Genomic DNA, 42,755 nt, shown 5'->3' on the forward strand with positions numbered 1-42,755 from the left:
CGAGTTCATCTGCAAGGCATGGGCTTCCCAGCCCGAGCGCTTCACTCTCAATCCGCTCCAGCAAATGCCGGGACTAAACATCTAGGTCTCATCTTGGTCCACTTCAGGAGTTCCTCGGCGGCACCCTCGACATTGTTGCATCCGTAGGTGACCCCCGGTCGGTCGGTCCTGACGTACACCGGCGGGGAGAACCAATGGGTTGCCATGAGGGTACATTGGGCGGCTACGGGTTCTCGTCGGCCGATTGTTGCTTCCGCTGCTCCAACTCTTCCGAAAGCTCCTGCGCCAGCGCGGCAAGCGTCGGCGTCAGAGTTGGTTCACCTACGAACCTCAGGAGCCTGCGTAGCTTCCGACGGTAGTCTTCCGAACTGATCATCCGTCGGAAGCCGCGTTCCTTACGGAGCATTGCAACGGTCACTGAAGGTTCCTTCTGACTCGTTAAACGCCATAGGGCAGCCCGCGTCTGCCATAGTGCTGGCGCTCCAATCAGCCTCCACCTGCTCTCGCCGCTCAAGCTCCTGCAGCAATGCAGCAAGGGACGCCGGCAGTTGCTCGTCGACTTCGAGACCAAGCCTGTTGCGAAGCATCTGACGATGATCTTCTGAGCTGATCAGCCGCTGGAAGGCTGTCGCTACTGTTGGTCGTGCCGGCATAAGGTCGTCCCCAGATTCGGTCTGAAACACTTTCGTTGCGAAAGGGTTCCGAAAGGGAGCGAATAATTTGTTGGGAACCTCTGAGCGGGGGCTCGGGTAACCGACCCATTCGGCCCTAATCAGACGAGCGCAGCACCAACCCCCTCCTCTATGGCAGCAGCCAAGAATGCCTTGCGGCACTCCTCAGGCTCCACCTCGTCGGCAATAACAGCCACGGAAACGCGCACCACGGGGTTCCACTGAGGGCCACGGTTGGTCCGCTCGGAGGGGAGAACCAATGGGATGCCATGATGCCTATCGCTCAGGGGAGAGATACATCTTGGCCTCCTTGGCGGCAGCCTCAAATGCCTTTCGTGTCACGTTGTCGGGCGAATTGAGAAACTGACCCCCTGACGAAATGAAGAACTGACCCCCTCCGTTATGAGAGGAGGCATGGATGACGATTGGGATTTCGGCGATTCCTGCATTGTCGAGAACGATGCAGGGAGAGGAGATGCTTCAGCCTGAAGAGGTGGCAGCGATGCTGCGGCTGCATGAGCTTGGCTGGGGAGCGAAGCGGCTGGCGAAGGAATTCGGGTGCGCGCGCAACACGTGCGTCGGTATCTGCGCGAAGGCGGGACTGTTCCGTTTCGCAAGCCTGTGCGGCGGAGCGCGTTTGACGGGCTAGACGATTGGCTGCGGGAGCGCTTCTTCCGCCATGGTGGCAACGCCGATGTGGTGCGCCAGGAACTGGAGAGCGAACATGGGATCGTCATAGGGCTTCGGTCGGTGGAGCTTCGGGTGCAGGGTTGGCGTCGGGAGTTGAGGGTGCAGAAGCGCGCGACGGTTCGGTTTGAGACGGCGCCGGGACATCAGATGCAGATCGACTTTGGCGACACGCGGGCGTGGATCGGCGGCGAGCGTGTTCGGGTGCACCTGTTTGTGGCAACGCTGGGTTACTCGCGTCGGCTGCATATCCGCCCCTCGCTTCGGGAGCGCCAGGCGGACTGGTTGGAGGGGATGGAAGGAGCCTTCCTTCGCTTCGGTGGGGTTCCAACGGAAGTGCTGTTCGATAATCCGAAAGCGCTGGTCGAACATCACGATGCGGCGACGCGGGAGGTGCGGTTCAATGTGCGGCTGCACGCCTTTGCCCGCTACTGGGGATTTACGCCACGGGCTTGTGCGCCCTACCGGGCGCGTACGAAGGGGAAGGACGAACGCGGGGTCGGCTACGTCAAGCACAATGCGATTGCCGGCCGCCGGTTCGAGAACTGGGCGGCGTTCGAGGCGCATCTGGACCGGTGGACGCGCGAGATTGCCGATCAGCGTGTGCATGGCACGACCGGGGTGGCTCCTGCAGAACGCTTTGCCGAAGAAGCCATGGCGCTTCGCCCTCTGGGCGGACGCGCGCCGTTCGGGCAATTGCGGGATCTCGTGCGCAAGGTCCAGCAGACTGCGCAATCGACCTGGACACGAACAGTTACTCGGTTCCCTGGCGGCTGATCGGGGAGAGCGTCCAGGTCGTGGTGCTGGGCGGCCGCGTTATCGTGCGTCATGCGGGCGAGGTGGTGGCGGATCATGCCTTGTGCCGCGGACGTCGCCAACGGATTGTCGAGCGCGCGCATCTTGCCGGCGTTGTCGGCGCTGCTGCGCCGGTGCAATCGGCGCCGGCGGATATTGTTGCGCCTTCCGCTCTGTTGCGGCCGCTGGCCGAATATGAGGCACTGGTGGGAGGCAGCTGGTGATGACGACGGTCGATCACGAGATGCTGGTGGCTCAGCTCGACCGGCTGAAGCTGACCGCGATCCGGGACCAGCTCGATACGCTCCTGGACGAAGCGGCGCGTTCGCAAATGACCTTGCGCGAGGCTTTGGCCTTCCTGGTGACGCGCGAGATCGCGCGGCGCGACGAGCGGCGCATCTCCATGGCAGGCAAGATCGCGCAGTTCCCGTTTGTGCGCGAACTCGAGGGCTTCGACTTCGACGCGCAGCCGTCGCTGGATCAGCGCCAAGTCCGGGAGCTGGCGACCTGCCGCTGGATTGCCCATGGCGACACGGTCCTGTTCCTTGGACCTCCGGGTACGGGCAAAACACATCTGGCGGTGGCTCTCGGGCGCGAGGCGATCCGGCAGAACCATAGCGTCCAGTTCGTCACGGCGGCCACGCTCGTGGCGATGCTGGCCAAGGCCCATGACGACGGTTCACTCGAAAAGCAACTGACGACCCTGTCGCGGCCGAAACTGCTGATCATCGACGAGCTCGGCTATCTCCCGTTCGAAGCCAATGCCGCACACCTGTTCTTCCAGCTGGTGTCGCGGCGTTATGAGCGGGGATCGATCCTGATCACCTCCAACCGCTCGGTGGGCGAATGGGGCAGCGTGTTTGGCGATCCCGTGGTGGCAACGGCGATCCTTGATCGCCTGCTTCATCATTCGACAGTGATAACCATCCGTGGCGACAGCTACCGGCTTCGCGAAAAGCGTCGTTCCGGCCTATTGCAGAAGCCCGGAACGACGCTCGGCACCAACGAAACCGCAAAACAATGAGGAGGTCAAATCCTCAGTTCGCCCAGGGGGTCAAATCCTCACTTCGCTTGACACACGTGAGGGTCAATCGGATCGCCCTCCAAGGCTGACAGGCAGAGGGTCACCGCCTTGTGCCAGCGAGGTCCTCTCCGGGTCCACGTCTTTAGCTGCTCGAGGGCTGCCCTCACATTGTTGCAGCTATGCCTGTCACCGGCTTCAGTCCTTACGAACACCGGCGGGAACCAATGGGTTGCCATGAGGGCAATTTAGGGCGGCTATGGACCTTGGCGAGCCAGCGATTCTCCGCCATCAAACCCCAAGGCACAGCCCGGCGCCTGCCCTTGCAAAGTTTCCGAAAGGGATCGAATAATTTGCAAGAAGTGCTAAGTGGGGGGCTCGAGTATCTGGGCCTGTTGGCGCTAATCAGACGAGCGTCGCACCACCCCCTCCTCTTCGGCCGCAGCCAGGAATGCCTTCCGGGCCTCCTCAGGTTCCATCTCGTCGGCAAGCACGGCGACGCATACGTGAACCGCGAGATTCCACTGAGGGCCACGGTTGGTCCACATTAAGAGTTCCTTGGCTGCTGCCACTGCGTTGTTGACGTGGTGCGTCGTATTGCGACCCTCAGTCCTGACTGGGACCGGAGGAGAGAACCAATGGGTTGCCATAGGGCCACTCCTTGCCGCCCGTGTAAGGCCCCTAAGCAACTTTTGCTCGTCCGTCAGCATTCGTTTTAATGATAAACTAAGCAGCATTCGAAGGTATCTGCTGGCGGCATCCGACCTCTGCTTAGTTCTCTCGACTTCAACCATCTTTGTACCTGGTTCTCTCGACTTCAACCATCTTTGTACCTAAACCGGTTCCGTATAATGTCGGGAACTAAGGAAAGATCAACAGACGTTTGGTATGGGAGCGTGGGCCAGGGAATGTTGGTAGAAATTTCTGAGCGGATGATCGGATAACTGGCTCGCGCGATGACCCCCGGTACCCCCTTCGTTTCCCTCACTGCGCAGCCACCGTCCTCAACAGTCGGCCATGAGGCGCTCTGGGGGCGGTTGTGGTACCCGTTGGGGCCACAAAAACGCCTGAGGGATCGAGCAGGGTAAGCTTAGTCAGAAGGTCCGAAACAAACAGCCCTACTGCATCTATTGCGGTGGGGCGACGTTGGGCAACGACATCGATCATGTCCCGCCCACTGTTGCTGCGGGGAAAGTCCATACCGGCGTGCCACAGCACAAACCGTCTCGCCCGCCTCGTAGCTCTCCGCCGCTATCCGGGCCTTCTCCTCCGGCGGCCACTCACGCCGCCGACCCGAACCAGTGAAGATCTCCAGCCGACGGACCGGCTCCTCGTCCTTGGACTTAAGCGTAAACTCTGAAATCGTCATATGTCGAAGCCCTCAAAGGCCTCGAACATCGTCCCTTACATCCACGCGCGAAAGGTGCCGCCGGGACACGATCACAGCGCTTACACACTTTCGACGGCCATTTACTTTTGAGCTAGCGCTAAGGGTTGGTCGAATCTACCGTGAGTGGTCGGTTTGGAGAGTGTCGTGCCAGCTACACGTTTCAGAAAGCCTGTCGTCGTTCAGCCCGGCCGGATCGATCGTGACAGAGTCGTTGCCTCCGTATCGGACGCTGCCGAAATCTTGCTTAGGGAATGGCCTCAGCCAACAAGCAAGTCGCGGCTCACTGCCATCAAAGCGTGCCTTGCTGTCATCCGCGGAGAAAAGCCACCAAGGATAGCGCGCCAGGCATTTCTAAACGCTGCCAAAGAGGCCAAAATACTCCTCGGTGAAGAGATCTAAGCACCGTTCGCGTGAATCGGTGAATCGCGGAGCGGTGCCGGGATCAACGACTTTGTGCCCGGCGCTGGCAGCGGATAGTGGCTGCACTGCACTGCATATTCGATGTTAATATCTTTGCTGCGCAGAATAATTCGCCAGTCCCGCCGAGCGATCGGGCCGGGTGAAGAACACTGCCCTCGCGACTTGGTGTCCACGATAGCTGCGCATCCGCCCGAAACCTCCCAGTCAGTTCACGCCCAAATAATGTCGGAGGATCCGACTCGGCGGTCAGCTTTGACTGTCCCCATAACATGCGTCTGCCCCGGCAAGCGCTTCGGTACGCCGAGCTTTGTCCAGCGCGCCAAGCCTTCGAACCGCTGCATAGAACCGTGGATAGTCGCCCGAACACAAGTCGAACAATTGGAGAAAGGCCGGCACCCTATCGCTGTAGACAGAAGTCGCGGCGAGCTTTGCGTTATTGATCGGAGCATCGAACCAGGCGTCATATCCGCGGTATCCACCCCAGCGCTTGTCGCGCATCTGACGGTAGCGCGTCCTCAGCCGTTCGATCGCGGCCGTCTTTGCGGCCCGCTTCTGCTCAGAAGTGCCATTGTCGTGATAGACATGCCCCAGCTCGTCCCTGGTCCGCGACACCAGCGCGAGAAATTCAGCTCTGCGCCTCCGGTCGGCTTCGTAACGGCGCAATCCGGCAGTATCGCCAGTCGCGCGCAGCCATTTTCTCACACCCGTTGTTTCGACAGCGACCGCGAACGCCTCGTTGAACGCGGAATCGTTATGCACGTAGACGCGCTGGTGGGCCAGCTCATGGAATACCAGCCCTGCGAGATACGTTCCATCTTGGGTGAGCATCGTGCTTAGCAGCGGGTCACTCGACCAGCCAAGCGTGGAATATGCAGTGATGCCCGTTACATAGACGTCGAGGCCCTGTCTTTGAAGTTCTGCGGCGGTTTCAGTCGCAGACTCCTCGGAGAAATATCCCCGGTAGGGAACACAGCCGAAAACCGGAAAGCACCATGTTCGTGGTGTCAGCGAGAATTCCGGCGCGGCGAAGACGGCCCATGTCACAGAGTCGCGACCAACATCAACATAGCTGCGGTAGCTGTTGTTGTCGGGCAGCGCCAGTTCATCGATAGCAAACTGTCGTATGGCGTTTGCCGATGCCATTTGGGCGCGCAATATCTCAGGGGTCGAAGGATCGTTGATCAGTTTTCCGACGTCTTGGCGCGCCGTCATGATCTGCACATGGCCCTGCAAAGATTGCGCGTAGTAGGAGATACTGGTGCAACTGGCCACGCCCGGCGTCAGGATAATCGCAGCAACCAATCGAACGAATGCACGCATCACGGTTTTGCTCTCACGTCCCGATAGCGCAATTTCGGGGTTGCCTCCGGCCACGAACAGTCGGACGAATTTTGATGTGTAGGTTAGACCTTCGTCCTCCGCAAGATTGGCCAATGCGATGACTCGCTGCTGAATTGCCAGCCCGCGCGCGATGAGCGCGAAGGTGTCAGGTGCAGCGATGAAGCTCGCGGTAAACGCGCAGAGCGTTTCAGCTTCCAGGGGACACCACCGGCGCCTCCAGTGGGATCGGGCGGGCGGCTGCAGGCGCATTCGCGGCAAAGGATTGTGACGTGTTCTCGTGACGCGTGAGCCGGCGCGTGCCGAGTGGGCGGCGTCCGGACTGCTCGTAACTCGGAGCGCGCGTGTTCTCCGGGCACCGATCCTACAAATCGCTCTGAAGTCGAGCGCATGGGCGATACCATCGTCGCGGAATTCGGGCGGATCGACGTTTGGGTGAGTTGCGCCGCAATACTCCTTCTCGACCGCCGAGGGGCGTCCGGGGCGTGTTTGCAGCCACCTGCTCAAAGCCGCGACGTGAGCCAGCCTCCGGCCTGCTCTGTTCGATGGCAATCGTTCAGCTTGCTGCCGCCGACCGCTTGAAAACGATGGTCACCTTCGTCCCTTTGTTGGCGCTGGACTCGACGGCTAACTGCGCCTTGGCGTTCTCGGTCAGCGATCGCGCGATCAGCGCTCCGAGCTTGCCTGGCTTGGGCCACATCTCGCCTTCCGGCAGGCCGATTCCATCGTCCGCCACTATAACCCGGCAGCCGTCGCCATCGACGATGCTGTGCAGCGTTATCGTGCCGCCATCGCGGCCGCGGAACGCATGCTTAAGTGAATTGGTCAGCAATTCATTTACGACCAGTCCCGCCGGCATGGCGACGTTTATTGACACCGGATATGTATCCACCTTCATATCCAGCCGGATCCCCTCGACTGCGTGCGAGCTCATGACCGCGGACGCGATCTGGCTGAGATACACACCAAGGTCGACCTCCTCCTTCGGCTCGTCGGCCGTTAGCGTCTGGTACAGGATCGCCAAAGCGTCGACGCGACCGGCGAGCCGCTCAAACCGTTTCCGGTCGGCCTCGGTAGCGTTGCGGCTTTCCAGCCGGATAAGTGCAGTGATCATCTGGAGGTTGTTCTTCACCCTGTGCTGCAGTTCGCGAAGCAGTGTGTCTTTGTCGCTGACACGTTCCTCGGCCGAGCGCTGATCTCCCGCCTCGCCGTGAGCCGATACGTCGACCAGGGCCACCAGTCGGAAACAGCCCTTGCCGTTGTCGTCCTCTATCTCGTTGGAATAAACGTCGACGATCGCGGGTCTATCTTCGCTGCGCTCCAGCCTGAAGGTGCCGACCAAATCGGATCCCTCGACCACAGCCTCGGCTAGCGCCCTGTCCTTTTGCTGATGGAGGCCTGTGCCTAAAAGGGCGGGCCAGTTTTTTCGGGTGAGCCTGGCGGCTGTCAGGCCTGACAGTTTCTCGAATTCCGGATTGGCGTAGACCACGCGCTCTTCACCGGTAAGGTCCGAAACAGCTATGGCGATCGGCACCTGGTCCAGGAATTTCTTGAACTGTTCGCTTTCGAGTGCTGTTGCAAGGTCAGGTGTATCAAGCAACTGCTCGACCGCCTCACCCTTCTTTGAATCCGATGTCATTTGCGAGCCTGTTCTGTGCGGATGATATCAACAATGCGGCGCGCCTGCCATCGCCAAAACTGGAGCTGCATCTCACGTTTTGCATCGCGCATCTGACAACCAGCCCTGCATCGCGTAGCGGCCGCATGTCTAAATTGCGACCGGCCGAAGGAGAGCGGCAAGGACCGGCTGCGATCCAGGTGCCTGGAACGTTGAGGCGGCGGGTCAAGTGGGTACGCTGCGGAAGATCAGGAGAGCGGGCATTCAGGGAGGAGTGAAGTTCGCGTGCCGGCCTCGCCCATACGCGACACTGTCGACCGCATGACCGCGTGCGCCCTGAGAGGGCAATGCATCGCTCCAGCGGTAGTTCAGGCCATTAGCTGCCTATCTGCGGCAAGCCTATCGGTCGCGAATGTTGAGACGACTATTGCCGATGCGCCAATGTCAAGCTCGTCATGGCCAACGGTGTGACCGGAAGCGCTCGCTTATGGCTGTGCTGGAATGCACATGAAGTATGCGCCTGCGCGCCGCTTCGTTGATCTCCCGGCCTTCTAGGAAGTCATCAATCTGATCGTATGTGAGACCATATGCATCTTCGTCAGGCCGCGGCGCCGACTGGACGAGCAAATATACCGGCCTCGTCGAAGCCGCGAGGGAGCTCGAGGTCAGGAACGCGATCTTCGAGGGCGAGGCGGTCGTCACCAATGATGCCGGCCTGCCCGATTTCGACGCGTTGCAGAAGGCCGTCCACAGCGATCCCTCCGCCATGATCCTCGGCGCCTTCGATATCATGCATCTCGACGGCTACGATCCAGGCGGGTATCGAGGGGATCGTTTCCAAGCTCGCAGCGGTCCGACTTCGAATTGGCTGAAGACCAGGAGCTTCATATTCAAGTTCTGCTTGGCGTCGAACGAGAGCCCGGCAAGGCCGCATTCGCCTTGCTGGCGCAGCCCGACACCGGAAAAATATGTCGGCTCGGCCTTTATCAGCCTGGGGCGCGACATGAACGAACGCGGAAACGGGCAAAGGACCATGCCGGCCCGCCTCCGGAGGGCATCAAGAAGCGACCGGCGACCCAGTGGGTTGAGCCTGGCGTGAAATTGCGGATCAAGCACCTTCGTGGTGAGCACAAATACATACGCCACGCTTCTCTGCTGGGCTTCGGCGACGAGGGCTAGACTAGGCTAGTCACGGATACATCCTCGAGCAGGGTCGACTTATCCAAGCCTTGTGTCGGCTCAGGCGGCCATTCACCATTCGGCGTCATCTCGTTGACTGTCTCGGGTAGATCCCGCGCAATCTTTCTGATTAGCTCCTCGCGCGAAAGACCCGTGTGCATTAAAATGGACGTGAGTGTACCTTCGTCCATTGCCGCTTCGACGTCCCTTGGCTCGATTGGTTGGTTTGGCCCGCGGCCAACCCACGAGTCGACCTTCGATCCTGCCCCCACCTCCCTGAAGCGGTCGAGGATCTCACCAAGGTCAGCCCTCGACACGCCATTCGTTATCTGAGCCAGAATTCTGCGTTGCGGGTCGTTTGGGTTAAGATACCCTGCTCCCGGAATCAATTCACGGAGCTTGTCGCGATTTTGGTATGCCAGAACGCCAAGGATGGCGATCGCCAATCTTCCCAGATTTGCCATTCGGTCTCCTCCACGGTTGAGCGAATCGAAGCCAAGTCTTGGCGAATGCCGACGCGTGTGGGCTGGTCCGGCGGAGAGGACGCGTCCTTGGGGGTACTCGTTTTCCATCGGACGTTCTCCTGACGCCGAACTTCGGGGCGCTTGGCCGCAGTCGCCCTGCGCCGATCAAACGACCTAACCGGCGCTTCTCGGGTTTGTTCCGCTTGTCAGAGTTTGTCGGCGACGATGGGGCGCGCGATCGGACGGGTAACTCTACCGGCTCGAGAGGTGGAGTCTGCGCAACTTGACCATATTCAGAACGACGGCGGCTCGGTTAGTCTCAGCCATCTTGGACTGCCGCCGGCTCGCGCACAAATTTCAATTTCGGCGGGACGGCGAATACCCTGAACCGCTCAGCCAGGCTGTCAAGAGCGTGACGCATTCCCACTCCCGCAGCAGCCGCACCGTGTCCACTGATGACTATCTGCGGGTTCAGGGCAGCCAAGTGCTTCACGGATCTTTCCGCCGCATCCCAGTCCGGCGTGAAGTAGCGCGGCGGACCGTGCATCTCGAGACCCTGGACGGCGACCTCATAGACTGACTCCTGACCGGTGGTGATGAAAGCGTCCCCTACGATCAGCGAACGGTCCTTCTCGCGCCAGAGCGAGATATGCCCAGGGGCGTGCCCGGGTGTGTGTAACCATCGCCATCCGGGCATTCCGGGGATCGATCCGTCGGCAGGTAAGAGTTCCAAACGGTTGCCAAGGTCAATTGGCCCGCGTGGAAAAAGCGGCGACAGCAGCGCCATCAGTCCACCCCCGACCCAGGGATCGGGTGGCGGATAGGATGCGGTTCCGTCCAAATACGGGCGCTCGAGTGGATGCGCGAAGACAGGCACGTCCCATTTATTTGCGAGGTCTAGAACCGTTCCCACATGGTCGAAATGGCCGTGGGTCAGGATGATCGCGGCCGGCCGTGCGTTCGTGCCAAACCGCCTTTCCGCGACCGCAAGAATGCTGCTGCGCGACGTCGGCAACCCCGTATCGATCAGCACCCAGTTCCGATCTCCGCTGCCCGGTGCGCCGAAGAACACGACATTGACGATTGCTAGCCGCAAATAACCCAGGTCCGGTGCGATGCTCCAAGCGCCGTCGCCACGATCCTCACGTCTGGCGTGGTCGATCTCGGAAAGTCGAATCTGAACGGTCATGTGATCCCGTGCCTCTGTTGCTGAGCAGCCGCCGATCGGCGGCGGTGGTACATCGCCCCGAACTTGGCACGGCCCTCCTTGTTCCTCGTTCGCCAGGCAGCTCCGGACAGTCGATCACCGGAGTCGACCAATCGGTTCGGCATTACCCGGCCACGCAAGGACGAGCTGGACTGAGCAACGAAGATGGCGCGCGCCCGATTGGATGCGGTATTTCGCCAACGTACGCGGCGGGCCTGCGGGCGGCACTGCTGGTCACGGCTGCGCGACGATCACGATTCAAATCCGCCGCCGGAATCCCCACGCAGGATTGGGTTCCGAACCACGATCATTGCGGCGGAGCGCACGCGGTTCGGTCTCGCCGCTGCAATGCCCTCAAGCGCAGAGGTTCCTCAACTGATGCTCGGCTGGCGGCAACTTGCTCGCCAGCCGAGCCGATGCCATCAACAACCCTGGTCGGTCTTTTTCACCTGACTTGGCGCGGCGGTGTTGGCTGTCGTGTCCTGCTGACCAGGCGGCGCCTGCTGAGCGCTGCCAGTCTGCTGGCCGGTCGCGCAGTCTCTGGCCGAGTTCTGATTTGTGGTGCCGCCGGTGGTGATCGTGTCGGTGCCCTGATCGCCGAGCATGTTGGTCCCGCTGCTCGTCGTGCCGGTGCCCTGATCCGTCGTGCTGGGCATGGTTGTCGTGCTCGAGGTTCCGTTGGATGGGCTTCCGCTCGAAGTTCCGCTCGTCGTCTGGGCAAAGGAAAGCCCGGCCGACACCGCCAGTACGGCCGAAGCCAAAAGGATGCGTCTCCCGTCTGAATGCGCGGGATGCGCTGGCACATCCAACAGGCAGACAGAAAGACTGTTCCCCGAAGAAGCTCAATTTTTGTAACTCCGGTCGACGGGCTCTATTGCGCCGGGAACACGGATCAGTCCGTCGCTCATTGTTAGTTTCTCTGCCCAGATTTGTTGAAAACATTCCACAGCCGGGCTTGACGATCAAGGAAAATGTTCCCTCTATGTTCTCATGACGCACGAACCAATCGACACGCTGGGCAAGGCGACCCGGCACAATATGCTCGTCAAGGCTGAAATGCAGCTGCGGCAACGTCCGCGACTGCCGTTCCGCGGACCTGGTGGCGTCGATCCACTAACGCTGAGGTTCAACTGCAGCCGCTGCAAGCCGACGGTCAATCTCGCGAAGCTGCGTACGGACGCTCAGCTGTTCGATAATGTCGAAGAGCTGCGCTGGCACGGCCCGACCAAAGCGTTTGAGACGTGCGTGATCCGGCTAAATGACGCCCGGCTCCTCGCACGTGCGCTCAAGGCTGGCCGCAACTGACTAAAGCAATAGGTAGAACCCTGTCCCGACCTTATCGGGTGGCGAATCCGATGACATAACTTACGGCGACAACGCATTTCAGCGAACCGCATCGTGTGTATCCATCCCCGCCGGTTCCGGTAACATCGAGGTCGAGGTCTGACATCTTGGAGATTGGCCAGGGGAACGGCCGCAATTCGTGGCTCGCTTCTGTCTGTCTTCAGGCCGCAAGCGTCTAGTCATCTGCATTGAGGCCGCGGGCTGTCAAGCACCGCACTACAAGGAGTTGACGCTCTGAGAAATGTAGACGTGTCGCACCATCCTTGTTGGTGCAGCATGCCGGGCTTACTGCCTTTCGAGCGCTTGTGTAACCAAATCACCGGCTCGGCGTTTCGTTCAGCGCCGTTGCAATGCCCACCCACTAACGCAACTTACAAGCACGAGCGAACCCATTACCTCTGTCAGGAGCATAGACTGGCAATTTGATGAGTCGCAATTTTCTGGTGATCGAACCTGAGGAAGGCATTGCCGTGCTCAAGGGGCTTGCCTCCTCGGCGCGGATCTCGATGCTGAAACTGCTGCATGAAAAGGGGCCGATGAATATCAACGAAATCGCCGCCGTGCTGTCGCTGCCGCAGTCGACCGTCTCGACCAACATCCAGGTGCTGGAGGATGCGGGGCTGATCCGCACCGAGAACCAGAAAGCGAAGAAAGGCAACCAGAAAATCTGCTATCCGACCGCCGAAAAAGTGCTCGTCGTGTTCAAGGGTGAGTATCGTAAGGTCAAGAACGACGCGATCGAAGTGTCGATGCCGGTCGGGCTTTACACCGGCTTCGAGGTTACCGCGCCCTGCGGCCTTTGTTCGCCGGACGGCATCATCGGTCTGCTCGATGTTCCCAACACTTTCCTTGATCCGGACCGCATGAAAGCCGGTTTGCTGTGGTTCACGCGCGGTTTTGTCGAATACCAGTTCCCCAACAATGCCAAGCTCGCCAATGCCGAGATCACCGAACTCGAAGTGGCGATAGAGCTGTCCTCGGAAGTGCCGGGCACCAGCGCCGATTGGCCCTCGGACATTACGCTGACAATCAATGGCGTCGATGTCGGCACCTGGACATCGCCAGGGGATTTCGGCGACAAGCGCGGCGTCTTCACGCCCTCCTGGTGGAAGCTCAAGGGCTCGCAATACGGCAAGTTGAAGAACTGGCGAATTGCCAATGACGGCACCTACATCGACGGCCTCAGGATTTCCGAAACCGGCCTCGCCGCACTCGATCTGAAGAGCCATCATTCAATCCGCGTCCGTATCGGTGTCAAGGACGACGCCAAGCGCCCCGGCGGGATCAACATTTTCGGCAAGGGCTTTGGAAATTACGATCAGGACATCCTGCTCAGGATCAAAACCGCCTGAGTCGACTGGCGGTGTTGCTCCGCAATTAAACCGTTGCCGATTTGCGGCTAGCAACGTCGTCTATGAGGCCACCAGCTTGCCTGACGTGCATAGATGCCGTTGCAAGGTTCGCCCACTGGCTGGCTTTCGCCTGCTACCCTCAAATCACCGGTACAAAGCGATCCGTCCACCAACCGCCAGAGCGTTTCATCGTCCGTTCCGGCAAATGCCGGAACTTAAACATCTAGGCAACTCTCGAAAGTATGTGCCGATCCAGGTCGCACTTTGCTAACCCGAACCGCCAGCGGTGGTTCGTCGCCTCACGCCTGCTCTGATAGAACAAGGTCAGTTGCCGGCCGTCGATCATCACGGTCGAATGGCCATTCTCGCCGGGCTCACCAGGGTCGAGAACGGGGCCGACGGAAACGTAGGGGCCCTTGACGTCATCGGCGATGGCGAAGAAAACGCGCTGCCGGCTGCCGCGCGGACCTTCGGGGAGGAAGCAGGTGGCGTTGAGAAGCACACGACCGTCTGGCAGCTCGACGAGCTGGGCGCCTTCGATCCCCCATTCGTAATCCGGATGCTCGCGCGCATTGTGATGCGGCACGTCGAGATGATCGAGTATCTTGCCGAGACGTTTCCATGGCCCAAACCAGGAATCGGATTGGCTGCGCGCCAGAAAGACATCCGGCTGAGGCACCCTGGTGAATGTGGGCATGCCTGAATAGACGATGTAGCGCTTGCCGCCGATGATTGCCGGATGGGGATCGTAGATGCCGTCCTCATCGGTGTCGGGCAGCGACAATATCGCCGGATTGAGCACCACCCAATGAAAGCCGTCATTGGAGACCGCATGCTCGCAACGTCCGCCGGACTTCATGAATTCGGTCTGGATGAACATATGGAAGACGCCGCACTCATGAATGACGCCGGGTGCCGCAACGCCCGATCCGGTTATCGGCAAGACGATCGGCTCGTGCTCTATCCAGGGTCCATAGAGATCCGGTGCCGTGGCATGGAGTATTTTCCAGCTTTCGGTCGTGACCGTGCCGCTTGAGCCGAAGACGTGCCAGAGCGTGCCGTCGAAGACGGGACAGGGGTCCTTCAGGTCATCCACGACCTGCGGGTGAAACAACGGAAAGACGTTGGTTTCAAAGTCGATCTTCATTCGCCAACCATTCCTCGATTCCTCGGGCGCTCCATTCAAATGAACCACCTGCGCGACTCACATGAATCGATTCGCAGGCGTATTTATAGCTCCGCCGATGAACGGTTGTTGAACGATTGAAGGATTTCAACCGTTCTGTGGCAAAGGGCCACATTTGGGGAGCCCGACCTGACGCGATGGGCCTCATGATCTGAATCGAACGGGGGTCGCCTCGCCCGTTCTTTTATCGAGCCATCGCAAGTGGAGCAGGACAGCTGGACTCGCCTAAACAGTTTGCAGCTGTGGAACAACTTACTGGGATGGAAGTTATATGCAAGGCTGCGAACGTTGATGTCGAAGCTACCTTGATTAACATTTGTTAATCGAGGCGATTTCCAGCTATAACCAAGGATAATTTACATGGAAATGGCGGCGGGCCGGCGCAAAACACCAAAAATCCCTGTACAATCGTCTATTTTACTCTGCTTTTCCCACCTCCGATGGAACTTCGTATATCAAAGACCACAACACATTCTAACCCTCGCATCAAAACAGCAGCAGCTAATTTACTTCGAAGAGCCGATCTTTGAAGAGAGGCGCCATCCTTCGATGCGGGTGAACGATATTTCACCTACGATCAGAATTTTGACGCCGCTTATCCCAGTTGGCACTTCCGCGGCCAGGGCAGACGCGGTTCAGCGCAGGTTCGTCGATCAGATCGTCGCCTCTACGCCGCATGACCGATTGACGGCCTGGTATTATACGCCCATGGCGCTGCGTTTCAGCGATCATCTCGCCTGTGACGTCTGCGTCTACGACTGCATGGATGAACTCTCCGCGTTCAAAGATGCTCCCGCAGAGTTGACACAGTTGGAAAAGGCGCTGTTGCAACGCGCCGATCTCGTCTTCACGGGCGGGCAGAGCCTCTACGAGGCCAAGCGCAGCCTGCATCGGTCGATCTTTCCCTTCCCGAGCAGCATCGACGTTGCCCATTTCCATCGGGCGAGAGAGCCAGGTGACGACCCGCTCGACCAGGCCGACATACCTCACCCGAGGGTGGGGTATTTCGGGGTCATCGACGAACGGCTCGACGTCGAACTGATCGCGCAGGCGGCTGCGGCAATGCCGGACGTGCATTTCGTCATGCTTGGCCCTGTCGTCAAAATCGATCCGGCGAGCCTTCCCACGGCAGGTAACCTGCATTGGCTGGGCGGCAAGTCCTATGCAGACCTGCCGAGCTATCTCCGGCATTGGAGTGCCGGCTGGATGCCGTTCGCGCTCAACGAAGCGACCCGCTACATCAGCCCGACCAAGACTCCCGAGTTCCTGGCGGCAGGACTGCCGGTGGTTTCAACGGCGATCGTCGACGTCGTGCGTACCTACGGCGCCGAAGGCCTTGTCGAGATTGTCGACGCGGAGGATATCGAGGCCAAGCTTCGGTCCATTCTGGCGCGCCCCCGCGATTTCCTCGTGACCAAGGCCGACGCCTACCTTGCCGACATGTCCTGGGAGAAGACTTGGAACGCGATGTCTGCCCACATCCAGCGTGCCCAAGCGATGAAGAGCGTGGTGCCGTTCCTGAGGAGGGCGTGAGCGTGTTCGATTGGCTGATCGTCGGGGCCGGGTTCGCCGGCAGCGTGCTGGCCGAGCGCATCGCATCACAACGCCAGGAAAGTGTCCTCATAATAGATCGACGAAATCACGTCGGCGGCAACGCCTATGACTGCTACGACGAGGCGGGAATCCTGATTCACCGTTACGGGCCGCACATCTTCCACACCAACGCCCAATCGATTGTCGACTACCTGTCGCAATTCACGGAATGGCGGCCTTACGAACATCGGGTGCTGTCGCTCGTCGATGGAAAGCTGCTGCCGATACCGATCAATCTCGACACAATAAACCGTCTCTACGGCCTTGAGTTGACATCCGAGCAGTTGCAGGACTTCTTCGCTTGCCGGCGGGAAACGGTGGAAGAAATCCGCACCGCCGAAGACGTCGTGGTGAGCACTGTAGGCAGAGAGCTCTACGAGAAGTTCTTTCGCGGCTATACGAGGAAGCAGTGGGGTGTCGACCCTTCCCAGTTGAGCAAATCGGTGACAGCGCGAGTCCCGACCCGGACCGATCGGGATGATCGCTATTTTGGCGACAGCTTCCAGAACATGCCGGCAGGCGGGTATACGCGCATGTTCCAGCGCATGCTGGATAACCCCAAGATCAAGATCATGCTGCAGACCGACTATCGCGAAATTCGCGACAAGATTCCCTTTCAGCGGATGATCTACACCGGGCCGATCGACGAGTATTTCGACTGGAAGCTTGGTCGCTTGCCCTACCGCTCGCTGCGCTTTGAGCACATGACGCTTGATTGTGAGCAGTTTCAGCCGGTCGCCGTCGTCAACTATCCGCAGACGGAAAAATACACACGGATCACCGAGTACAAGCATCTGACCGGTCAACAGAGCCCGAAGACCAGCCTCACCTACGAATACCCCACGGACATCGGAGATCCTTATTACCCGGTGCCGCGGGCCGAAAACGAGTCGTTGTACAAGCGCTATGAAGCCTTGGCCGCGGCCTGCCCGGAGGTCTGGTTCGTCGGACGTCTGGCAACATATCGCTACTACAATATGGATCAGGTCGTAGGCCAGGCATTGGCTACGTTCGGACGCATTCAGGCGCGCCTTGCCGGCAACGGGATGCTCGTCACGCCGACGCGGCGCGAGGCGGCCGAGTGAATGATGCGCCGGGCTGACCGGCGTTCGGGCGACCCACGGCCAAAGAGGCCAAGGATCCTTCTCGGCGAACAGCTTTAGCTGTGCTGTTGATGCAGCTGAACGCGCGCTGTTCTGATCAGCGAGGCTATGGCGCGCTTGCGTGTTTTTCAAAGGCCACGAACAATTGGCGCTGGCGCTCCAACTCGTCCGCAAGTGGCTTGCGAAGAGTGCGCGAGCCGTCCGCATGGATGGTGGAGAACAAGCCGACTTCGGCGTGGCGCGAATTGTCCCAACCTGGGTAGGCTGTCACGGGATAAAGGCATATACCCTGGACAGGTGCACCGAGGCTGGTCGCGTCGCGCACTTCGTCGCAAACGTAGTGAAGCCAGGCCGGCCGACCGGATCCTTCGGCGCCGGTCTCGGCGATGAATATCGGCTTGTTGTATCGATCGGCGACCTCGACCAGCATTTCCGAAAGTGCACGGTATTCGTGGTGCCCCATCGGTATCGTTGGGCCATTCAAGTACCATTGGTTGTGCGGATAGAAGTTGAGGCCGATCACGTCTACAACGTCCTCGCTGCCGCCCAACTCCGGCTCTACGCACCCTGTCAGCATGTCATATGCCTCGAATTGCCCTTGACGAGCATTTTCGGCGCTCCGCCGCTCGGGGCGAGTACGGTCACGAGGAGCAATATGAATCAGCGGTTCGGCCCAGATGAACCTGCATCCGGGTTCGGCCTCCCGCATCGCCCTCACGCCGGCGACCGCAGCTTTGACAAGGTGTCGTTTGAACCATCCACGCTTGTTCGGCCCGACGGGGGGGAAATAGCCGACCTCCACCGCCCATGCGAAAAACGAAATCTCGTTGATCGGGCACACCAGGGGAGCCACGCCACTAACGGAGCGATGAACCCGAACAGCTTCCGCAGCGAAACGGACGTAGGCGTCGATAAACCCCGGGCTACCTTGGTCGATGTGGTCTGGCGAGCCATAGTGGAAGATATCCCAGATAATCTGCACCTCGGCCGCCTGGGCTGCTTCGATCGCCGACGTCCAACTCGACCAGTCGAAGACTCCGGGCGCTGTCTCGATAAGGTGCCAGCGCAAGCCGTCGCGGATCGTGCGAAGGCCAAGCTCGGCGCAACGGCGATAGTCGCCTTGTGCATGGATATCGTGTGAGGTCGCGCGGATCAGATCAAGACGAGCTCCGTCGGCGCGCCTGTGGGAGGAACACTCGAAACCAGCCATGAAAAAACTGTCGAACCCGGAAGAGCCTGCCGTGGGCCGACGAGCGGTATTCTCGTTCATACAACCATCCCGTCGCCCAGGGTGGGCGCAAGCAATCGTATGCGGCGATCGCTCATTGTCAGTTCCGGTCGCGTAGTCGGAACCGGTCGGCCACCGCCACGTCGACGGCGCGGCGGCTGCGGCGTATGTGTGCCTGGATACAACCAGGCTCCTATCCGTCTGTCGGGGCCGCGGTGGCGTCGATTCGATCCGAAGTTATGCAGCCTGTTGCATCGCCCGTTCGTTGACCCCTGTTTCGCCCAGTCGGGTGAGCGCCTCATCGGTTGCTTTTTCTTCCTTGAGCGTCTGTTCGAGTAGCGGGACGGCCTCTTTCAGACCAAGTAACCCGGCCCATGTGACAAGAGTCCCGTAGCGCGCTATTTCATAATGTTCGACGGACTGGGCTGCAGCCACGAGACCCGCATCCAATGCCGGAGCCTCCTCGAATTCCTCCAAAATCTCCTGTCCTTCTTCGATGATGCCGTCGATCGCCGGGCACGTTTTCCCTTGGGCTCTCTTGCCAAAGGCGTCGAAAACCTGTTGCAGGCGCTCGATCTGACCTTCCGTCTCGTCACGATGTTTTTCGAACGCCGCCTTCAGCTCTTCGGACTCCGCGCCCCTTGCCATTTTCCGGAGCGCCGTCAAAATCTTGCGTTCGGCGTAGTAAATGTCTTTCAACCCATCATGGAAAAGGTCTTCCAAACCCTTGGAGCCGCCCTGAGAGCCTTTCTTCGTCGCCATTGTCATCTCCTGTTTCATTTGTATCGACGCATGCATGGTCTAACTGGCCCAGTCTCTTGTTGTTCCTTCGCCACGGCTCTGTGGCAGCCAACAGGTTGAGCGAGGTTGACCGCTGACTTCAGTCGGCCACGTCAGCAGCGACCGGTCGAGCATCTCGGCTGCGCTCCATTGCGGAAGTTCCGGTATGAGGATCGACTGCCTGAAGGGGTTGCTGTCATGGTTTCGAAAGCTGACAAGCTTAGGAACTTTGGTCGAGATCTCTAAAAGACCAGCCGTTCAATCTCCTGATGCGGGCTAGGAGAAGTGCCAAGTCATACGGCTTGGCGATACGAGGGCCATCCCGGCAGAGATCACCGGCTGATTTGGCAGTTCGCTCCACGGCCGATGACAGCACCACCTTGATGCCTCCTCTATTCTCCCGGACCCACGCGGCAAGCTGAAACCCATTCGTCCCGCCTGGCAGATCCACGTCCGATAAAATGGTATCTACGTAGAAGCCGGAATGCCCCACCTCTTGGGCAGCAAGGGCATCTTTTGCCTCGATAACTCGGTAGCCACAATGTCGAAGGTAGTCCGCCGTGGCCGAACGAGTGGTCACGTCAGCACTAACTACCAAAATCGTGTCGGGCTTTGACCCATGACGATTTTCCATTCAGCTGGAACGGTCAACCATCTTTCCTGTTCCGACCACTTCATACAAATTGCATGCCCCGTATAGACTTCGTCCGGGTGCGTGGGAACGTGCCATCCTGCCTCTTGGAGAGACGAAGAACGGGCTGAGAGACAATCACAAAGAATACGCCGCATCGAAGGGACGGCCGTCAGGAAGAGAGTGGCCGGTGGCGCAAGTTCGGGTAAGTGGAGTGAAAGTCGGCAAGGGCGCCGATCTGCGCGAACAGCTGAGCGAACGATCATTCAGCCCGCGACGCTGTGACATATGACACGCCAGCAACTAGCATGCCCCGGCATTCGGTGGGCTGCCAGGCGCGTTTGTCTTAGTCCCTTTAACGAATGTGAATGCATACGCCACAAACCTCAGCATAGTGGCCTGGAAGAGCAGGTGTGGAGGCCCGAGGTGCGACAGCTTGAAGATCTCGTGGAACACTATGTCGGCATACGCAGCCGGCGTGATGGAGTCATGTCGACAGGGCTCGCCTTGAGAGCGCTAAGGCAGGTCGTTGGGATGGCTTCGATCTCAGACCGGGAGCTTGCGAACATGGTCGCCGACCGTGCGGTCAGGCATGGTCTCGCCGTGGACTTTGATCATATCCGGCAAGACTGATTGTGGCCTTCTTGGACCGCTACTAGGGCCATTGCGGGTCGTGCTTGACCCACAATCGGTCTCGCCACTAGTTAACCTGGTGCGTGCGCGGAACGAATGGAACCGATCACGCTTCGTAGAACCTCGAGTTTTGCGACGCCTGGCTTGGTTGACCTGCAGATCAAGCGGCCTTGTCGAAATTCGAACCCGTCCTGCCCTAAAATGTTCTGCCGAATTGAGGCGGAGGGCTTTGTGCGGAAGGTGATCGCAATCGCTTCGGGTCCTATGTCGACCTGGCTCAAACCCAACTCCGCTGCGTCTATTCGCAGTCGGGTTACCTCCAGCAGCGTCGCCACTTCGCTCGGGATGCCTCCGAAGCGATCCTCCAATTCGTCGGCAAATGCATTCAGATCCGAATGCGTGCTCATACGGAACAACCGCGAATACAGGCTGAGGCGTATCGCTGGCTCCCGCACATAGCTTCCTGGGAATGACCCTCCGGCCTGCAAATTGATGTCAGGAAGTTGCGTGTCAGACGGGGGGCCGCCACGAGCAATCGATGAGGCACGCTCGAGCAATCTTTGGTAGAGTCCAACGCCGATCCGCTTTATGTGGCCGGCCTGTTCCTCGCCGAAAAGGTCGCCTGCGCCGCGCTGGTCGAGGTCCCTTTGGCTGATAGTCAGGCCAGAGCCAAGCCGGTCGAGCGCCACAAGAGCCGAAAGCCGGCTCCTCGTGGCTTCAGCTAATTCCTTACCGGGCTCGGTCAGCAGAAACGCAAAGCCTTGCAGTCTGCCTCTGCCCACGCCCTCGAAGCTGGTGGAGCTGTGCAAGTCCGAAACGGTCCGCCCGCCAAACCAGAATGGTGTTCGCCTGCGGTATATCAAGTCCGCTTTCGATGATGTCGGTGGCCAGCAAAATGTCACCTTCACCAGCGGCGAAGCGAACCACGATCTCGTCCAACTCACCCGCTTTCATTTGGCCATGCGCGATCTTCACCAAGAGCTGCGGAACCAGCCTGCCCAGTTGTCTGAAAACAGTCCCGATGTCATCTATCCGTGGAACGACAAAGAAGCTTTGTCCCCCGCGACGGTATTCACGTAACAGAGCAGCCTTGGCCGAACCGGCATCGAAAGGAGCCAAGATGGTGCGAACCGGACGCCGCTTGGCAGGCGGTGTATTCAGAACGCTGACTTCCTGCACGCCCGCCAACGCCAATTGAAGCGTGCGGGGTATCGGAGTAGCGCTCATGGTCAACGTGTGGAGGCATGGCGCCAACCCTCGCAGTGATTGCTTCAGCTTGGCCCCGAACCGATGCTCTTCGTCAATTACGAGCAGCCCCAGATTGGCAAAGGCCACCCCCTTGGCCGCAACAGCGTGGGTCCCGACGACGACTGCGATGTTACCGCTTCTCAGACCATCCTTGACTTTCCTTGCCTCTGTCGATCCGACCACCCTGGACAGGTGACCAGCTTGGATGTCGAACCCTGCGAAACGCCGACAGAACGTCTCGTAGTGCTGACGCGCGAGCACTGTGGTGGGTGCAACGATAGCAACCTGCTTGCCGCAGAATGCGGCCGCAGCACACGCCCGAAGCGCCACCTCCGTCTTTCCAAAGCCGACGTCGCCGCAGACCAGCCGGTTCATCGTTTTTCCCGACGACAGGTCATCCATCACGGCTCGGATTGCCGCGGCTTGGTCGGGGGTCTCGGCATAGGGGAATCGTGCCGCGAAACGAGCAAGATCAGCACGCGGCGGCTTGATCATTTCGGCGGACTGGCAGGACCTGGCCTTCGCAATGGCGACCAACCGGTTGGCTACCTTGTCAACCTCGCGGACTACAGACTGGCGCCGCTCCTTCCAGCCTTCACTGTCCAGTCGGTCCAAGGCTATCGCTTCTGGCTCGGACCCGTAGCGCCATATACGGCCAAACTCCTCCACTGGTACCAGCAAGAAAGCGCCACCATGATATTCAAGCTTTACGACATCCTGTTGCAGGCCAGCCGCTTCAATTTGTTCGATCGCGGCAAGCACGCCTATGCCATGGTCTTCGTGGACAACCAGATCACCGAGCTGCAGGTCGGGTTCGACTATACCGCTGCCGGACCCTGTGTTTGCAGTCCATGACGGACCGAATATGTCCGCTGCCGCAACAACCGCAATTCGGGACAGCGGGTCGACAAAGCCCTCCGTAAGATCGAACTCCGCCTTGAGAAGAGAGCCTCTTTTGACCGAGAGGATTTGCGGCCACCCAGCGACTGGCTCCATCTGGCGACCGAGCTGACGCTCGATCAGCCGGTCTGCTCGGCGCAGTTCCGAAGCTTCGCCTGTCACCACCACACTAAACCCCGAACTTGCGCGCGCCTCGGCGAACGCGGCGAATTCGCGCCCAGCTCGCGGCAGGTGGTAGAATTTGGGAATTCGACCGACCGGGAGAGTAAGTCTCAAGCACTGGCGATCCCGCAGCGCGTTATCCCACTCTTCGCGCGACAAATAAAATCGTTTCGCGGCCAACCCCGCCGTCGCTGATACTTGCTGTCTGCCGCGCCACGCATCCTCAATGAGGTCCAATACGCGAGCAAGCCCGATTTCTTCCAGTCCATCCAGGAAGCAGACGGAGGCTGTCGCTGCGACGTCGAAAAGCGCTGGCAGGTCGGAATACAGCGAGATCAGGCGTTCCTCCAGGGGGATCGTGCGCATGGCTGCGCGGTCGAACTCGTTGCCCGCTTGCAACATGAGCTCCGATGCCGGGCCAACCACAACGCTGTGAAGAGATCGCTCGCTTCGTTGCGTGATTGGGTCATATATCTTGAGTTCAGAGATGGCGCCGTCAGGACCCAGCACAACACGTACTGGATGGTCACGATCGGCAGGGAAAATATCGACAAGATCGCCCCGGACGGCTATCTCGCCAGGTTCATCGACTCGATCGTCGACAACATAGCCTGTTCTCTCAGCCAACACCCGAAGTGCCCCCAGGTCCATCTTCTGTCCGATCTGCAGGGTGGCGAAACCCTGGTCGATTAGCGAGGGGGGAGGTACCCGCTGCAGGGCAGATTCGACCGAAGTAACCGTGATGCGGGGACCTTTTGGAGGGGCAGCAACAGCTTGCAGGACGCTTATCCGCCGCCCCATTGTGGCGCGAGTGGGCCACACCCTGTCAAAGGGCAGGCAATCCCAGGGCGGCATATACAGGATGTCAGCTCCTGGGAGAAAGTGGCGCAATGCCTGCGTGATGTCAGCTCCATCGCGTTCGCAACTCGCGACATGGAAAATGTCCCCGTTTCGATCGGTCTCCAAGACACTAATCAACGCCGCAGCGACTGCGGCAGCTGGCGGTGTGTCGCCCTCTCCTCCGGTTGCGAGTTCGCGCTGTTTCGCAGAAGCGCGCTCAAATTGCTCGAGCTGTTCAGCTTCTCCGGCATTCGAGGTCTTTCTATCCACATCTCACCTTCCCATCCCGGGACAGAACGGCCGGCAACGCGCCAGCGCTCCCGTGGGAGGGCGTAGCTGGCAACACTAGTTGCAATGAGTAGCCGTCACCGCAACGGCGCATGGCCAGCGCTCGCGGGTAAGGTGTTGCTGGCCATTGTTGTAGCCAATCGCCCATCGCGCAGGTAATCGCGTCTTTCTGTCAGCTCCTGTGCTGATTTTTCGCCCAGAAACTCGAGCACGCCTGCCCGTGCGCGACTGAGCCCGCTTTTGACCGTTCCAACGGCGCAACCGCATATCACGGCAGTCTCTTCGTAGCTGACACCAAGCACCCCCGCCAGCATCAGCACTTCGCTCTGAGATTTTGGCAAGCTTTGAGTGGCCCGGTGGACCTCCTTGCTTTGCATCGACCATTCCTGTGCAGGCTGCGAAACGGGTGCAAGCGAGGCGCAGTCAACGATACTTGGTGCTTCCCTCGTGGCAGCCCTGACGCGCGTGTAGTAGGTGTTGCGCATAATCGTGAAGAGCCATGACTTCATTCGCGTTCCGGGCTCGAACTTGTCGATGTTGGCCAGCCCTTTCGCTAACGTTTCCTGCACCAGATCGTCGGCATCTTCCCGGACCTGGCAAAAAGCGCGGGCGAAAGCGCGCAATGCGGGAATGAACTCGACGATGGAAAGTTCACCAGTGGCCTGCTGAGCCAAGGTATCGCCCCTGTGTGACAAAATCGGCCTCCCTCAGAGTGTTGGTTGGGCTCTGTTGAACAACTCAAGAAACAGGCTTCGCGGAGAGATTGCGACTGGGCCTGATCCAGCGGGCACCTACGGGCACCTCCCGCCACCTTGCCCCGGGGCATGGGCTCAAGCATTCACATTCGTTAAGCCGGAGTTTGTCTGTCTTGCAGGCCGGACACATTGTAGCAGTCGTACCCATTTGGCGCCGACATGAGGCGCCTGTAGTGGGACCGGCGGCAGGAACGACGCACCGAACGAGCTAATCGCCCGCCTCAATTGCCATGCTGGGAGCAGCAAAATGGCTATTCCAAACTCATCCCGAAGCGCTGAGTTCAAGCTTTTCAATTTTGAGAATCAAGCTGAGCCTCAGGATCTTTCGCCCGCTCTCGTCACGAATATCCACCAATAGCTGTTGCTGCTCCGAGCCTCCCAGTGTTTCCCGTGCCAAATCTACCAGACCCTCGACAGCTGCCTGGCGGGCTGCCGCGATCCCTTCGCATTCCAGGCCCATGTCGTCTTCAACAAGATGCTCAGCATCGCCGCTGTCAAAAAAATATCGTCGCATGCGATCGACATCCTCATCAAAAGCTAAGCAAGGTCGCGTTGGTGCAGGTACGTCGGATCGAAGTCTCCTGCTCGGACCAGGCGGGGCCAGTCAAGAGCACGTAGCCTTGTACCTGAGGTAGCAATCAGACCGTCGCCGCGCAGTTCCTGGAGGGTGCGGTTCACGTGAACTGTCGACAAGCCGAGAGCATCGCCAAGAGCGGCCTGCGTGATCGGGAGATCCGCTACGTGGTCCTCGATGCGTCCGACAGACCGCAAACGCACGATAAGCTCGCATAGGATGTGGGCTGTGCGGGCATAGGCCTCGCGTCGCCCGACATTGGTGACCCATTCCCGGTAGATGGAGGCGTCGATGAGGGTCGATCGCCAGAACGCCGTCGCGATACGCGGATGCTGTTCGCAAATTGGGCGAAGGACGCTATGACGGATGAAGCCTAATCTGCTTGGCGTCAGGCTCGAGAAGCTGCAGTCCATCACGGAAAGGTGCAAGCCATGCAGATCCGGAATATCGCCTGCGACAAAGAAGCTGGTGATCTGCCGTCTTCCCTGACCAGTATACTTGGACGAACAGACCAGGCCGTCCAAAACCACAAACGAGTTTGCAGGGATATCGCCTTCCGAGACGATATCCTGATTGGCTGCGACGTCCTTTTCCTGAGTCGGCATGCCCCGCAGGATCGCGGCATCATCGTCGCTGATATCAGCGATTGATCGAATTTTGCGGATGAGCACGTCTGATGACAAAACGGAAGACAAGACTTGTGGACCTACTTTGGTTGCTATCGCAAGTTTGCACATGGATGCTCAGTGCTGTCCGGCGACAGCGGCCGCTCGAGACAACAATTCTCGATCACATTCCCCCATTTCCAATCCAAACCTTCCGAAGCTGGAGCACCACGTCTGCCGGACCCCGACCGGCTTGCAACCAAACCGCCGCGTCCCAATACCTGCTGCAGCTTTAGAAACTCAGAATGCATGGCGTGCGAACGCCCCCGGTGTATCATCGTTGCTGTACGAATTTAACTATCGCCTCCTTCCGAGCAAAACGGGCCCCTTTGCAGCTACTGGGCGCGGGGGCCCTAGCAGCGATCAGCCTCACCGAACGGCGTCGTGAGCAGTTTGTAGAGGAGGCTCTTGTCCTCTTATCCAGCGCCTTGCGGCCTTCTGGAACCATCAAAACTGACAATCGTTACGCTGTTCAGCAAGGTACATGAGGGGCAACGTGAACGAAGATGACGCCTCACCATTAGCGACCGGGGTAGAAGGCCTCGACTATGTCTTGCGCGGGGGTTATGCCAAATGTCGGTCACATCTCGTTGAGGGAAGGCCTGGTTCAGGCAAGACCACGCTCGGGCTTCAGTTCCTTATCAAGGGGGCCTCGCAAGGCGAAAAATGCCTCTATATTACGCTATCCGAAAGCAAGCGCGAACTCATATCCGTGGCAAGCAGGCATGGCTGGACTCTGGACGAGATAGAAATTCTGGAACTCGTTCCTCCAGAACTCAGCCTTGATCCCTCCCAGTTGCAGACGCTCGTGCATTCTTCTGACCTGGAACTCGGGGAGACCGTGCAGGCGGCCTTGGCTGAGATCGATCGTATTAAGCCACAGCGCGTCGTATTCGATTCTCTTTCCGAAATACGGCTGCTCTCGCAGGGCTCACTTCGCTACCGCAGGCAGGTCCTGGCGCTGAAAAGCTTCTTTCTGCTCAATCATGCGACGGTGTTGTTACTCGACGACCTCACGGCCGAGCAGGATGACCTCAACCTGCATTCGATCAGCCATGGCGTCATCCGCATGGAGCAATTGACTCCGATCTATGGTGGCGAGCGGCGGCGCCTGCGGGTGATAAAGATGCGTGGGGTGCAAATACGTGGCGGTTACCACGACTTCGTCATCCGGCCGGGCGGGGTAACGGTATTTCCGCGACTGGTCGCCGCCGAGCACCCTGAAGCCGAGCACGGCTCGCCGGCCTTAAGCGGAAATGCCGTGGACACTCTGCTCGGCGGCGGCCTCGATCGGGGTACAAGCACGCTCTTGATCGGCCCTTCGGGTGTGGGGAAGTCCACCATAGCCTGCTCCTACTGTCATGCAGGGCTGGGGCGCGGTGAGCGCGTCCTGGTTCTGCTGTTCGATGAAACTGATCGCATTTTCCTGGGACGTGCAGCCGGTGTCGGTATGGATCTCAAGCCCTTCCTGCAAGACGGAATGCTCCTGCTCGAACAGATCGACCCGGCGGACCTTTCACCCGGCGAATTGTCCTCAAAGATCCAGATCGCAGTCGAGCGGTTTGATGCCCGGATCGTAGTGATCGACAGCCTCACGGGATATCTGAATTCGATGTCCGAAGAGCAGCACCTTGTGCTGCAGATGCATGAAATTCTCACCTACCTCAACCAGAAGGGCGTCGTCACGATCCTGCTGCTCGCCAATCACGGGCTGATCGGCCAGACGGCGGCGCCAATCGACATGACTTATCTGTCTGATGCAGTGATGTTGCTGAGGTTTTTCGAAAGTGGCGGTCGCATCCGACGAGCGATTTCGGTGGTGAAGAGGCGAGTTGGTCCTCATGAGGACACTATTCGTGAATTCATGGTCAGCAGCCAAGGCATAGCTGTCGGCGAGCCGCTCGAGCAATTCAGGGGAATACTTACAGGCGTGCCCTTTTTTGAGGGCAAACAAAGCGATCTGCTCGCTGACACGAAGCCATGACGCCGAAAGAACCCGTCGTACTTGTGCTGGCCCCGGTTGGTCGAGACGCTCAGATAGCCGCCTCGATTCTGACAAACAACGGGATTGGCACACGCGTCTGTGCCAATCTGGACGAGGTTTTGCGGCTTCTCGATAGCGCACACTGCCTCGTCGTGGCCGAAGAAGCGCTCATCAATTCCGACCGGAGCCAATTCGCCGCCTGGCTGCGGAACCAACCTGCGTGGTCCGACTTTCCAGTGGTTCTTCTGGTCATGCGGGGAACGGAATTCGACAAGCGTCTTGCGTTTCTGGATCGGTATCTCATCGTTCTCGAAAGGCCCTTCCTGGCCTCAAGCCTGGCCAATTCGGTGCGGTCGGCGTTGCGTGCGCGTGCACGCCAGCTGGAGGTCAAGTCCCACCTCGAACAGAAACAGGAGGTCGCAGACCGTCAAAAGCTCTTGATCCGCGAGCTTCATCACCGGGTGAAAAACACCCTGGCCAATGTGCGAGCAATGATGGGAGCGACGGCCCGATCCAGCGATAGCGTCGACAGCTTCGTGCGCGATTTCTCCGCAAGAATCGTGTCCCTTGCCGACACGCACTCAATGCTTACAGACGACTATTGGCAAACGGCCTCTTTACAGAAGTTGCTTGAGGCGGAACTGAGCCACTACGAGATCCATAGCGAGCCGCGAATATCACTGCATGGTCCGAATGTGGCCCTCGTCGCCGACATTGCGATACCTATCGGCATGGCGTTTCATGAACTTGCCTCCAACTCGGCAAAATTCGGCGCCCTGTCGTGCCCGCAAGGCCGCCTTGAAGTGCGGTGGTGGATACCCGATTCCGCAGGTGAGCAGGTCCTGCATCTCAATTGGCAGGAGCGGGACGGCCCCATTGTGCAGCCGCCGAGTCGACGAGGCTTTGGAACGACATTGCTGGAAAGAGTGGTTACAGTGCAATGCAATGCAACGATCGAACTGCATTACAATCCCGGCGGCCTGCGTTTCACTATGGCGTTGCCATTGCGCGAAACGAGGCTCGTGCCAGCCTACTCCTGAGTGACCTGCCGGACGCGACGAACTAGCCCGCAGCCTGTGGCTGCAGCCGAAGCCACTAATCAAAGCGCTGGCTCCGCGACTTTCTTCATCGATTCGACGGTACGCCACGATGCAGGTGCCGGTTGGGGTCGCTATTCGCGCTCCTCAGACCGCCCGGCGCCTGGCGGCACCATGTGACCCACGCGCTGTCGGAGATACGTGGGCTGGTCGGGGCCCCCGTGACGTTGGGACAAACCCCGCTGCTAAGCCGACCTTTTGAGCTCCGCGACCTGAACGCCCAGCCGAAACGCCTGACCGTCTGCAAACGAGCGCGCGTAGCTCTCAGCTGTGAAAGGGACCGTGGTAGTCGTACCATTGACCGTCACGCGAACCGACCACTCTCTGGCCCTCACGATTTCAACGGCATGTTGCTCATGCGCAGCCATGCATTCCTCCCAGAATGGTACGTTGAGGATGGGGAGGATAGCGTCGCAAGACTCGTTTGCATGCAAATATTCCGACACCCCAAGGTCGAAATGTCAAAACAGCGCACAGCCGCGGCACCCGCAGCGCGTGGGGAACCGGGCCGTCCCGATCACGTTGTGTCGGGCAACCTGGGCTACTCATGCAACAACTTCTCCAAGAATTCGGCCATCCGACATACGTCCCGTTTCCAGTCATTGCGGCGAGGCTTCTACTGGCGTCGATCTTCGGTGCTGCGATCGGTTTCGAACGCGAATGGCGAAAATCGGCCTGCAGGGCTTCGCACGCATATTTTGGTGTGCGTGGGAGCGGCTACGTTCAGCATTCTGACGATTGAAATCGTTCACGCGCCGATGTTTCTGCAGGACTCCGTGAAAGTCGATCCGATTCGGGTGGTCGAAGCAGTCACCGCTGGCGTCGCGTTCCTTGCTGCCGGATCGATTTTGTTTTCGGGAGGCGAGATCCACGGGCTGACGACGGGTGCGGGCATGTGGCTGTCTGGCGCAATTGGCGTGGCGTGCGGGCTTGGTCTGTGGCAGGTGGCGGCGCTCGGCACGCTTTTGGTGCTTGTCGCTGCAGGCCTTCTTTATAGTTTGCAGCCAAGTCTGGCACCGGCGAAAATACCCTACCAGGGAAGCCAATGTCGGGAGAAGAAGTGTCCAAGCGGCGCAAAAGCTGAGGACAGAGGTGAATACACAGGTAAGCGCGCCGCCCAAGCTCAGACATAAAAGTGCAGGTGCCGTGCCAGATGCATTGACCGATTGCGGGGCGGCTTCGATACGGCGGCTAGTACGCCACGCACTTCGTTCGCATGGCTCGTTCCCATTTGCTTGAGCGCACGAGTTCGCTCGAAGGCGAGCACCTAAGGCTCGCTAGTCACGCCTAGCGGCCCTCCAAGATCCCCGCTCCAAGCTGCTGGCCCCACCGGGAGAAACTGGCGAGATTCTTGGGGAGTTTCGACCAAATCTCAATTGGCGGGTAGAGGTCCTAAGTCACGAATTATCGCACCCGTCCCAAGATACCCGACCCGAAACTTGCGCTTTTTCCCGCGGGGAACAAATCGCGCGCGGTGCGGTTCGGCGTAAATCCAGCCAGGAGGGAAAAATGCGCAGAGTGTTGAATGCGGGCGTTCCGTGCGCGCTTGTCGTTGTTGCCGCCAGCCTCAGCGCCTTATCGGATCCGCTGCCGCCCGATCTCACTTACCGGCCGCTGCCGGCCCGTCCGTTCTCGGCAGTCAAGGCCGACGACGAGGCACAGAAGCCACGCGTGATGGCGCGCCAGAAGGCCTTGCTGGAGGCGCGATACGACCTTTCTGACCGTCCCATGCCGGGCGTGAAAATGTCCGGCGGCACCAAGCCTGTCCAGGAGGGCGTCCGCGTGAAGCTGGCAAAGGACCAAACCTGGCAGGGCCTGGCGGAGATGAGCCCTGGCGAGATCCGCGACCGCGATCTGCTGCCTGACGGCTTCCTGCCGCTGCCGCATGTCAAACAGGCGGCCGGAGGCCAGGTCTTTCCGGAAGAGGAGATCCGCGAGGTCGGCCGGCAGGAAGGACGCGACCTGAGGCGCTTCGACGTCGACTTCGATCTTCCCGATTACCTCACCCCGGAATTTCCATCACCGATATTCCTGACCACTCATCCGGAGCTCGGCGACGTGTCACGCGGCGAGCTGCTGACCATCCGCAACTACTACGAAATCATGAACGGCATCATCACGCCGGTGCAGATGGAGGGTCTGCGGCTTCTATTGACGCCATTCCCGCAGGAGGAATTCAACCAAACCGAGGACCGCAAGGTGGCTGGGCAAAGCATGGGAGTGGCCTGCCTCGACTGCCACGCCAATTTCAACACCAATGCCGCCTTTCATCTAACGCCCGATATCAGGCCGCAGGCAGCGCGCTTCCGCCTCGATTCGACCAGCCTGCGCGGCCTGTTCAACCAGCAAATTCATGGATCGAAACGGTCGTTGCGTTCGGTCGAGGATTTCACCGAATTCGAGCAGCGCACCGCCTATTTCAATGGCGACCATGTCAGCGCCACCAGGAAGGGCGTCAACCTGCCAGACCGCACCAATCAGGTGGCGATGATGGCGCAGATGCAGAACATCATCGACTTTCCGCCGGCGCCGAAGCTCGATGCGTTCGGAAAGCTCGATCCCGCCATGGCCAGCGAAAAGGAACTGGCGGGCGAGCGGTTGTTCATGGGCAAGGGCCGCTGCTCGGCATGTCATGACCCGCAAACATCGTTCATGGACAACAACATGCACGATTTGAAACTGGAGCGCTTCTACAAACCCGGGCGGACCGTCAACGACATGGTGGAACTGCCCGACGGGCCGATCAAGACGTTTACGCTGCGCGGCATCAAGGACACGCCACCCTATCTGCATGACGGCCGCCTGATGACGCTGGCCGATACGGTGGAGTTCTTCAACCTGGTGCTCGGCACGAAGCTAACCCAAGACGAGAAGGATGATCTCGTCGCCTATATGCTCACGCTTTGACACGCGGCAGGTCGACCGGTCGGCACATCTTTAGTGGAGGTTTTCATGCGTGTTCTTGCAACGACCTTGGGCCTGACGGCACTCTGCGCATCGCCTCTCTTGGTATCCCCGCTCTTTGCGCAGATCGGAAATCCGGCCGGCAACGCCCCGGACACATTGATGGACTCGCCGGGTCAGCCCATGCCGCATCAGACGAACTATCAGGACCGGCTGTTCGCGCAGCTCGCCGCGGCCGGCGGCACGGCAGAAGTCGATTTCGGTAATCTTGCGAAAAAATCCGGCCATTCCGCCATCAAGGAATTTGCCAGCCGCATGGTCGACGACCACTCAGCGGCAAACGAGAAACTGAAATCGCTCGCCGAAGCCGACAAGATCCCACTGCCGCAAGGGCTCGACGACGAGCACAAGCAGCTGCGCGCGAAGCTCGAAAAGCTCGAAGGGGCTGCGTTCGACCTCGCCTATATCATTAGCCAGATCACCGATCACCAGAAGACTGTGCAACTGCTCGAATGGGAGATCGGGTCAGGCCAGGATGCCGACCTCCAGCATTTCGCCTCGGATACTTTGCCGACGGTGCTCGAGCATCTGCGGATGGCGCGCGACATCAAAGCAAAATTGGTAAGCTAGGCGCTCGCCGACGCCACTTCGGGGCCGCCAAAAAATAGAGTGAATGGGTTAGCGCGCGCCACGTAATACAGCGGACCCAGTGCTAAATTGCCCACGGGCCGGCCATGCAGTTTTGTCGCCTGATCATGGGAACCTCCGCATCGCTCGCAGCTCATTCGAGTTCGGCCCCAATGATGCCGACTGTGGCAGCGAGCGCGACCAAGGTGCCCGCAAACCCGCACCGTGAATTGCAACGCCGGCCTGCCCAAACCGAAACGCGCTAAGACGCGCCGAGTGGCGGATCTGGAAACGAAGCGGAGGTGACAGCGGACGTAGCACTACGACGCGCAGATTAAGGTCGCCGAAGAAAGCCTGAAACACAGCGCCACCAGTGCCAGACTGCGGAGGCGGCAGCCATCGGCACCCCCGGCGATGCCTGGCAGGATACAGGCGCAATTCGTGATTGAACATCGCCTCGAGCGGGGGCTCCGCTACGATCAACTCAGTTCAGGGTGCCGGCGGGGAACTCGTCAAATTGCCAAGGCAAGGACCCAAATGGCGTCTACACCTGCATAGCTGCCTCAGCGGCTGTCGCCACCTGAGCTGGTCCGCATTGCTTTCAAGCTGCTGTCAAACGCGCAGGGATGTTACTCCGCGCGCGGCACCTGACTGAATGGGACTCTCTAATGACCGCACGATGTTGGAACAATGTCACCGTTCGGCAGTTCTCCACCATCCACTAAGGAGATTTGAAATGTCAGAGGCGCGAGAATGGCTTGTCCAATGGCTTAGAGATGCTCACGCCATGGAAGAGCAGGCCGAAACGATGTTGAACGGGCAGTTAGGCCGTATCGAGAATTATCCCGAACTCAGCGACCGAATCCGACTGCACCTTGATGAAACGAGGCAGCAGGCTGCTCGGTTGAAGATCTGCCTTGACCGAATGGATGAGGGCTCATCCACGATGAAGGATGCTGGCGGCAAGTTAACTGCAATGGCGCAATCGTTGAGCGGCTTCTTCGCCGGCGACGAGGTGATGAAGGGATCACTCGCGAGTTACACTTTCGAGCACATGGAAATCGCCTCCTACACGATCCTAATTGCCGCAGCTCAATCGATGGGCGAAACTGAGGTCGCGCGGGCTTGCGACGAGAACTTGCGAGAGGAGGTCGCGATGGCGGAATGGTTGAAAGACCATCTTCCCTCGACAACCGAGCAGTTCCTCGCCAGGGCCGACACGGAAAGCGACAGCGCCAAGCGCTGATCCGCTAGAAGCGTACGCATCGCTTCTGGACCGTTGAGCCTGCGCCAGTCGGCCGAGATACAGCGTCGTCTTGGCCGGCCTGGCGAAGGTCTGCGGATCACGTCGCCCGCAACCACAGCTTCAGATATTTATAGCCCGTGCCCTCACCGAGTGTTCCGCGATCAGGGTAAAAGTCCAAGGGCAATCATCAACGCCGTGAATCGCTCAGCGCCTAACGATTCAGCCAATGAATTGGATGTCGGCGCCGGACGTGGTGACAATCGGGCATGATGGAGCCCAAGGTCCAAATCGTTCTCCAGCGGCGCGATTGCACCTGCAATGTAGCCAGGTTCTACTTGCTCACAATCGAGCCGTCGCTGTTCGGCGATGCTGCGCTTATCCGCGCCTGGGGGCCGATCGGCTCATTAGATGTTTGATCCCAGGTTTTGATGGTTCATCATTGTCGTCCGAATCAAAGGATGCACTATGGGCCAGGTTCTGCATGGTAGCGCCACAACGACAGAGGCGATCCGTCGAGCGAAACAACATAGTCAAGCGAGCCTGAGGTCGCTTTCGAGGCGCTATGGCATCAACCCCAAGACGGTCGCGAGGTGAATCGTGAGACCCTGCTCCGGTCGGGGTAGAGAATGCCCGGTGTTCGCGGGTGTGGTCCTGATCGTGAATGCGGCAATCCTTGCGCTCCGAACGCTTGCATCGTTGCAGTCCAGAGGGTGATTGACATCGATGAGACTTTTGCCTCCCGACGCACTTTCCCTTGCCCGTTGGCTGACCGGCAATGCCACGGACGCCGAGGATGTCGTGCAGGACGCCTGCATGAAGGCGCATGCAAGCATGCTGCACGCGTTGGTCGATGGGGAGCTTGACGCCGCAGCAGCAATAGCGGTCGAGCGTCGCATGGCCGCCGATCCCAGTCTCGCGGCCGAACATGCCCGCATCGTTGCTTTGCAACAGGTTTTGGGTTCGCTTCCGAAGCCGAAAGCAAGCGACGCCCTCAGTGCACGCATCGCAGCCATGGCCGCCGCCGCCAACGTGGAGGTGCTGCGGCCCAGGGCGCCCCTGGCACAGGCGAAGCCGGCACGAACGGTGTGGTCGGCGCGAAGCTTCGGCTCATTCGACTGGCGTGCCATGGCGGCCTCGATCATGATCAGCGCCGTGGTGGCCAGCAGAGCGACGCAATGGGCGATGCAGCGCGCGCCCGACAGCTTCACCGCCGGCGTGGCCAGCGGCCATCGTCGCAGCCTGCTCGCGACCAGCCCGGTGGATGTCGTCTCGTCGGACCGGCACACGGTAAAGCCTTGGCTCGACGCTAGGCTCGGGCTTTCACCGCCCGCGCCAGACATGGCCAAGGAGGGATTTGCGCTCGTCGGCGGCAGGGTCGAGGTCATCGGCGGCCGCCCGGTGCCGGCATTGGTGTATCGCCATCGTGAGCACTTGATCACACTTGTCGCCGAGCCTCAAAATGGCGGGGCGGTAACCGAGCCGGTCGATCTTTCGGAGGGCGGCTTCTCGCTGGTGCAATGGAGCGACGGCGCGTTCTCCTATTGGGCGATCTCCGACATGGAGCGGCCCGAACTCGACGATTTCGTGGCGCGCTTCCGCGCTGCCGCCGTGACCGGCTGATTTCCGTCTTTCCAGAACACACGTGCAATGCGCCGCCGTGGTAGCCGCAGGTCCCACGCGCCCGAAGCTGACGGGCCCACCGGCCCAATCATACCCATTTCGGACGCGAGGCGCATGCTCGCGATTGATCTCTCGGCTTGACCTAAACTCCCAGCCGAGTGCGGCGCTCCGGAAGGCGCTCGCCAGTTCATTTCATCCATCCCATCGCCCGCGTATTCGGGTCGCGCCCGCCAGCATAGTCCAGGCCCGCCAGCCGCTGGATTTCTGCCGTCCAAGACAATTCCGTGGCAGCTCGGGAATAAAGCGAAGCCCCGCCGGGTCTTGCTGTGTAGCGGGGCCGTTCTCCGCACGCATTTCAACGACAAAACAAGGACACCTCGAAATGAACAGAATCACATTCGCTGCACTCTCCATGCTGCTCGTAACAGGCACTGCATTTGCCGGCAGCGACCATTACGGCTCGAACAGCGCCAACCAGCCGGCCGCGACTGTCGACCATAGCTATACCGCTTCCATCCAGGCCTCCGACATCGGGCGCCAGAACGGGGTCGACACCAAGGTGACGACCGGGCCGAGTCAGATGACTGTTCAGGACGTTATCGCCCAGCACAACCGCGACGGCATCTGGGGCCGCTGATCGCGGTCCGTCAATCAACTCCAAAACATCTCAACTCTCGAAACCAGGAATTATCGACATGAGAAAGATCGCCCTTACCGCTGCCGCCATCCTCGTTGCCACGAGCAGCGCTTTCGCCGACAGCGACCATTATGGCTCGAATAATGCCAACCAGCCGGTGGCCAATGTCGACAAGTCTGACACGGCTTCGATCCAAAAGCCGGCCATGGCTCAGCACAAGCTCAAGCTGACCACGAAGTCTGACGCGGACGAACCCGGGCAGGGCATCTGGGGTAACTGAGGTCGAATCCGCATTCAGGGACGGAGGGCCAGGGGCGCTCCGTCATCCCTGGAAATCACCGCTTCCCACAGGAGACCACCATGATCAACATGACACGCCGCGCACTGCTTGGATCCGCTGCCGCCGCTGCCGCCTTCGGCCTTGCCGGAAAGCTGGAATTCACCCGTCCCGCATTCGCCGAAACGCCGGTCGAGCCGGCCGTTGGCTTCTACAAATATAAAGTAGGCGATATCGAGATTACCGCCATCTATGACGGCATCTGGCGCAAGCCGCACGACCCGGCCTTCATCAAGGATGTCTCGGTCGAGGACACCAAGGCAGCGCTTGCCAAGGCCGGCCTGACGACGGACTTCATGCCTATCCCGCTCACCGTCGTCGTCCTCAAGATGAACGGCAGGCTGATCATGATGGATGCCGGCTCGGGCGTTGGCCAATGGCAGACCAATGCCACCCATCTGCCGGCCAACATGGCAGCCGCCGGCATCGACTACCAGACGATCGACACGATCATGATCTCGCATTTCCATCCCGACCACGTCTGGGGCCTGATGGAAAAGCGCACCAGCGCGCCGGTCTTTCCGAACGCCGAGCTCATCGTCAACGCAACGGAATACAATTGGTGGACCGACCCTGCCCGCCTTGCAAAACTGCCCGAAGGGCGCAAGCCGGCCGGCAAGCGCATCGCCGAGAACTTCCCGAAATGGAAGAACTGGAGACTGGTCGAGGATGGGGCCGAAGTCGTGCCCGGCGTCCAGATCATCGCCGCGCCCGGCCATACGCCCGGCCACTCGGTGTATCTGGCGAACTCCGGCAAGGAACAGATGATGATTTCGGCCGACACCATATATGTGCCGGCGCTGCTGGCGCCGCATCCGGAATGGCAAGGCAGCTACGACCAGGACGGGCCGACGGCGATCGCCACGCGGCACAAGTTGATCGATCGCGTGATTGCCGATGACATCCGGATCTCAGGTTCGCATTTCCCCTTCCCTGGCACCGGCACCTTCGTCAAGGACGGCAACGCCTATGGCTTCACCCCCGTGCAGATCTGAACGGGAGCACAAGAAAGCGAGAGAGACAATGAACCACAAAATTTTCGGGAAACCTGCCCTTTTCGGGCTCTTAGGTGCCCTGACGGTCCTGACCGTCGTGCCCGTCGCCGTCATCGTGCCGGCCTATGCCGTGGACAACATCGAAGGCGACGACGCACCGGACCTCACCGGCATCAAAGCCAAGATCGAGGCCAAGAACTATACGGGCGCGCTGGCCGACCTTCGCGACCTTGCGCAAGACACCCAACAGGCCGACTTCTACAACCTGCTCGGCTTCACGTTGCGCAAGACCGGCGACTACGAGACGGCGCTAACTTACTACAACAAGGCGCTCGAACTGAAGCCGGACCATAAGGCCGCGCGCGAGTACCTCGGCGAGCTGTATGTCGCGACCGGCGATATGGCCAAGGCCAGGGAGCAGCTAGCGTCGCTGACGCAGTTGTGCCCGGCCGGATGTGAGGAGCGCGCGGACCTGCAAAAGGCCATCGACACCAAAGTGACAAAGTAAATTAGACAGGCGCTGCAAAGCGCCTGCCACTTCCATTCTTGCTGGAGCCAATCGTGAGAACATCACAAATCGCCTCAAAGTTACACCTTCGCGACTTGACCCTTTTGGTTGGTCGGCTGCTCCTGTCACTGCTGCTAGCGAGCCACTTCGAAGTGCCGCGAAAGCCATGGCGGCACTCGGTGTCAGCTCGCCGCTTCTAATCGGCACCATAGCGCTTCAGCTGGGAGTTGGGCTTGCCGTAGGCTTGGGCTTCCTGACCCGCCTGGGCGCGGTTTGCCTTGGACTGTTCTGCCTGGCAACGGCCGCCCTATTCCACACGAATTTCGCCAGCCAGAACGAATTGCTGCATTTCGAAAAGGATCTCGCTATCGCCGGCCGGATGTTTATCCTAGCCATCGCCGGCGCCGGCGCGATTTCCCTCGCCAGCACTGACTGCTTGGCGAAGCGGAGACAACGGGACGGGGACATGATTGTCCCGCCACAGCGGGCGGTCGCCTTCTGTCAGTGGGCGACATCAAGCTCCCGTCCCCTAGTCGGTCAATACCGCGCCTGCCCCATCCGCTCGCGACACGTTAAGAAGCGCCCCATAAGGATGTGCTGGTGCTGAGAAAGTCCATGCGCCGGCGCGCTTCCAGCCCGACATCGAAGCTCGTCGTGACGCCACGCGTCGATAATCATTTCCTGTTCTGCCATGCGCAAGGGTGCTCTCGATGTCACAACATTCCGTCCAGTCGAGCGGCCAAGAGGTCGGCGGTGGTCACTGTCTCGACCTGCATGCCGTAGCGGCTTTCATAGATCGCCAGCATGGCATCGTGCGTCGAGTCAGCTCCGGAACATACCGCGTCGGCGACGATGATCACCCGGTAGCCGAAATCGATGGCTCCCATCACACAGGCGAGCACACAGACCTCCGTCTCCGCGCCCGAGACGATCAGTGAATCAATTCCCGCAGACCGCAGGCGAGCATGCAGTGACCCGTGCCAGGCCGACATGACAGGTTTGTCCTCCAACAAAGCGGGCGGCACGAACCGCGCCAGTTCCGGAACAAGATCAATCAACTGAGGATCAAGCCTATCACGGGTCATCGTCTCCCACTTTTGATAGTAGCGTCTCCAGGCGCCGCCGGCGTCGATAGGAGATTGAGGGGGAATAAACCGGGTGAAGATCGTCCGCGCGGGGTCAAGTTCGACGAGGGCGACGACATTGGGCAATACGCGCCCCATCCACGGCGTGTGCCACTCCGTCGTTTCGGCAAACATCCGTTGCATGTCGACGCAAAGGTGGACCCAGCGCTCACGAAGCGGTCCAAACCGCAGGCCTTGGTCCAATTTCGTCAATGCCGGACCGCTTTCCTGGCAGTGCTCTGCACCTTGGACTGGTCCAGACCAGACACGACCCTTGCTTCCTTGCCATCCGCGGCTTGGCAGCCGAGGAATATCTCCCCGATGTTCCAAAGCCTGTTCAGTGGCATGTCGGCGAACGCATATAGTGGATGATCCTGGTGCAGCAGGAGCGGAGCTGCCTCCAGGTCATTGTGTTTGGCGGTGCCCCCGCTCGGCTCCTCCCGCCGGCCACACACAAAGAGATTTTTGTTGATCGACGTTTCATCCAATTCGACCATCTGCATTCCTCCCAGTCAATTGAGCTCGATCCAGGCCGGCGCATGGTCGCTTGGCTTCTCCCACCCGCGAAGCTCGACATCCACGCCAGCATCGCGCAGCCGGTGGGAGGCAGAGGGGCTCACCAGGAGATGGTCCATTCGCAGACCGGAACTCCGATCGTAGCCACCACGGTAGGAGAAATTCCAATAGGTGTAGATGCCCTTCTCCGGATGGATGCGCCGCACGGCATCTATCCAGCCAGCTTGGAGCATTTTGGCATAGGCTTGCCTGCTCTGCGGGAAATAGACCGCATCGCCCAGCCATCGGCTCGGCACCACGGCGTCGACGGGGGTCGGAACGACGTTAAAGTCGCCGCACAGAACGCTTGGCGCCCGGTTTTGGAGCAAATGCTGGCCGTAGCTGATGAGACGATCGAACCAGCGCAGCTTGTAGTCGAACTTTGGGCCGGGCGCAGGATTGCCATTGGGCAGGTAGAGACAGCCCACGATGATCCCATTCACGTCGGCCTCAATATAGCGGCTGTGGGTATCGTCAGGATCCCCGGGCAGGCCGCGTCGACGTTCCACCGGCTCGATCCCGCGGGCGAGGATTGCGACACCATTGTAGGATTTCTGGCCGTGCCAGATCGCGCCGTAACCCGCCTCCCTGATCGCTTCGGCAGGAAACTTGTCGTCCGACGTCTTCAATTCCTGCAGGCACACGATGTCGCAGCCGCTTTCGTGCAACCACTTCAGGAGCACAGGCAGTCGGCCGTTGACACCGTTCACATTGAAGGTGGCGATGCGGGTCATGTGCATGCCCTCTCATGAGAACCTCCCGGCAGTCGGTCATAGGGCAATTTGGCCTATCCTCCGCGCTGAACCTCGAGCTCTTGATATCGCCACTGTCGCTGGCGTCTTGTGGGGGCGAGGGTCACTTCCTGCCCAGCTTGTCTTCGACCTTCTTGCGACTGTTGCCGACCGACTTCACCGCCGACTTGACGTCAGCTTTGCTGGCGCCGGTCTTGCTCGCCTCATACCTCATCTCATGGTCCTGCCCACCAGCGACCCTTGCCCGGTCCTGGTTGCGTCCACGCGTTGTGCCAGTGTTCGCCATTTTTTATCTCCAACAATTGCCATTCCAGTCACCAGACAACGCGGCCGGACTCTTCCGGTTCAATCCGGCGACGCGCGTGGCATGGAGCCAGCTCCCAGGCAGGGGTATTGAATGGCCCATCTATTCGGATCCGGCATGTCGCAATCGCGGGGCGGGCCTAGCGGCCCGAAGCCAGGGAGGGCTATTTCGACATGGATGATCTTGCGTGGGACAGCCGTGCTCCTCTCGCTCAACATGTCACGCTCCGCTCGGTGTTTGCGTTCACCTACGGCGCCGCATCGCCTGTCCATGTGTAGAAAAGAGCCTTCGTCGGGGAGGTCGACGCGTCCCCAAAAGGCCCACCATCTCCTAATGGGCGCCGTCACTGCCCAACTGGAGATGTGAACATCGGAGATCTTCGTCCCGGAACTCCCAGGCCCGACGACCGTTTCGCCTTGTGTAAAACAATGGAGGATAAGTCATGGACTGGAATCGGGTCGAAGGAAACTGGAAGCAGGTCAAGGGTAAGATCAAGGAACAGTGGGGCAAACTTACCGATGATGATCTTGATCGCATCGCTGGCAATCGCGATCAGCTCGAAGGCAAGATCCAGGAACGATATGGTATCGAAAAGGACCGTGTTCGGCAGGATATTGACGACTGGTACGATCGGCAAGTCTGGTAGGATCGCATGGGGCTGTCATTTACAAGAAGGGGCGCTGCTTACTTAGCGGCGCTCATTGATGCGCCGTGGTTGCAAAGCCGTAGTCAGTTCGTGCTGTGACAGCCGATCGTAAGCGCAGACGGACCGGCGTGTGAGGTCGTGCAGTGACCTGCTGCCGTCCGGCCTTCCGCGATAACGCCATAGGCGCGGGCGTGGCCGCTGTTAAACTCTCCAGGCGGCGGACCTGATGTCCGCTCGGCCGGCGCCTCCCCGCCCCCAAGCTCCCAAACGGGCGCCGGCCAGCAGCACCGACTAACATGCCGCCAAATTCAGCGTCGACAGCAAATAGCCCAGCAGCCTCGCCAACACCTTTTGGGCGCTCTCGTCGAAGTGGTTGACCTGTCCTCGAAGCTCAAGTTCACCGCGATCGACCGGGAAGTACCCTGTCCTTGGCGATTTTCGAGCTTCCTCGACCGCACCGGACTTCCGGATCGCGGGCTTACGGCGGACGCCGGCATTGGTCCGGCATTGCAGCATGAAGATCTTGCGCCCGGCGAGCGTGACTCCCCACGATGAAAGCGAATCTCGTATCACTTCGCTCGCGAAGTAGGCTGCCGCTTTGTAAGATTTCGCGCTCCGCCCTCGGTTTCGCGACTTCCTTGCGCAATCGGTCAATCTCCAGCTGTTCGGGTTTCATTTGGCGTGGCCAGGAAACGCATCGGCGGATCACCCGATAGATCGCGCACCGATTTGTGCGCAGCTGGGCGACGCAACACCTCGATCCTTCACCTATCTCGCCGCCTTGAGCTTGAACTCGCGGCTGAACTTCATTCTATGCATTTCGAGTTGAGCGCCATTGTCATTGGGTCATGACGGTCACCTGACCCCCTTTTGCCGAGCGCGCCGCCGCCGCCCGCCGCACCGTAGGACCGTCACTTCTCGAGCGCGGCGTAAGTGGCGCACGGTATCTTTGCAATACGTCTTGGAGGCGCCGAAGGCGAGGTTGCCCGAAATTCCGCGAGGGGCGATGGGACAAGGGCGACCATGAAGGTCAGCGTGCCCACCTCCGCCATCGCCGAAGAAGGCCGCCTTGTAGATGGAAAGCCGATCGTGCCGCTGTCGTTGTGCGCAGGCTGGCAAATCAAGGCTTGGCGCTATGTTATAGCAGTGACCCTGCCCGATGCATCGAGACGACAACTGACTTGCGCCTGCCGGACTTCGATGCCGCCTTTTCTTGCATAGTCCATTCGCACCTCGATCGGCGCCGTGAGTGCACCCCGAAGTTGACGCAAGGCGCCTGCGCTTACCGCGTGGACATTGACGGCGCCAAGTGGCGTCGCAGCGGCCACGATCGCCGTGCGGCAGGCT

General features: G+C 59.7%; 40 protein-coding genes and 7 pseudogenes. 23 read left to right on the forward strand and 24 right to left on the reverse strand.

The annotated features are described in order from the left end of the window. Window positions 1-1,089 precede the first annotated feature (1,089 nt). Both istA and istB read left to right on the forward strand, forming a co-directional pair. Window positions 1,090-2,377, forward strand: a pseudogene (gene istA, locus NKJ46_RS30765) (IS21 family transposase). Further along, complete coding sequence (gene istB, locus NKJ46_RS30770; RefSeq protein WP_352670477.1) at window positions 2,377-3,177, forward strand: IS21-like element helper ATPase IstB; 801 nt, start codon at window positions 2,377-2,379, stop codon at window positions 3,175-3,177. The pseudogene istA and the gene istB overlap by 1 nt, the downstream one beginning before the upstream one ends. Before the next feature lie 398 nt (window positions 3,178-3,575). Here istB and NKJ46_RS30775 read toward each other — a convergent pair whose 3' ends face one another. Together NKJ46_RS30775 and NKJ46_RS30780 are read right to left on the reverse strand one after the other, a co-directional pair. Further along, window positions 3,576-3,968 (reverse strand): DUF982 domain-containing protein, encoded by a 393-nt coding sequence (locus NKJ46_RS30775; RefSeq protein ID WP_352670479.1) that lies wholly within the window; start codon window positions 3,966-3,968, stop codon window positions 3,576-3,578. Window positions 3,969-4,264: 296 nt separating this feature from the next. Further along, the gene (locus tag NKJ46_RS30780; protein ID WP_352670481.1) at window positions 4,265-4,543 is read right to left on the reverse strand and encodes a transposase; all 279 of its coding nucleotides are present in this window, start codon (window positions 4,541-4,543) and stop codon (window positions 4,265-4,267) included. A gap of 165 nt (window positions 4,544-4,708) precedes the next feature. Here NKJ46_RS30780 and NKJ46_RS30785 point away from each other — a divergent pair, with 165 nt between their 5' ends. After that, the gene (locus NKJ46_RS30785) at window positions 4,709-4,963 is read left to right on the forward strand and encodes a DUF982 domain-containing protein (RefSeq protein ID WP_352670484.1); all 255 of its coding nucleotides are present in this window, start codon (window positions 4,709-4,711) and stop codon (window positions 4,961-4,963) included. 267 nt (window positions 4,964-5,230) lie between these two features. Here NKJ46_RS30785 and NKJ46_RS30790 read toward each other — a convergent pair whose 3' ends face one another. Further along, window positions 5,231-6,574: an aminopeptidase gene (locus tag NKJ46_RS30790; RefSeq protein WP_352670487.1), complete on the reverse strand. Its 1,344-nt coding sequence runs from the start codon at window positions 6,572-6,574 to the stop codon at window positions 5,231-5,233. A gap of 304 nt (window positions 6,575-6,878) precedes the next feature. Beyond that, window positions 6,879-7,961, reverse strand: a complete 1,083-nt coding sequence (locus NKJ46_RS30795; protein WP_352670489.1) for a sensor histidine kinase — start codon at window positions 7,959-7,961, stop codon at window positions 6,879-6,881. 556 nt (window positions 7,962-8,517) lie between these two features. Between NKJ46_RS30795 and NKJ46_RS30805 the strand changes: the two genes are divergently transcribed. After that, window positions 8,518-9,039: a DNA ligase-like domain-containing protein gene (locus tag NKJ46_RS30805; RefSeq protein ID WP_352670565.1), complete on the forward strand. Its 522-nt coding sequence runs from the start codon at window positions 8,518-8,520 to the stop codon at window positions 9,037-9,039. A gap of 76 nt (window positions 9,040-9,115) precedes the next feature. Here the strand turns inward: NKJ46_RS30805 and NKJ46_RS30810 are convergent, their stop codons facing one another. The 3 genes from NKJ46_RS30810 to NKJ46_RS30820 form a co-directional block, all read right to left on the reverse strand. Then, a complete protein-coding gene (locus tag NKJ46_RS30810; RefSeq protein ID WP_352670492.1) occupies window positions 9,116-9,583 on the reverse strand; it encodes a YidB family protein in 468 nt (155 codons plus the stop codon). 319 nt (window positions 9,584-9,902) lie between these two features. Continuing rightward, window positions 9,903-10,772 (reverse strand): MBL fold metallo-hydrolase, encoded by an 870-nt coding sequence (locus NKJ46_RS30815; protein WP_352670494.1) that lies wholly within the window; start codon window positions 10,770-10,772, stop codon window positions 9,903-9,905. 440 nt (window positions 10,773-11,212) lie between these two features. Beyond that, window positions 11,213-11,446 carry a hypothetical protein gene (locus tag NKJ46_RS30820; RefSeq protein ID WP_352670497.1) on the reverse strand — a complete coding sequence of 78 codons (234 nt, stop codon included), beginning with the start codon at window positions 11,444-11,446 and terminating at the stop codon, window positions 11,213-11,215. Window positions 11,447-11,780: 334 nt separating this feature from the next. On the opposite strand from NKJ46_RS30820, the gene NKJ46_RS30825 reads away from it, so the two are divergent. Continuing rightward, window positions 11,781-12,095 carry a hypothetical protein gene (locus NKJ46_RS30825; protein WP_352670500.1) on the forward strand — a complete coding sequence of 105 codons (315 nt, stop codon included), beginning with the start codon at window positions 11,781-11,783 and terminating at the stop codon, window positions 12,093-12,095. Between the two features lie 464 nt (window positions 12,096-12,559). Continuing rightward, window positions 12,560-13,486 carry an ArsR/SmtB family transcription factor gene (locus tag NKJ46_RS30830; protein WP_352670502.1) on the forward strand — a complete coding sequence of 309 codons (927 nt, stop codon included), beginning with the start codon at window positions 12,560-12,562 and terminating at the stop codon, window positions 13,484-13,486. Between the two features lie 223 nt (window positions 13,487-13,709). Here the strand turns inward: NKJ46_RS30830 and NKJ46_RS30835 are convergent, their stop codons facing one another. After that, window positions 13,710-14,633: a glycoside hydrolase family protein gene (locus NKJ46_RS30835; protein WP_352670504.1), complete on the reverse strand. Its 924-nt coding sequence runs from the start codon at window positions 14,631-14,633 to the stop codon at window positions 13,710-13,712. Between the two features lie 399 nt (window positions 14,634-15,032). Here NKJ46_RS30835 and NKJ46_RS30840 point away from each other — a divergent pair, with 399 nt between their 5' ends. Then, window positions 15,033-16,205, forward strand: a complete 1,173-nt coding sequence (locus NKJ46_RS30840; RefSeq protein ID WP_352670506.1) for a glycosyltransferase — start codon at window positions 15,033-15,035, stop codon at window positions 16,203-16,205. A 2-nt stretch (window positions 16,206-16,207) separates the two neighbouring features. Beyond that, the gene (glf, locus tag NKJ46_RS30845; RefSeq protein WP_352670561.1) at window positions 16,208-17,350 is read left to right on the forward strand and encodes a UDP-galactopyranose mutase; all 1,143 of its coding nucleotides are present in this window, start codon (window positions 16,208-16,210) and stop codon (window positions 17,348-17,350) included. Between the two features lie 124 nt (window positions 17,351-17,474). Here glf and NKJ46_RS30850 read toward each other — a convergent pair whose 3' ends face one another. The 8 genes from NKJ46_RS30850 to NKJ46_RS30885 form a co-directional block, all read right to left on the reverse strand. Further along, complete coding sequence (locus NKJ46_RS30850; RefSeq protein WP_352670509.1) at window positions 17,475-18,638, reverse strand: beta-glucosidase; 1,164 nt, start codon at window positions 18,636-18,638, stop codon at window positions 17,475-17,477. 195 nt (window positions 18,639-18,833) lie between these two features. Beyond that, a complete protein-coding gene (locus tag NKJ46_RS30855) occupies window positions 18,834-19,358 on the reverse strand; it encodes a YciE/YciF ferroxidase family protein (protein ID WP_352670511.1) in 525 nt (174 codons plus the stop codon). A 238-nt stretch (window positions 19,359-19,596) separates the two neighbouring features. Then, a complete protein-coding gene (locus tag NKJ46_RS30860; RefSeq protein WP_352670514.1) occupies window positions 19,597-20,010 on the reverse strand; it encodes a response regulator transcription factor in 414 nt (137 codons plus the stop codon). 701 nt (window positions 20,011-20,711) lie between these two features. Then, a complete protein-coding gene (locus tag NKJ46_RS30865; RefSeq protein ID WP_352670517.1) occupies window positions 20,712-21,449 on the reverse strand; it encodes a TRCF domain-containing protein in 738 nt (245 codons plus the stop codon). Then, window positions 21,370-24,060, reverse strand: coding sequence for a DEAD/DEAH box helicase (locus tag NKJ46_RS30870; protein WP_352670519.1), 2,691 nt, complete (start codon window positions 24,058-24,060; stop codon window positions 21,370-21,372). Before NKJ46_RS30870 ends, NKJ46_RS30865 begins: the two co-directional genes overlap by 80 nt. Window positions 24,061-24,155: 95 nt before the next feature. Then, window positions 24,156-24,752: a sigma-70 family RNA polymerase sigma factor gene (locus NKJ46_RS30875; protein ID WP_352670521.1), complete on the reverse strand. Its 597-nt coding sequence runs from the start codon at window positions 24,750-24,752 to the stop codon at window positions 24,156-24,158. 343 nt (window positions 24,753-25,095) lie between these two features. Then, the gene (locus tag NKJ46_RS30880) at window positions 25,096-25,347 is read right to left on the reverse strand and encodes a DUF6894 family protein (protein ID WP_352670522.1); all 252 of its coding nucleotides are present in this window, start codon (window positions 25,345-25,347) and stop codon (window positions 25,096-25,098) included. Window positions 25,348-25,370: 23 nt separating this feature from the next. Next, window positions 25,371-26,144 carry a Crp/Fnr family transcriptional regulator gene (locus NKJ46_RS30885; RefSeq protein ID WP_352670524.1) on the reverse strand — a complete coding sequence of 258 codons (774 nt, stop codon included), beginning with the start codon at window positions 26,142-26,144 and terminating at the stop codon, window positions 25,371-25,373. Window positions 26,145-26,556: 412 nt separating this feature from the next. On the opposite strand from NKJ46_RS30885, the gene NKJ46_RS30890 reads away from it, so the two are divergent. The 14 genes and pseudogenes from NKJ46_RS30890 to NKJ46_RS30955 all read left to right on the forward strand — a co-directional run. Beyond that, the gene (locus NKJ46_RS30890; protein ID WP_352670526.1) at window positions 26,557-28,056 is read left to right on the forward strand and encodes an ATPase domain-containing protein; all 1,500 of its coding nucleotides are present in this window, start codon (window positions 26,557-26,559) and stop codon (window positions 28,054-28,056) included. After that, window positions 28,053-29,096, forward strand: coding sequence for a sensor histidine kinase (locus NKJ46_RS30895; RefSeq protein WP_352670527.1), 1,044 nt, complete (start codon window positions 28,053-28,055; stop codon window positions 29,094-29,096). Before NKJ46_RS30890 ends, NKJ46_RS30895 begins: the two co-directional genes overlap by 4 nt. 604 nt (window positions 29,097-29,700) lie before the next feature. Beyond that, window positions 29,701-30,286 (forward strand): annotated as a pseudogene (locus NKJ46_RS30900) (MgtC/SapB family protein). A gap of 376 nt (window positions 30,287-30,662) precedes the next feature. After that, a complete protein-coding gene (locus NKJ46_RS30905; protein ID WP_352670529.1) occupies window positions 30,663-32,060 on the forward strand; it encodes a cytochrome B6 in 1,398 nt (465 codons plus the stop codon). 45 nt (window positions 32,061-32,105) lie between these two features. Then, on the forward strand, window positions 32,106-32,687 hold the full coding sequence (locus tag NKJ46_RS30910; RefSeq protein WP_352670532.1) for a DUF4142 domain-containing protein: 582 nt from the start codon (window positions 32,106-32,108) through the stop codon (window positions 32,685-32,687). Between the two features lie 733 nt (window positions 32,688-33,420). Further along, window positions 33,421-33,930 carry a ferritin-like domain-containing protein gene (locus NKJ46_RS30915; protein ID WP_352670534.1) on the forward strand — a complete coding sequence of 170 codons (510 nt, stop codon included), beginning with the start codon at window positions 33,421-33,423 and terminating at the stop codon, window positions 33,928-33,930. A gap of 269 nt (window positions 33,931-34,199) precedes the next feature. Further along, a complete protein-coding gene (locus NKJ46_RS30920; protein WP_352670562.1) occupies window positions 34,200-34,346 on the forward strand; it encodes a WGR domain-containing protein in 147 nt (48 codons plus the stop codon). A 49-nt stretch (window positions 34,347-34,395) separates the two neighbouring features. After that, window positions 34,396-34,521 (forward strand): annotated as a pseudogene (locus NKJ46_RS30925) (IS481 family transposase); the annotation flags it as partial. A 132-nt stretch (window positions 34,522-34,653) separates the two neighbouring features. Beyond that, a complete protein-coding gene (locus NKJ46_RS30930) occupies window positions 34,654-35,550 on the forward strand; it encodes an anti-sigma factor family protein (RefSeq protein WP_352670536.1) in 897 nt (298 codons plus the stop codon). Between the two features lie 382 nt (window positions 35,551-35,932). Further along, on the forward strand, window positions 35,933-36,187 hold the full coding sequence (locus NKJ46_RS30935; RefSeq protein ID WP_352670538.1) for a DUF680 domain-containing protein: 255 nt from the start codon (window positions 35,933-35,935) through the stop codon (window positions 36,185-36,187). A 58-nt stretch (window positions 36,188-36,245) separates the two neighbouring features. After that, entirely contained in the window at window positions 36,246-36,467 is a 222-nt protein-coding gene (locus NKJ46_RS30940) for a DUF680 domain-containing protein (protein WP_352670541.1), read from the forward strand. A gap of 80 nt (window positions 36,468-36,547) precedes the next feature. Then, window positions 36,548-37,519, forward strand: coding sequence for an MBL fold metallo-hydrolase (locus NKJ46_RS30945; RefSeq protein ID WP_352670544.1), 972 nt, complete (start codon window positions 36,548-36,550; stop codon window positions 37,517-37,519). A gap of 28 nt (window positions 37,520-37,547) precedes the next feature. Next, window positions 37,548-38,027, forward strand: coding sequence for a tetratricopeptide repeat protein (locus NKJ46_RS30950; protein WP_352670547.1), 480 nt, complete (start codon window positions 37,548-37,550; stop codon window positions 38,025-38,027). Between the two features lie 53 nt (window positions 38,028-38,080). Next, window positions 38,081-38,448, forward strand: a pseudogene (locus tag NKJ46_RS30955) (DoxX family protein); the annotation flags it as partial. Between the two features lie 292 nt (window positions 38,449-38,740). Here the strand turns inward: NKJ46_RS30955 and NKJ46_RS30960 are convergent. From NKJ46_RS30960 to NKJ46_RS30975, 4 genes are all read right to left on the reverse strand, one after another. Beyond that, window positions 38,741-39,364 carry a cysteine hydrolase family protein gene (locus NKJ46_RS30960; RefSeq protein ID WP_352670550.1) on the reverse strand — a complete coding sequence of 208 codons (624 nt, stop codon included), beginning with the start codon at window positions 39,362-39,364 and terminating at the stop codon, window positions 38,741-38,743. Further along, on the reverse strand, window positions 39,361-39,648 hold the full coding sequence (locus tag NKJ46_RS30965; RefSeq protein WP_352670553.1) for a hypothetical protein: 288 nt from the start codon (window positions 39,646-39,648) through the stop codon (window positions 39,361-39,363). The genes NKJ46_RS30960 and NKJ46_RS30965 overlap by 4 nt, the downstream gene beginning before the upstream one ends. A gap of 15 nt (window positions 39,649-39,663) precedes the next feature. Then, window positions 39,664-40,440: an exodeoxyribonuclease III gene (gene xth, locus NKJ46_RS30970; protein ID WP_352670556.1), complete on the reverse strand. Its 777-nt coding sequence runs from the start codon at window positions 40,438-40,440 to the stop codon at window positions 39,664-39,666. Window positions 40,441-40,561: 121 nt separating this feature from the next. After that, on the reverse strand, window positions 40,562-40,744 hold the full coding sequence (locus NKJ46_RS30975) for a DUF3606 domain-containing protein (RefSeq protein WP_352670559.1): 183 nt from the start codon (window positions 40,742-40,744) through the stop codon (window positions 40,562-40,564). A gap of 460 nt (window positions 40,745-41,204) precedes the next feature. Here NKJ46_RS30975 and NKJ46_RS30980 point away from each other — a divergent pair, with 460 nt between their 5' ends. Further along, window positions 41,205-41,408 carry a CsbD family protein gene (locus NKJ46_RS30980; protein ID WP_352478587.1) on the forward strand — a complete coding sequence of 68 codons (204 nt, stop codon included), beginning with the start codon at window positions 41,205-41,207 and terminating at the stop codon, window positions 41,406-41,408. Window positions 41,409-41,699: 291 nt separating this feature from the next. Here NKJ46_RS30980 and NKJ46_RS30985 read toward each other — a convergent pair whose 3' ends face one another. The 4 genes and pseudogenes from NKJ46_RS30985 to NKJ46_RS31000 form a co-directional block, all read right to left on the reverse strand. Next, window positions 41,700-42,062, reverse strand: a complete 363-nt coding sequence (locus NKJ46_RS30985; protein WP_352670567.1) for a hypothetical protein — start codon at window positions 42,060-42,062, stop codon at window positions 41,700-41,702. Further along, a pseudogene (locus tag NKJ46_RS30990) lies at window positions 41,959-42,176 on the reverse strand (transposase); the annotation flags it as partial. The pseudogene NKJ46_RS30990 and the gene NKJ46_RS30985, both read right to left, overlap by 104 nt. A 48-nt stretch (window positions 42,177-42,224) precedes the next feature. Continuing rightward, a pseudogene (locus NKJ46_RS30995) lies at window positions 42,225-42,532 on the reverse strand (hypothetical protein); the annotation flags it as partial. A 9-nt stretch (window positions 42,533-42,541) separates the two neighbouring features. Then, window positions 42,542-42,755 (reverse strand): annotated as a pseudogene (locus NKJ46_RS31000) (hypothetical protein); the annotation flags it as partial.

Origin of the sequence: Mesorhizobium sp. M0166, from assembly GCF_040322255.1 — a bacterium.
In the GTDB taxonomy this organism is placed as follows: Bacteria; Pseudomonadota; Alphaproteobacteria; order Rhizobiales; family Rhizobiaceae; genus Mesorhizobium.

What these genes read in the sequence shown, in the direction of transcription:
- istB (WP_352670477.1), top strand. Translation starts at nt 2,377, where the DNA reads ATGACGACGGTCGATCACGAGATGCTGGTGGCTCAGCTCGACCGGCTG.
- NKJ46_RS30775 (WP_352670479.1), bottom strand. Translation starts at nt 3,968, where the DNA reads ATGGTTGAAGTCGAGAGAACTAAGCAGAGGTCGGATGCCGCCAGCAGA.
- NKJ46_RS30780 (WP_352670481.1), bottom strand. Translation starts at nt 4,543, where the DNA reads ATGACGATTTCAGAGTTTACGCTTAAGTCCAAGGACGAGGAGCCGGTC.
- NKJ46_RS30790 (WP_352670487.1), bottom strand. Translation starts at nt 6,574, where the DNA reads ATGCGCCTGCAGCCGCCCGCCCGATCCCACTGGAGGCGCCGGTGGTGT.
- NKJ46_RS30795 (WP_352670489.1), bottom strand. Translation starts at nt 7,961, where the DNA reads ATGACATCGGATTCAAAGAAGGGTGAGGCGGTCGAGCAGTTGCTTGAT.
- NKJ46_RS30810 (WP_352670492.1), bottom strand. Translation starts at nt 9,583, where the DNA reads ATGGCAAATCTGGGAAGATTGGCGATCGCCATCCTTGGCGTTCTGGCA.
- NKJ46_RS30815 (WP_352670494.1), bottom strand. Translation starts at nt 10,772, where the DNA reads ATGACCGTTCAGATTCGACTTTCCGAGATCGACCACGCCAGACGTGAG.
- NKJ46_RS30820 (WP_352670497.1), bottom strand. Translation starts at nt 11,446, where the DNA reads ATGCCCAGCACGACGGATCAGGGCACCGGCACGACGAGCAGCGGGACC.
- NKJ46_RS30825 (WP_352670500.1), top strand. Translation starts at nt 11,781, where the DNA reads ATGACGCACGAACCAATCGACACGCTGGGCAAGGCGACCCGGCACAAT.
- NKJ46_RS30830 (WP_352670502.1), top strand. Translation starts at nt 12,560, where the DNA reads ATGAGTCGCAATTTTCTGGTGATCGAACCTGAGGAAGGCATTGCCGTG.
- NKJ46_RS30835 (WP_352670504.1), bottom strand. Translation starts at nt 14,633, where the DNA reads ATGAAGATCGACTTTGAAACCAACGTCTTTCCGTTGTTTCACCCGCAG.
- NKJ46_RS30840 (WP_352670506.1), top strand. Translation starts at nt 15,033, where the DNA reads ATGGAAATGGCGGCGGGCCGGCGCAAAACACCAAAAATCCCTGTACAA.
- NKJ46_RS30850 (WP_352670509.1), bottom strand. Translation starts at nt 18,638, where the DNA reads ATGAACGAGAATACCGCTCGTCGGCCCACGGCAGGCTCTTCCGGGTTC.
- NKJ46_RS30855 (WP_352670511.1), bottom strand. Translation starts at nt 19,358, where the DNA reads ATGGCGACGAAGAAAGGCTCTCAGGGCGGCTCCAAGGGTTTGGAAGAC.
- NKJ46_RS30860 (WP_352670514.1), bottom strand. Translation starts at nt 20,010, where the DNA reads ATGGAAAATCGTCATGGGTCAAAGCCCGACACGATTTTGGTAGTTAGT.
- NKJ46_RS30880 (WP_352670522.1), bottom strand. Translation starts at nt 25,347, where the DNA reads ATGCGACGATATTTTTTTGACAGCGGCGATGCTGAGCATCTTGTTGAA.
- NKJ46_RS30885 (WP_352670524.1), bottom strand. Translation starts at nt 26,144, where the DNA reads ATGTGCAAACTTGCGATAGCAACCAAAGTAGGTCCACAAGTCTTGTCT.
- NKJ46_RS30890 (WP_352670526.1), top strand. Translation starts at nt 26,557, where the DNA reads ATGAGGGGCAACGTGAACGAAGATGACGCCTCACCATTAGCGACCGGG.
- NKJ46_RS30895 (WP_352670527.1), top strand. Translation starts at nt 28,053, where the DNA reads ATGACGCCGAAAGAACCCGTCGTACTTGTGCTGGCCCCGGTTGGTCGA.
- NKJ46_RS30905 (WP_352670529.1), top strand. Translation starts at nt 30,663, where the DNA reads ATGCGCAGAGTGTTGAATGCGGGCGTTCCGTGCGCGCTTGTCGTTGTT.
- NKJ46_RS30910 (WP_352670532.1), top strand. Translation starts at nt 32,106, where the DNA reads ATGCGTGTTCTTGCAACGACCTTGGGCCTGACGGCACTCTGCGCATCG.
- NKJ46_RS30915 (WP_352670534.1), top strand. Translation starts at nt 33,421, where the DNA reads ATGTCAGAGGCGCGAGAATGGCTTGTCCAATGGCTTAGAGATGCTCAC.
- NKJ46_RS30920 (WP_352670562.1), top strand. Translation starts at nt 34,200, where the DNA reads ATGGAGCCCAAGGTCCAAATCGTTCTCCAGCGGCGCGATTGCACCTGC.
- NKJ46_RS30930 (WP_352670536.1), top strand. Translation starts at nt 34,654, where the DNA reads ATGAGACTTTTGCCTCCCGACGCACTTTCCCTTGCCCGTTGGCTGACC.
- NKJ46_RS30935 (WP_352670538.1), top strand. Translation starts at nt 35,933, where the DNA reads ATGAACAGAATCACATTCGCTGCACTCTCCATGCTGCTCGTAACAGGC.
- NKJ46_RS30940 (WP_352670541.1), top strand. Translation starts at nt 36,246, where the DNA reads ATGAGAAAGATCGCCCTTACCGCTGCCGCCATCCTCGTTGCCACGAGC.
- NKJ46_RS30945 (WP_352670544.1), top strand. Translation starts at nt 36,548, where the DNA reads ATGATCAACATGACACGCCGCGCACTGCTTGGATCCGCTGCCGCCGCT.
- NKJ46_RS30950 (WP_352670547.1), top strand. Translation starts at nt 37,548, where the DNA reads ATGAACCACAAAATTTTCGGGAAACCTGCCCTTTTCGGGCTCTTAGGT.
- NKJ46_RS30965 (WP_352670553.1), bottom strand. Translation starts at nt 39,648, where the DNA reads ATGGTCGAATTGGATGAAACGTCGATCAACAAAAATCTCTTTGTGTGT.
- xth (WP_352670556.1), bottom strand. Translation starts at nt 40,440, where the DNA reads ATGACCCGCATCGCCACCTTCAATGTGAACGGTGTCAACGGCCGACTG.
- NKJ46_RS30975 (WP_352670559.1), bottom strand. Translation starts at nt 40,744, where the DNA reads ATGGCGAACACTGGCACAACGCGTGGACGCAACCAGGACCGGGCAAGG.
- NKJ46_RS30980 (WP_352478587.1), top strand. Translation starts at nt 41,205, where the DNA reads ATGGACTGGAATCGGGTCGAAGGAAACTGGAAGCAGGTCAAGGGTAAG.